Origin of the sequence: Shewanella sp. GXUN23E, from assembly GCF_050865035.1 — a bacterium.
In the GTDB taxonomy this organism is placed as follows: Bacteria; Pseudomonadota; Gammaproteobacteria; order Enterobacterales; family Shewanellaceae; genus Shewanella.
In genome coordinates this window covers 115344-159848 of the sequence record NZ_JBOZWP010000008.1, presented here as the reverse complement: position 1 = coordinate 159848, position 44505 = coordinate 115344, and the positions used below count along the sequence as shown (strand labels likewise).

At 53.5% G+C, this 44505-nt stretch carries 40 protein-coding genes (1 of these 40 cut by a window edge); 25 read left to right on the top strand and 15 right to left on the bottom strand.

The window, feature by feature from the left end:
• Positions 1-828 precede the first annotated feature (828 nt).
• Positions 829-1218, bottom strand: a complete 390-nt coding sequence (locus tag ACRRUX_RS09785; RefSeq protein ID WP_432529668.1) for a DUF3301 domain-containing protein — start codon at positions 1216-1218, stop codon at positions 829-831.
• Complete coding sequence (locus ACRRUX_RS09780) at positions 1215-2225, bottom strand: DUF3549 family protein (RefSeq protein ID WP_432529666.1); 1011 nt, start codon at positions 2223-2225, stop codon at positions 1215-1217. Before ACRRUX_RS09780 ends, ACRRUX_RS09785 begins: the two co-directional genes overlap by 4 nt.
• A gap of 169 nt (positions 2226-2394) precedes the next feature.
• Between ACRRUX_RS09780 and ACRRUX_RS09775 the strand changes: the two genes are divergently transcribed.
• The 4 genes from ACRRUX_RS09775 (at position 2395) to ACRRUX_RS09760 (ending at position 6094) form a co-directional block, all read left to right on the top strand.
• The gene (locus ACRRUX_RS09775; protein WP_432529664.1) at positions 2395-2715 is read left to right on the top strand and encodes a YqcC family protein; all 321 of its coding nucleotides are present in this window, start codon (positions 2395-2397) and stop codon (positions 2713-2715) included.
• Positions 2702-3496 (top strand): tRNA pseudouridine(65) synthase TruC, encoded by a 795-nt coding sequence (gene truC / locus ACRRUX_RS09770; protein WP_432529662.1) that lies wholly within the window; start codon positions 2702-2704, stop codon positions 3494-3496. The genes ACRRUX_RS09775 and truC overlap by 14 nt, the downstream gene beginning before the upstream one ends.
• A gap of 272 nt (positions 3497-3768) precedes the next feature.
• Positions 3769-4212 carry a flavodoxin gene (locus ACRRUX_RS09765; RefSeq protein WP_432529660.1) on the top strand — a complete coding sequence of 148 codons (444 nt, stop codon included), beginning with the start codon at positions 3769-3771 and terminating at the stop codon, positions 4210-4212.
• Positions 4213-4321: 109 nt separating this feature from the next.
• Positions 4322-6094 carry an HD-GYP domain-containing protein gene (locus ACRRUX_RS09760; protein WP_432529658.1) on the top strand — a complete coding sequence of 591 codons (1773 nt, stop codon included), beginning with the start codon at positions 4322-4324 and terminating at the stop codon, positions 6092-6094.
• Positions 6095-6240: 146 nt separating this feature from the next.
• On the opposite strand, the gene dapD is transcribed toward ACRRUX_RS09760, so the two are convergent.
• The 3 genes from dapD to map are packed head-to-tail and all read right to left on the bottom strand — an operon-like array spanning position 6241 to position 10492.
• Entirely contained in the window at positions 6241-7065 is an 825-nt protein-coding gene (gene dapD, locus ACRRUX_RS09755; RefSeq protein WP_432529656.1) for a 2,3,4,5-tetrahydropyridine-2,6-dicarboxylate N-succinyltransferase, read from the bottom strand.
• Positions 7066-7094: 29 nt separating this feature from the next.
• Positions 7095-9662, bottom strand: coding sequence for a bifunctional uridylyltransferase/uridylyl-removing protein GlnD (gene glnD, locus ACRRUX_RS09750; protein WP_432529654.1), 2568 nt, complete (start codon positions 9660-9662; stop codon positions 7095-7097).
• A gap of 32 nt (positions 9663-9694) precedes the next feature.
• Positions 9695-10492 carry a type I methionyl aminopeptidase gene (gene map, locus ACRRUX_RS09745; RefSeq protein WP_432529652.1) on the bottom strand — a complete coding sequence of 266 codons (798 nt, stop codon included), beginning with the start codon at positions 10490-10492 and terminating at the stop codon, positions 9695-9697.
• Positions 10493-10810: 318 nt separating this feature from the next.
• On the opposite strand from map, the gene rpsB reads away from it, so the two are divergent.
• From rpsB to tilS, 17 genes are all read left to right on the top strand, one after another.
• A complete protein-coding gene (gene rpsB, locus ACRRUX_RS09740; protein WP_432529650.1) occupies positions 10811-11539 on the top strand; it encodes a 30S ribosomal protein S2 in 729 nt (242 codons plus the stop codon).
• 134 nt (positions 11540-11673) lie between these two features.
• Positions 11674-12546, top strand: coding sequence for a translation elongation factor Ts (tsf, locus tag ACRRUX_RS09735; protein WP_432529648.1), 873 nt, complete (start codon positions 11674-11676; stop codon positions 12544-12546).
• Positions 12547-12686: 140 nt separating this feature from the next.
• The gene (gene pyrH, locus ACRRUX_RS09730; protein ID WP_432529646.1) at positions 12687-13415 is read left to right on the top strand and encodes a UMP kinase; all 729 of its coding nucleotides are present in this window, start codon (positions 12687-12689) and stop codon (positions 13413-13415) included.
• A gap of 49 nt (positions 13416-13464) precedes the next feature.
• Positions 13465-13986 (top strand): ribosome recycling factor, encoded by a 522-nt coding sequence (gene frr / locus ACRRUX_RS09725; protein ID WP_432529684.1) that lies wholly within the window; start codon positions 13465-13467, stop codon positions 13984-13986.
• Between the two features lie 83 nt (positions 13987-14069).
• The gene (gene uppS, locus ACRRUX_RS09720; protein WP_432529644.1) at positions 14070-14897 is read left to right on the top strand and encodes a polyprenyl diphosphate synthase; all 828 of its coding nucleotides are present in this window, start codon (positions 14070-14072) and stop codon (positions 14895-14897) included.
• Positions 14898-14919: 22 nt separating this feature from the next.
• The gene (locus tag ACRRUX_RS09715) at positions 14920-15777 is read left to right on the top strand and encodes a phosphatidate cytidylyltransferase (RefSeq protein ID WP_432529642.1); all 858 of its coding nucleotides are present in this window, start codon (positions 14920-14922) and stop codon (positions 15775-15777) included.
• Positions 15778-15782: 5 nt separating this feature from the next.
• Positions 15783-16973 (top strand): 1-deoxy-D-xylulose-5-phosphate reductoisomerase, encoded by a 1191-nt coding sequence (ispC, locus tag ACRRUX_RS09710; protein ID WP_432529640.1) that lies wholly within the window; start codon positions 15783-15785, stop codon positions 16971-16973.
• Between the two features lie 14 nt (positions 16974-16987).
• Positions 16988-18358: a sigma E protease regulator RseP gene (gene rseP, locus ACRRUX_RS09705; RefSeq protein WP_432529638.1), complete on the top strand. Its 1371-nt coding sequence runs from the start codon at positions 16988-16990 to the stop codon at positions 18356-18358.
• Positions 18359-18389: 31 nt separating this feature from the next.
• Complete coding sequence (gene bamA / locus ACRRUX_RS09700) at positions 18390-20867, top strand: outer membrane protein assembly factor BamA (protein ID WP_432529636.1); 2478 nt, start codon at positions 18390-18392, stop codon at positions 20865-20867.
• Positions 20868-20922: 55 nt separating this feature from the next.
• Positions 20923-21429: an OmpH family outer membrane protein gene (locus ACRRUX_RS09695; RefSeq protein WP_432529634.1), complete on the top strand. Its 507-nt coding sequence runs from the start codon at positions 20923-20925 to the stop codon at positions 21427-21429.
• A 4-nt stretch (positions 21430-21433) separates the two neighbouring features.
• A complete protein-coding gene (gene lpxD, locus ACRRUX_RS09690; RefSeq protein WP_432529632.1) occupies positions 21434-22459 on the top strand; it encodes a UDP-3-O-(3-hydroxymyristoyl)glucosamine N-acyltransferase in 1026 nt (341 codons plus the stop codon).
• 30 nt (positions 22460-22489) lie between these two features.
• The gene (gene fabZ / locus ACRRUX_RS09685; RefSeq protein WP_432529630.1) at positions 22490-22951 is read left to right on the top strand and encodes a 3-hydroxyacyl-ACP dehydratase FabZ; all 462 of its coding nucleotides are present in this window, start codon (positions 22490-22492) and stop codon (positions 22949-22951) included.
• The gene (lpxA, locus tag ACRRUX_RS09680; RefSeq protein ID WP_432529628.1) at positions 22948-23718 is read left to right on the top strand and encodes an acyl-ACP--UDP-N-acetylglucosamine O-acyltransferase; all 771 of its coding nucleotides are present in this window, start codon (positions 22948-22950) and stop codon (positions 23716-23718) included. The genes fabZ and lpxA overlap by 4 nt, the downstream gene beginning before the upstream one ends.
• Positions 23719-23720: 2 nt before the next feature.
• Positions 23721-24869, top strand: coding sequence for a lipid-A-disaccharide synthase (gene lpxB, locus ACRRUX_RS09675; protein ID WP_432529626.1), 1149 nt, complete (start codon positions 23721-23723; stop codon positions 24867-24869).
• Between the two features lie 13 nt (positions 24870-24882).
• Positions 24883-25503, top strand: a complete 621-nt coding sequence (gene rnhB / locus ACRRUX_RS09670) for a ribonuclease HII (protein WP_432529624.1) — start codon at positions 24883-24885, stop codon at positions 25501-25503.
• Between the two features lie 243 nt (positions 25504-25746).
• Positions 25747-29220, top strand: coding sequence for a DNA polymerase III subunit alpha (gene dnaE / locus ACRRUX_RS09665; RefSeq protein WP_432529622.1), 3474 nt, complete (start codon positions 25747-25749; stop codon positions 29218-29220).
• On the top strand, positions 29220-30569 hold the full coding sequence (tilS, locus tag ACRRUX_RS09660; RefSeq protein ID WP_432529620.1) for a tRNA lysidine(34) synthetase TilS: 1350 nt from the start codon (positions 29220-29222) through the stop codon (positions 30567-30569). The genes dnaE and tilS overlap by 1 nt, the downstream gene beginning before the upstream one ends.
• Here tilS and ACRRUX_RS09655 read toward each other — a convergent pair.
• On the bottom strand, positions 30566-31456 hold the full coding sequence (locus tag ACRRUX_RS09655) for a GGDEF domain-containing protein (protein WP_432529618.1): 891 nt from the start codon (positions 31454-31456) through the stop codon (positions 30566-30568). The two genes, tilS and ACRRUX_RS09655, sit on opposite strands and share 4 nt — an antisense overlap.
• A gap of 182 nt (positions 31457-31638) precedes the next feature.
• Here ACRRUX_RS09655 and ACRRUX_RS09650 point away from each other — a divergent pair, with 182 nt between their 5' ends.
• Positions 31639-33585 carry a monovalent cation:proton antiporter-2 (CPA2) family protein gene (locus ACRRUX_RS09650; RefSeq protein ID WP_432529616.1) on the top strand — a complete coding sequence of 649 codons (1947 nt, stop codon included), beginning with the start codon at positions 31639-31641 and terminating at the stop codon, positions 33583-33585.
• Positions 33586-33595: 10 nt separating this feature from the next.
• Here ACRRUX_RS09650 and ACRRUX_RS09645 read toward each other — a convergent pair whose 3' ends face one another.
• The gene (locus ACRRUX_RS09645) at positions 33596-34207 is read right to left on the bottom strand and encodes a TetR/AcrR family transcriptional regulator (protein WP_432529614.1); all 612 of its coding nucleotides are present in this window, start codon (positions 34205-34207) and stop codon (positions 33596-33598) included.
• Between the two features lie 126 nt (positions 34208-34333).
• Between ACRRUX_RS09645 and ACRRUX_RS09640 the strand changes: the two genes are divergently transcribed.
• From ACRRUX_RS09640 to ACRRUX_RS09630, 3 genes are read left to right on the top strand one after another with little or no spacing between them, the layout of a single operon-like run.
• Complete coding sequence (locus tag ACRRUX_RS09640) at positions 34334-35212, top strand: virulence protein (protein ID WP_432529613.1); 879 nt, start codon at positions 34334-34336, stop codon at positions 35210-35212.
• 23 nt (positions 35213-35235) lie between these two features.
• Positions 35236-36354, top strand: a complete 1119-nt coding sequence (locus ACRRUX_RS09635) for a BamA/TamA family outer membrane protein (protein ID WP_432529611.1) — start codon at positions 35236-35238, stop codon at positions 36352-36354.
• Positions 36354-37412: a DUF4056 domain-containing protein gene (locus ACRRUX_RS09630; RefSeq protein WP_432529609.1), complete on the top strand. Its 1059-nt coding sequence runs from the start codon at positions 36354-36356 to the stop codon at positions 37410-37412. The genes ACRRUX_RS09635 and ACRRUX_RS09630 overlap by 1 nt, the downstream gene beginning before the upstream one ends.
• Before the next feature lie 28 nt (positions 37413-37440).
• On the opposite strand, the gene ACRRUX_RS09625 is transcribed toward ACRRUX_RS09630, so the two are convergent.
• The 8 genes from ACRRUX_RS09625 to rcsF form a co-directional block, all read right to left on the bottom strand.
• On the bottom strand, positions 37441-38613 hold the full coding sequence (locus tag ACRRUX_RS09625; protein ID WP_432529607.1) for a patatin-like phospholipase family protein: 1173 nt from the start codon (positions 38611-38613) through the stop codon (positions 37441-37443).
• 176 nt (positions 38614-38789) lie between these two features.
• The gene (locus ACRRUX_RS09620; RefSeq protein ID WP_432529605.1) at positions 38790-39563 is read right to left on the bottom strand and encodes a DUF2076 domain-containing protein; all 774 of its coding nucleotides are present in this window, start codon (positions 39561-39563) and stop codon (positions 38790-38792) included.
• 216 nt (positions 39564-39779) lie between these two features.
• Positions 39780-40238, bottom strand: coding sequence for an FKBP-type peptidyl-prolyl cis-trans isomerase (locus ACRRUX_RS09615; protein WP_432529603.1), 459 nt, complete (start codon positions 40236-40238; stop codon positions 39780-39782).
• Between the two features lie 224 nt (positions 40239-40462).
• Entirely contained in the window at positions 40463-42172 is a 1710-nt protein-coding gene (locus ACRRUX_RS09610) for a proline--tRNA ligase (protein ID WP_432529601.1), read from the bottom strand.
• 175 nt (positions 42173-42347) lie between these two features.
• Positions 42348-42986 carry an acyltransferase gene (locus ACRRUX_RS09605; RefSeq protein WP_432529599.1) on the bottom strand — a complete coding sequence of 213 codons (639 nt, stop codon included), beginning with the start codon at positions 42984-42986 and terminating at the stop codon, positions 42348-42350.
• 212 nt (positions 42987-43198) lie between these two features.
• Entirely contained in the window at positions 43199-43462 is a 264-nt protein-coding gene (locus ACRRUX_RS09600; RefSeq protein ID WP_432529597.1) for a DksA/TraR family C4-type zinc finger protein, read from the bottom strand.
• Positions 43463-43655: 193 nt separating this feature from the next.
• Entirely contained in the window at positions 43656-44378 is a 723-nt protein-coding gene (gene tsaA / locus ACRRUX_RS09595; RefSeq protein ID WP_432529595.1) for a tRNA (N6-threonylcarbamoyladenosine(37)-N6)-methyltransferase TrmO, read from the bottom strand.
• A 48-nt stretch (positions 44379-44426) separates the two neighbouring features.
• Positions 44427-44505 carry the 3' end of an Rcs stress response system protein RcsF gene (gene rcsF, locus ACRRUX_RS09590; RefSeq protein WP_432529593.1) on the bottom strand. Its footprint extends 308 nt past the window's final position, so only the last 79 of its 387 coding nucleotides appear in the window; its start codon lies beyond the right edge, outside the window; it ends in the stop codon at positions 44427-44429.

Genomic DNA, 44505 nt, shown 5'->3' with positions numbered 1-44505 from the left:
ACAGCCCGACAGCCCGACAGCCCGACAGCCCGACAGCCCGACAGCCCGACAGCCAAGTTCAGCGACTGGATTGGTTCAATATCATTGCTACCTTGTAATTGGTTGGCTGTTATTGCAAAGCACCGAATTAATGCACCAAATCTAAGCCAAAAATATGGTCGAGATAAGAGGCTGGTGCTGACTTGTCAATGGTTTGGATATCGGTCATTTCAGGCTTCCCCCTAAAAGTTGTAAGAGATGTCTTACATTTATGTAAGACAAATGGTGGGTTATCTGTAGGGTGGTACCTGTACCTTTAATTTATCCTATTGATATACAAATAATTAATCTTGTTTAATCTTGCTTGGTTATTTGTGGCGAAGCTGTTGTAGCAGCAAGGCATAGGGGAAAAAAATTTCCGCTTGCGTAAACTTAAGTCATCACAGGACGTGAGAGACAACAGGATGTTGTAGGCAGGATGCCATTTATCTTACGGAATGAGATTGAGCAGGATGCTCACAATGCCAAACGGGAAGGCAAATCCAGGAAGGATATACTGGCCCCGGATGGCGGCAAGGGAATGTGTGGAGAGATTTCCTTCAGGATGAAGGCGGTCTTGGCAGGGACGATATGGACACGCTCAGGGATGCAGCATGCCTGGAATAGGGAAGACCAGGTCGCAGGGAAGGTACGCAAGTACAGGGAAAATCAAGGAACGACAGGGATGAAGCAAGGAGCACTTTCAGTCGCATGGATGGAGCAGGGAGCATAAATCTCAGCAGGAAGGCTGGCAAAAAGACATAGGGCGCAACCTGAGGGTTGCGCCCTTTTCTTATTGTTGGTTCGCGCTCAGCGACAACGCCCGGAGTTGCAACCACCGCGACTGCTACAACCTCCACCAATACTGCCTTTGGCCTGAGGTGCCTGATGCCATTCAGGCTCGGGGAAAATGGGCCATTCAATTTTGGTGATCCGGTTTCCCTGCATATTGATATGAGCGCGGAACTGGTTCATGCCATCTGTGCTGAACTCAAACTGAAACTTCGCTTTCCAGCCAATTCCGGTATGCCCCCCAAAACATGGCCGTGCTGACACCATGGCAACGGATAACAGTTGTACTTTTTGTTTATTGCACTCAGCTTCCGCAAATCGGCGGCTTTGCTCTGCCATCTGACGCAATTGCCAGAAAAATGCGGCCACGACCAGCAGCCCCAGGATTATCAATAGATCTGTCATCATGTTCTGGTTGCTCTGAACAAACCGCCAATGGCGGCAGATAATTGCACACTGCGTTCAGGGCTGCGAATAGCCGTTAACAGTTCGTTGCGCAGTGCAGGAATGGAGACGATATCAGCAAATATCTGATTGAAAAAGTGCTGTTCCTGCAATGCCAGTGCTTCTAGATAAATAGTGCGAGCCTGCTCCTGTTTCAATGCTGTCCAGTTGCGGGCTGCGATGGTCAGCAGTGTATCGGCATTCAGTTGCTGCTGTCCGGCCAACCATTGCAGGGCCTGAGTGCTCGCATCAGCGCAGGAAGCCAGAGCCCGCAGATAAAACAACTTTTGGTCATCGGCTGTTTTCAGTCCGGCCAACAGTTTGTCAGCCAGCACCGCTGGAATGCTCACGTGTTCCAGACATTGGCATAATGCAGCAATCGCTTGTGGGGCGGCATTCTCCAGCGCATAACTGACTGCTTGCAGATGGTCCAGATCATTAAGCCGGACACAAATATCTGCCAGTCCCTGAAATCCCAGCTGTTGCCATTGATCGGGCGGCAACTGCCCGCTCAGATACTGCATGGCGAATTCATATTGACCGGACGCTTGCTGTCCCAGCTGTTTTCTGACCAGCGCATTAAATAGGGCCAGTTTTTCCTGAGAGGGACGGAAGGCAAACGGATGATTGTCCAATTGTTGCTGTTGCTCATCAGACAGCGCCTGTGTCAGATCCTTTCCCAAGGCCTCCAGCACCATTTTGATGAATTGGCTGCGCGCGGCCGGATTGAGGAGTCCCTGCTCATCCAGAGGCAATTTGAGGAACCAGACAAATTCCTGGCCATGTTGGTTCCAGAATACCAGTGCAAACTGTGCATGTCCCTGGATGGGAAAGGGATAGGGAGAATTCAGCGCTTCAATCTGATGAAATGCCATCATATCTATGTGTTGTACACGTCGCCCCAGATCATAAACCTGATATTGACTGTTGGCGGCGCCCAGTAATTGGCCCAGGGTAGTGAGTTCTGCCATTGGTGGATATTATTCTCGTTTGATGTTCAATTGAGCGGGATTATAAACACTTCAGGGAGTTGATGCAGCGATGGTGGTGTCGATTTGGTTCCTCAGGCCTGCTGATTGGCCGGATTTAATCCCATCAGTGGTATGATAGCGGGCTGATTGATTTCATTTTGAGGAAGCTATGCTTGAGCTTCGCACCCGTGAGCACCTGCGTCGACTGGAAGAGCTGCTCAGACAACAGGATTTGTGGGCAGATACCCCGCCTGATGTTTCAGCCCTGGCCAGTACCGCGCCATTTGCCTGTGACACATTGGCATTTGAACAATGGCTGCAGTTTATTTTTCTGCCAAGAATGTACGCTTTGCTCGAAGCAGGTCATACGCTGCCAGCCGATATCGCCATTGCGCCCATGGCTTTTCATGTTTGGCAGCATCAACCCGAGCGTGTTGCGCTTATTCAACTTTTAAACGACCTGGATACCTTGCTGAATGAACCCAGATGAGTTGCTGAATCCTGAACTACCCCCACCTTGCATCGAACTGTTGTATGAGGATGACTATCTGGTTGCCATTCACAAACCAGCTGGCTTACTGGTGCACAGAACCTATCTGGCGCGCAAAGAAAAGTACTTTGCTATGCAGATGACCCGGGATCTTGTCGGCTGCCACGTGTTTCCTGTTCATCGTCTTGATCGGCCAACGTCCGGGGTATTACTGCTGGCAAAAAGCAGTGAAATGGCAAATGAACTGTGTCAGCAGTTTGCCGGACATCTGGTGCGCAAACGCTACCTGGCGTTAGTACGGGGTAATATGCATGAGTCTGGAGAGTTGGATTATCCACTGAAAGAGGAACTGGATAAGATTGCTGATAAGTTTGCTGTGCAGGATAAGGATGCTCAACCTGCCATCACCCGTTACCAGCCTCTGCTCAATTCAGAGATCCCTTTTAGCTCAGGACGTTACCCCAGTAGCCGTTTCGCGCTGATGGCGCTGGAGCCACTTACCGGCAGAAAACATCAGCTCAGGCGTCATATGGCGCATCTGCGACACCCAATCATTGGCGATACCACCCATGGCGATGGCAAACAAAACCGGTTCTTCCGTGAGCACTTCGGCCACAACAGGTTGTGGCTGATTGCCAAACAGCTCAGCTTCATTCACCCGGTAACGGGCCAGGCAATGCAGATTGAAACTGAGTTGGAAGCCGAATGGCTGGATGTATTTCAGGGCCTGGGCTGGCGTGAGGAAATCCTGCAGAAGGATCCGTCAATCCTGCTCGCCTGAGTCTGATTTGCTGCGCAGCACAAGATCGCACGGGAGCGGGATCTGCACCGTCATATATTCCCTGTAGCGGAAATAACAACTGCGTCTGTTGTGAGCCACCCTGTGCATCTGTTTAAGGTGACGCGTACGGGTAAGACGTTTGGCATGTCGCATGGCAGATCTCTGATTCAATTGTGGCTTGCAGAAGGCAAGCTATTGACCTGACTGACAAAGGTTAACTACCCTGAGGTGAAATCATGCAGCAGGTCAGGAAAATTGACAGGGAGTATATCATGATGCGTACCAATTTGCTCTATGGGACTGTATACGGCAGCGCGCAATCTGTGGCCGAAGCGCTGGCCAATGAACTGGAAAACCGGGGAGTTGTCGTTAATTTATTGCAACCTGATGAATTAGAAGGATTTATACCTTCAGTTGATGAATGGTTGCTGGTAGTGACGTCTACGACAGGACAGGGTGATCTGCCTGATGACATCGCGCCCTGGTTTTATGCGCTGAAAGAGCAGGCTCCTTATCTGCCGGGATTGCCCTATGCAGTGGTTGGACTGGGTGACTCCAGTTATGACACTTTCTGTGGCGCTGGCCACCAGGTGGACGATCTGTTGCGGGAGCTGGGCGGTGAATCACTGGCTCCCATGCTGACCATTGACGCCATGGAAACCATGGAGCCTGAAACCGATGCGCTGGATTGGCTTGGCGGATGGGTTAAATTCTGAGAGGACAGACCTGCGGGCATGCCGACAATATGTCCGCATTTAGGGTTGCTAGCATCGCAGCCTTATTTTAATCTTCTGTAATATATGGACTTATTGGAAGCAGTCTGTCATGGAAGATGTACTGAAAGCCTCCGGGCTTAATTTTGCGCTTACGCCTGAGCCGGCAGAAAGCGCTGAAGGTTTGTTGGATGCACAATGGCATTTTGTCGAATGCAGCAGCAAATTGGCAAGGATGCTTAACACCCCACTTGGGCAGTTGAGGCAACAATCTCTGCTGACCTTTTTCCCCGGTCTTGATTTCCGGCTCCGACAGGTATGCCCGCAAAACTGGGAAAACTTCGTCACCCTATACTGGTCTGCCACCCATACTTTTCATTTTCGCCGCCAGGGTGAATACCTGCATTTTCTGCTTAATATACAGGGGGAATTACCAGCGGTTGATGCGGGTAACGAACACCGGATGGTTGTGTCCCCATCGCCGGAAGATCTGGAAATGGAGCAGCAATGTATGCGGCTGCTTGCCCAGTTGATGTCCCGGTTGGCAGTACCTCTGGTGTTTTTTCATCAGGCCAATATTCCGCTGCGTGAGATAGTCCCTGCCTGCTGGCTGGGAAACCCGCCTGTGCAAGCCGAAATAGCCGACTGGCACAAAGGAGATGGGCTCAAGCTGACGCGCTGGCCTGTGTTGGCTCATGCCCTGGACAATCCACCTGTGCTCAGGGATGACTGTCGTATCGCCCGGGATCAGCACGGTCATTGGCTGACAGCCCGTATCAGGCATAAAGGCGCGCTGGTCGCCATCATAGGTGGTTTGAGTGCGGATCCCATTACCGATACACATCAGGCGCTGCTGGAACGATACGGCACGATTATTTGGAACATGCGGCAACTATCCAGTCTGGAAACTCAGCTGGCAGAAAAAGCGGCCTGGATTGCGGCACTGGAGACAGGAAATCAACAGTTGTTCAGGCAACTTATTCATGTCGTATCGGAAGCGCTTGAACTTAAAGATGCTTACACTGCCAGCCATCAACGCTCTGTCGCTGAGCTGGCTGTTGGCATTGGGCGGCGGCTTGGGTACGACACGCATCGGCTGGAAGGTTTACGCCTAGGCGCCCTGGTGCATGATATTGGAAAGCTGGCTATTCCCAATCAGATCTTATCCAAACCCGATAAGCTGACCGAGCAGGAGTATGCCCTGGTGCAGACGCACTCGGCCAGAGGGGCGGAGATTATCGGAGATATCGCATTTCCCTGGCCAATCAAACAGATGATACTGCAGCATCATGAACGTCTCGATGGCAGCGGTTATCCCAATGGCTTGAAAGGCAATGAAATCCTTGAAGAGGCTCAAATTCTGGCAGTGGCTGATATCGCGGATTCGATGTTGAGCCACAGACCTTACCGGGCGGCTCTGGGAGTAGAGGCTCTGACAGAGGCGCTGCTGGAGGAGCAGGGTAAATCGCTTCGCAGTGATATTGTCAGACATTGCCTGGACGAAATTGCCCAGAGCTTACACAGCATCAGCCTGATCAGCGAGTTATTGCTGCGTCCTGTTTGCAGTATCCAAATCACGCACGAATTGAAAGTGGAACAACTCCTGTCCATGCTGAATGACACCCGGGAGCCTTATGTTGCGCTCAGACATCACAGCTGGCTTGGATTGTGGGATGTTCGCATGTTGCGCCGTCATTTGAGTTTAAATTGTGAAAAGCTGGCGTTGGCGGCAGCGTCACCGGATATGCAGACGATATCGGCCAATACCAGTCTGGATGACGGGATAAAAATGCTGACCGAGCTCGATCATCCTTTGCTTGTTGTTGACGATGACAGCAATGCTCTTGGGGTGCTTGACTGGAAAACCATTGCCCAGAAGCGCTGAGCTTGCATGTAGCTTGCCTGGGTTGTGAGTTATCTTGTGTTGGTACCCCAGGTATTAATCAGCGTGGTCGTTTGAGACAAAGACATAAAATAAAAGGGCCCTTTCGGGCCCTTTAACATATGCGCCAGCACGCGCACATGTGGAAGTTATTCTGCCATGCGCAGCAGTTCGTTGATACCGACTTTGCTGCGGGTCTTTTCGTCGACTTTCTTCACAATGATGGCGGCGTACAGGTTGTATTTGCCACATTTGGACGGCAGCGTGCCGGATACCACTACCGAGCCGGCAGGTACACGACCGTAATGGACTTCACCGGTTTCGCGGTCATAAATACGGGTGCTCTGGCCGATATACACGCCCATGGAGATCACTGAACCTTCTTCTACGATCACGCCCTCTACCACTTCGGAGCGGGCACCGATAAAGCAGTTGTCTTCAATGATAGTTGGACCAGCCTGCAGCGGCTCCAGTACACCGCCGATCCCGACACCGCCGGAAAGGTGCACGTTCTTGCCAATTTGCGCGCAGGAACCCACAGTGGCCCAGGTGTCCACCATGGTGCCTTCGCCTACGTACGCACCCAGGTTAACATAAGAAGGCATCAGTACAGTATTGGGGGCAATAAACGAACCTTTGCGTACCGCAGCAGGTGGCACCACCCGGATCTGCTCTGCTTTGAAACGCGCTTCGGTGTAGTCTGCAAATTTCATTGGGACTTTATCGAAGTACTTGGTTTCTGCGCCTTCAATCACCTGGTTGTCGAAAATACGGAACGACAGCAGGACGGCTTTCTTCAGCCATTGATGGACATGCCACTGACCGTCAATTTTTTCAGCGACCCGCACTTCGCCTCTGTCCAGCATGTTAATCACGGTTTCCACGTCGGCGCGGATGCTGGGTTCTACAGTAGATGGGGTAATAGACTGACGAGCTTCAAAAGCCGCCTCGATACGTTGGCGTAAAGCCTCCATTGACATCTCCCGATTGGTGTCTGATTAACTTAATTTGGAAGCGACAGCACTTCTACCAGCGCGTCACTCAGTTGTTGTTGCTGTGTTTCATCCAGTGCCTGGCCTTCCCGGGTCTGCAGCATGAAAAAGTCTTCTGCACGCTCCCCGATAGTGGTGATTTTGGCCGCTGTCAGCACCACGCCGCAGCGATAGAAAATCTCACCGACTTTGGCCAGCAAGCCTGGGGAATCCAGGGCGATCAGCTCCATCTTACTTGTATCATGCCGGGAACCCGGCAGGAAACTGACCTGAGTGGCAACTTTAAAAGGTTTCATCTTACGTGGCAGCTTGCGGAACTTGGGTAATTTCACCACGTCCGAACCCAGCGCCTTGACCAGTGCCTTGCGAATACTCTGGATACGTGACAGTTGTGACACTGCCTCGCCGTTTTGCTCCAGAATAATAAAACTGTCCATGGCGTAGCTATCTCTGGAGCTCATCACCATGGCATCATGCACATCGATGTTTTTGTTGTCCAGCACCGCCATCACTGTGGCAAACAGTTTCGGCTTATCCGGGCAGTAGATGAACAGTTCCGTGCCACCGCGGGACATTTGCTTGGAGATGAGTACCAGGGCTTCATCGGTACGGTGCTTGAGAATGGCCTCACTGTGCCAGACAATCTGGTTGGGCGAATGGCGCAGGAAATAATTGGCCTTGAATCTTGCCCACAGGGCATCAATATCTTTCTCTTTCAGCCCGCGGCGCAGCAAATCTTTTCTGGCTTTGGCCTGATGTTCGCGCACCCGGGCGCGAATGTCGACCGGCTTTTCCTTGCCCCGTGCCAGTACTCTTTGGGTAGTAAAATACAGCTCCCGCAGCAAGGTACCTTTCCAGCTGTTCCACAGACGGTCATTGGTGGCACAGATATCGGCGACGGTCAGACAGTAGAGATAACTCAAATGCACCGCATCGCGCACCACATCCGCGAACTCAGCCACAACTTCAGGATCTGAGATGTCCCGTCGCTGGGCGGTGACTGACATCAGCAGGTGATGGCGCACCAGCCAGGCAACCAGCCGGCCATCGTGATCGTTCATACCGTGCAGCTTACAAAACGCCCGGGCATCTTCTGCGCCCAGCGTGGAGTGATCGCCGCCTCGGCCTTTGGCGATGTCATGGAAAATGGCCGCCAGCACCAACAACCCTTTTTTGGGTAATTGATTGATAAGCACCGAGCCTAAAGGGAATTCCTCTTTCTGCTCCGGCTGGGCAAAGCGTTCGATATTGAGCAGTAATCTGTGCGTATGTTCATCCACGGTATAGGCGTGAAACAGATCAAACTGCATTTGCCCTTCGATGGCACGCCAGGAGGGCAGGTAGGCCGACAGCACGCCATGCTTGTGCATCAGGGAGAGGGCCGGAATCCCCCTGGGGTGACGCAGAATTTCCATGAAAATGCTGCGGCAGGCCTCATGATTCATCAAGGGCTGCTGCTGGGCGCGGCGGGCACGGCGCAGACTACGCAGGGTGGGGGCAAAGATCCCCTGAATATTGGAGTTGCGGGCGACCAGTAAAAACAGCCGGATGATTTGCTCTGGGCGATCAAACACCTGATTATCCAGGGCTTCAATGAATTTGCCGCGGCGCTGAAAATCACTGTCAATGGGACTGATGGTCAGCACTTCGTCGTCGGCCAGCGTGGCGCGCTTGAACAATTGCAGCAGCATATTGTTCAGCTCCATTACCCGGCGCACGGTGCGATAGTAGCGCTTCATCATCTCTTCCACCGCCAGCACAGTACCATCCTGATAGCCCATGACCTCAGCGACTCTGGGTTGCAGATCAAACAGCAAGCGGTTTTCGTCGCGTCCGGCGATGACGTGCAGCGCAAATCTCAGCTCCCACAGGAAGTGCTGACACTCGAGCAATTCTTCCAACTCATGCCGGTTAAGGAAACCATGGGCCTCCAGCTCGGTCAGATTGGCGGCGTTAAAGTGGCGCATAGCCACCCAGGCGATGGTCTGAATATCCCGCAGCCCTCCCGGGCAGGTTTTCAGATTGGGCTCCAGATCAAAAGCACTGGCTTTGGCATGACGGGCGTTCTGCTCCTCCCGCTTGGCCAGGAAGAAGGCGTTGGACGGCCAGAAATCAGCCTCGCGTATCGCATCGTACAGGGCATCAAACAGCACCGGACTGCCGGCCAGCAGTCGGGCTTCGAGCAGGTTGGTGGCGATGGTGATATCCCCCCGGCCCTGCTCAATAGTTTGCGGCAGTGTGCGAACACTGTGGCCAATTTCCAGTCCGGCGTCCCATAAATAAGCGATAAAGGCACTGAGCGCCTGTTCTCCGGTGGCATCCAATTCCTCGCCAAGCAGAAACAGGATATCTACGTCTGAGTGGGGATGCAGCTCGCCCCGGCCATATCCGCCAACGGCGATGAGGGCGATGGGCAGGGCGCCAAGCCCCAGATCCTGCCAGGCACATTGCAGCAATTCATCGACGAATCGACAGCGCTGGGCGACCAGCTGTGCAATGGGTGTGTGTGACCGGAACTGACTGAGCAGATCCTGGTTTTGCTCCGTCAGCGCGCACTTGGCGACCTGGGCTGTGTCCATTTAGTTCCCTGGAAATCGGCTGTTGTTTGATTTTAGTGATTGATAACGCGTGGAAAATCTTCTTCTTCACGCAGGGTCAGCACTTCCACTCCGGTGTCGGTCACCAGCAGGGTATGTTCCCACTGGGCAGAGTTCTTGCCATCGGCAGTGGTGACTGTCCAACCATCGTGCTTGTCAAGTTTGGTTTTAAAGTTGCCGGCGTTGATCATAGGTTCAATGGTAAAACACATGCCCGGACGCAGGACGGTGTTGTCATTGTTCTTGTAGTGCACCACCTGAGGCTCTTCGTGGAAGGTGGCGCCGATGCCGTGGCCACAGTAGTCCTTGACGATGCTGTATTTGTCCAGACCACTTTTGCTGTTCTTGATGAACTTCTCAATGCTGGTCCCGATTTCACCCAGTTTCAGACCCGGACGAACCTTGCGAATGGCAATGTACAGACTTTCCTGGGCGATACGGCACAGGCGACGATCCTTGGGGGAAACGTCACCAATCAGAAACATTTTTGAGGTATCACCGTGGTAGCCATCTTTGATAACCGTGATGTCGATATTCAGAATATCGCCGTCTTTGAGTACATAGTCACCGGGAATGCCGTGGCAGATTACGTCGTTGACGGATGTACAGATGGATTTGGGAAAGCCGTGGTAGTCCAGTGGTGCAGAAATGGCACCTTGTTCCTGGGTGTATTTGGCACAAATAGCATCCAGCTCATCGGTGGTGACGCCAGCCTTCACGTGGGGGGCAATCATCTCCAGTACTTCAGCGGCCAGCTTGCCTGCGGCACGCATTTTCTCGATTTCTTCTGCGGTCTTGATGACTATACTCATTGGGTTTTCTCTAAGCTTTGGCGGAACAATTTGGCACACTGCCAACCGGTAAAAAAATTGTGCTCACAGCCGGTTTATGGTATAAAGCGCGCCGTCATGTTTGACTCTGAAATTCCGGTTATGCGGGACAGATCGGTGAAAACCGATTGGCCTTGCCGGTCAGGTCACGTAAAATGTGGCGGCCATTATACATGGCAATTAACGTAAATACTAAATCACACACGTATCGACACATACTTCGGGGTGCCTGGGTAACCGGGTCGAAGGCATGGGATGCGTGGAGGTTTAACCCCACTTTAATCTTAAGGTAGATTTTAAATGACTACAGTTTCTATGCGCGACATGCTGCAGGCCGGTGTACACTTCGGTCACCAAACCCGTTACTGGAACCCAAAGATGAAGCCATTCATCTTCGGTGCTCGCAACGGTGTACACATCATCAACCTGGAGCACACTGTTCCAATGTTCAACGAAGCGCTGGCGTTCATCAGCAACGTAGCTTCCAAGAAAGGTAAAATCCTGTTCGTTGGTACCAAGCGTGCAGCAAGCGAAGCGATCAAAGAAGCCGCTATCTCTTGTGACCAGTACTATGTAGATCACCGCTGGTTGGGCGGTATGCTGACTAACTGGAAAACCGTTCGTCAGTCAATCAAGCGTCTGAAAGAGCTGGAAACTCAGTCTGTTGATGGTACTTTCGACAAACTGACCAAGAAAGAAGCTCTGATGCGTTCTCGCGAGCTGGAAAAGCTGGAAAAATCTCTGGGCGGTATCAAGAACATGGGCGGTCTGCCTGACGTTCTGTTCGTAATCGGTGCTGACCACGAACACATCGCTATCAAAGAAGCCAACAACCTGGGTATCCCAGTTGTTGCAGTAGTTGATACCAACTCTGCTCCAGACGGTGTTAACTACATCGTTCCAGGTAACGATGACGCAATGCGCGCTATCAAGCTGTACACCTCTTCTGCTGCTGCCGCTGCTAACGCTGGCCGTGGTCAGGATCTGGCTGTTCAGGCTGAACAAGACGGTTTCGTAGAGGCCGAATAATAAGGCGTGATGCATCGCATCTCCCTTATTAACCAAGCTATTTTGATTGGTTAACAGGGGCCTTTTTGGCCCCTGTTTCACATCTACACAGATCATCGAATTTATTTCGAACCTAATTTATAGAGGACTTAACAATGGCAATTACTGCTGCCCTGGTTAAAGAACTGCGCGATCGTACTGGCGCTGGCATGATGGATTGTAAAAAAGCTCTGACCGAAACCAACGGTGACATCGAGCTGGCAATCGAAAACATGCGTAAGAGCGGTGCTGCAAAGGCTGCTAAGAAAGCCGGTAACATCGCTGCTGAAGGTACCATCCTGATCAAGCAGGGTGAAGGTTTCGCTGCTCTGGTTGAAGTTAACTGTCAGACTGACTTCGTAGCTAAAGACTCCAACTTCCTGGCTTTCGCCAACGAAGTGCTGGACGTTGCTGCTGCTGGTAAAGTGTCTATCGACGACCTGAAAGCTCAGTTCGAAGAAGCTCGTGTTGCACTGGTTGCCAAGATCGGTGAAAACATCAACGTTCGTCGCGTTGAGTACATCGACGGTGCCAACCTGGCGACTTACCGCCACGGCGATCGTATCGGTGTAGTAGTGACCGGTGAAGCTGACGAAGACACTCTGAAGCACATCGCCATGCACGTAGCTGCCTCTAAGCCTGAATACGTTACTCCAGAAGACGTACCAGCTGAAGTTGTTGCCAAAGAGCGTGAAGTTCAGGTTGAAATCGCCATGAACGAAGGCAAGCCTAAAGAAATCGCTGAGAAGATGGTTGAAGGCCGCATGAAGAAGTTCACCGGTGAAGTCTCTCTGACCGGTCAGCCATTCATCATGGAGCCTAAGAAGACTGTTGGCGAAATCCTGAAAGAAAAAGGCGCCACTGTTACTAACTTCATCCGCCTGGAAGTGGGTGAAGGCATCGAGAAGAAAGTTGAGAACTTCGCTGATGAAGTGAAGGCTCAGCAAGAAGCCGCTGCCGCTGCTGCCGCTGCTGCCAAAGGCGAGTAATCGCTACGCTGTAAGCATTCAAGACCGCGGCCTGTGCTGCGGTCTTGTTATACCCGAGGCTGAAAATGTCTGCCGGGTCCGCCCAAGGGCGGTAAACCAGAATAGTAAACAGAGTTGGTTTAATACCAGGACTAGAAAATATGAGCACCAATCCTAAACCTGCATTTCGACGCATTCTTCTGAAATTAAGTGGTGAAGCCCTGATGGGCGAGGAAGGCTTCGGTATTGACCCGAAAGTTCTCGACCGCATGGCTCAGGAAATTAAAGAGCTGGTAGAGCTGGGCATCCAGGTCGGCGTAGTGATAGGTGGTGGCAACCTGTTCCGCGGTGAAGGTTTGGCCAAAGCTGGTATGAATCGCGTAGTGGGTGACCACATGGGTATGTTGGCCACCGTGATGAATGGTCTGGCCATGCGCGACGCGCTGCACCGTGCTTATGTGAATGCCCGTCTGATGTCTGCTATTCCACTGAACGGTGTGTGTGACCGTTACAACTGGGCTGAAGCCATCAGCCTGCTGAAATCGGGCCGTGTGGTGATTTTCTCTGCCGGTACCGGTAATCCATTTTTCACGACTGACTCTGCTGCCTGTTTGCGCGGCATTGAAATTGAGTCAGAAGTGGTACTTAAAGGCACTAAGGTTGACGGTGTATACTCCGCAGACCCAATGAAAGACCCGGACGCCGTTAAATATGACGTGCTGGGTTACAATGAAGTGCTGGAAAAAGAATTGAAAGTCATGGATCTTGCTGCGTTTACTCTGGCGCGCGACCATGATATGCCTATCCTGGTTTTCAATATGAACAAGCCCGGAGCGCTGCGTCGCGTCATTATGGGCGAGCAGGAAGGCACCCTGATTAAAGCCATCTAAAAGGACATTTATCGTGATTGAAGATATCCAAAAAGACGCCAAAGAGCGCATGGGCAAATGTGTTGAGGCCATGAAAGGCCAAATGAGCAAAGTGCGCACCGGTCGTGCTCACCCAAGCCTGCTCAACTCCATTCAGGTTTCTTACTACGGCAGCATGACCCCTCTGAACCAGGTGGGTAACGTCGTGGTAGAAGATGCCCGCACGCTGGCAGTAAACGTGTTTGACCGCAGCATGATCCAGGCCGTAGAGAAGGCCATCATGATGTCTGATCTGGGTCTGAACCCAATGTCAGCCGGTGCGACCATCCGTATTCCACTGCCTCCGCTGACTGAAGAGCGTCGTCGTGATCTGGTTAAAGTGGTTCGCGCTGAAGCTGAAAATGGTCGTATCGCTGTCCGTAACGTACGCCGTGATGCCAACTCTGATGTGAAAGCACTGGAAAAGGCCAAAGAGTGTACCGAGGATGACGTTCGTCGCAGTGAAGATGACGTGCAGAAGCTGACTGACGCACACATCAAGCAAATCGATGAAATTCTGGCCGCAAAAGAAGCTGAGTTGATGGAAGTGTGATTCCATCACGCAAGTAACTAGAGTTGAAGCGCCGTGTAGCGGTATACTACACGGCGTTTGTTTATTTTTAAGGGTTGTTGTACATGTCATCCAAGATGGAACTTGATTCCGGCCTGGTCTCTGTCCGCGAGTCCGGCGCTTCTCAGTGTCAATTACCGACTGAGTTGCCGGAGCTACTGCAGCAGTCTGTTCCCAATCATGTCGCAATTATTATGGATGGCAACGGCCGTTGGGCGCAGGCCAAAGGCAAGCAACGGGTGTTTGGTCATCGCGCTGGAGTGAAAGCCGTTCGTCGTGCTGTCAGCACTGCCCGCAGTCTGGGGGTAAAATCCCTGACACTGTTTGCTTTCTCCTCTGAAAACTGGCGTCGTCCTGACACCGAAGTTTCCCTGCTGATGGAACTGTTCTTCACCGTTTTGCAGCGGGAACTCAAACTGCTGGATAAAAATGGTGTACGCCTGAACATCATCGGTGACACCAGTCGTTTCTCCGAACGTTTGCAAAAGCAGATCCGCTCTGCTGAAGCCAAAACAGCACACAATACCGATCTTATTCTTAATGTCGCGGCCAATTATGGCGGGCGTTGGGACATTATGCAGGCAGCCCGCACGCTGGCGACCAAAGTGGAAACCGGTGAGCTGAGCGCCGATGCCTTTACCGAAGAAGCCTTATCTGAACACCTGTGTATGCGGGAGCAGGGTGAGGTGGATCTGATGATCCGCACCGGCGGAGATTATCGCATCAGTAATTTTATCCTCTGGCAAGCCGCCTACGCAGAGTTGGTGTTTACTGACATCCTCTGGCCTGATTTTGACGAACAGGCATTCCATCAGGCGGTTGCTGTGTTTGCCAGCCGTCAGCGCCGATTTGGTCTGACGGGTTCTCAAATAGACGCACTGCGTACTTCTTAACATCCACTCGAGAGGAAGTCTTTTGCTAAAGCAACGAATAATAACAGCAATTTTATTGATCCCTTTTGTGCTGGGTGGGGTGTTTTATTTGCCTGCCAGCTACTTTGCCTGGGCCCTGGTGCCGGTGTTTTTGATTGCGGCAAAAGAGTGGGGCAAGTTTATTGAACCTGAGTGCAACATCACTCAGTGGAGCTTTACCTTCACCATGGGCATTTTACTGATTGCCCTGAATATTTTGGTACCTGCGTCTGCGGTTTGGGCGCCCACAGGGCTTAATCCCATCTATCAGGGGGTGATTGGGCTGGGTGCTATTTGGTGGCTCGCATCCCTGTTGTTGGTCATGGGCTATCCCAAAACCAGTAAACGCTGGTCAACCAGTCCCATGCTTAAGTCCATGTTTGGTCAGTTGACGCTGGCGCCCTGTTTCGCTGCGCTGATAGCACTGAAAAGTCTCAGTACTCCAGCTCATCCCTACTATGGCGGTTGCCTGGTGTTTCTGGTGTTCTTGGTAGTATGGGCAGCAGACACCGGGGCGTATTTCTTCGGTCGCAGCCTGGGCAAGCATAAACTCATGCCTAACGTCAGTCCGGCCAAAACCCTGGAAGGTTTACTCGGCGGCCTGCTGACCACTATGGTTGTGGTAGCGCTGGTGATGTATCTGTCGCCTGAGCAGGAGCTGCCGCTGGTCATTGGTGTGACCCTGATAACCGCGATTGCTTCGGCGCTGGGCGACTTGTCAGAAAGTATGTTCAAGCGCAGCGCTAATGTGAAAGACTCCGGCAATATTCTCCCTGGCCATGGCGGCGTGCTTGATCGCATTGACAGCCTGACTGCGGCCCTGCCGGTATTTACCCTGTTTTATATTGCATTCTGGATGTAGTTGACATGCAAAATATGGTGATTTTGGGTGCGACTGGCTCTATCGGCGCCAGCACACTCGGTGTGATTTCCCAAAACCCGCAGGCATACCGGGCCTATGCGCTGGTTGCCCATTCCAATGTCGATAAGATGTTGCCCCTGTGTCATGAGCACAAACCTGCCATTGTGCACATGGTGGACGAGGCGGCTGCAGCAGCGCTCAGGGACGCCCTGAGTCCTGCGCTGGGTATTAAAGTGACCAGTGGCGAGCAGGCGCTGATTGAGCTGGTTACCGCCGATGAGGTGGACAGTGTGATGGCCGCCATTGTTGGTGCCGCCGGGCTGGTGCCGACGCTGGCTGCCGTAAAAGCGGGCAAACGCATTCTGCTGGCCAACAAGGAATCCCTGGTGATGTCCGGTCAGCTGTTTATGGATGCTGCCAAGGCGTCCGGCGCGCAGGTCCTGCCGGTGGACAGTGAGCACAATGCCATTTTCCAGTGTCTGCCCGAATCTATTCAACAAAACCTGGGTTACTGCGACCTGACTGCTGAAGGCATTTCTTACATTTTGCTGACCGGCTCTGGTGGCCCTTTCCTGACAACGCCGCTTGAGCAGCTTAAGCTAATGACTCCGGCGCAGGCCTGCAAACATCCCAACTGGTCTATGGGCCCGAAGATTTCAGTGGACTCAGCGTCGATGATGAACAAGGGGCTGGAGTTTATTGAAGCCCGCTGGCTGTTCAATACCCGTCAGGATCAACTTAAGGTGGTGATCCATCCACAGAGCGTGATCCACTCTATGGTGCAGTACCGTGATGGCAGTGTACTGGCGCAGCTGGGGAATCCGGATATGCGTACGCCAATTGCTCATTGTATGTCTTATCCCGAGAGAATTCAGTCAGGTGTGGAACCTTTGGACTTTTTCAAAGTCGGACAATTAAGCTTTTGTGAGCCGGATTACCGGCGTTATCCCTGCCTTGAGCTGGCCATCGAAGCCTGTCATCAGGGGCAGGAAGCCACCACTGTGCTCAACGCCGCCAATGAAGTGGCTGTAGCCGCGTTTCTGGCCGGGGGCATTGGCTTTACCGACATTGCCCGGGTAAACACCCACAGTTTACATGCTGTCGAGCTTACGCAGCTTGGTTGTATTGAAGATATTCTGGCTCTGGATGCCGAGGCGCGCGCCAAGGCGAAGGAGTTCATCCGTCAGTTGAGTTGATAAACAGGATTTGAATGTTTGATTTTTTGTGGAATCTGGGCTCATTTATCGTCGCCCTGGGGATTTTGATCACCGCCCATGAGTATGGTCACTTTTGGGTGGCCAGACGCTGTGGCGTAAAAGTCGAGCGTTTCTCTATCGGCTTTGGTAAGGCAATCTGGCGCAAAGTGGGTAAAGATGGCACCGAATATGTGGTGGCACTTATCCCGCTTGGCGGCTATGTCAAAATGCTCGATGAGCGGGTCGAAGACGTGCCAGAGCAGCTTAAAGATCAGGCATTCAACCGTAAATCTGTGTGGCAGCGCATTGCCATTGTTGCTGCCGGTCCCCTGGCGAATTTTCTGTTCGCCATATTTGCCCTCTATGTGATGTATCTGATTGGTGTGCCCACCATCAAGCCGGTGATTGACAGTGTCAGCGCTGACTCACCGGCAGCAGTGGTGCGCCTGAACGACAAACCGGAGCAGATCCTGGCTATTGACGGTCAGCAGGTGCGCAACTGGGAAGAGGTCAATCTGGCACTGATGGCCCATATTGGCGATCCATCGGTGGCGATCACTTTGGCGCCTGTGGATAGGGTTCAGGATGCCGGCAACAGTCGCACCTACGAACTGGATACCCGTCAGTGGCAGTTTGACCCTGAAAAACAGTTACCTTCCTCCAGTCTGGGGTTGAATCCTTATCGGCCCGCTATTACTCCCGAAATCGCTGTGGTTGATGGTGGCAGTGCGGCTGAGCTCGGAGGCCTGAAAAAGGGCGATATGATCGTGGCGGTCAATGGTCAGCCCTATACCGGCTGGGATGCGTTTTCCAACACCATTCGTGCCTCTGCGGATACGCCTATGCAGCTGACTGTTCGCCGTCAGGGGGAGCAACTCAAGCTGGATGTGACGCCCAAAGCCACTCAGGGACGTGATGGGCAGACTATCGGCGTTATGGGCATTGTCCCGGTTGCGGAAAATTGGCCGGAAAACATGCGTCTGCAGATGCAGTATGGCATAGTAGATGCCTTTGGCGCGGCACTGGATAAAACCTGGAAGTTAATCGATGTCAGCGTCAGCATGTTTGGCAAGTTGTTTACCGGTGAAGTCTCGGTAAAAAACCTGAGTGGTCCTATCTCCATTGCACAGGGAGCAGGAAACAGTGCAGAATTCGGTCTGGTTTATTTTCTGGGCTTTTTGGCGCTGATCAGTGTCAATCTGGGCATAGTTAACCTGCTGCCATTGCCAGTGTTGGATGGTGGTCATTTGATGTATTACCTGGTTGAAGTGGTAACAGGTAAACCCGTACCTGAAAGAATTCAGGAAATTGGATTCAGATTTGGGGCAGCGCTGCTGCTGATGTTGATGAGCGTTGCGCTGTTCAACGACTTTGCCCGACTCTGAGCAAGGACAGACAAATAATTAGAAGTGCTCTATGAGATTGAATAAACTTTTTGCCTCGATGTTATTGGTCGGTGCGACAGTATCAGGGAATGCCCACGCGGGATTTGAACCATTTACCGTCACCGATATCCAGGTAGACGGACTTCAGCGGGTAGCACTGGGTGCTGCACTGCTCAGTTTACCGATTAAGGTCGGCGACACAGTTGATCAAACCAAATTGCAACAGGCTATCAAGAGCCTGTATGGCTCCACCAACTTTGAAGATGTTAAGGTGTCCCGCGATGGCGGTGTGTTGATCGTTGAGGTGAAAGAGCGCCCGACCATCAGCACTATTACCTTTGAAGGTAACAAGGACATCAAAGACGAGCAGCTGCAGGAAAGTCTTGATGGCAGTGGTGTGAAGGTCGGCGAAGCGCTGGATCGCACCATGATCTCCGGCATCGAAAAGGGCCTGCAGGATTTCTATTATGGCGTGGGTAAATATGGCGCCAAGGTGGAAGCTCAGGTCATCAATCTGCCTCGTAACCGGGTTGAACTGAAATTCAACTTCACCGAAGGTCTGGCGGCAGAGATCAAGCAGATCAACTTCGTCGGCAATACCGTGTTCAGTGACGCACAGCTGCGCGGCATGATTGAACTGAAAGACTATGTCGCCTGGTGGGATCTGTTTGGCGAGCGTCGCTATCAGAAACAAAAACTGCAGGCGGATTTGGAAACCATCAAGAACGCGTATCAGAACGATGGTTATATCCGTTTCAATGTGACCTCCACTCAGGTGGCCATGACCCCGGATCGCAAAGGCCTGTACATCACAATCAACGTGGATGAAGGCGATCAATACAAGGTCAAGGAAGTCAATCTGACCGGCGATCTGATGGGCCGCGAAGAGCTGATGAAGGCGATTTTGCCGATTGAAGCCGGCACCACCTATGACGGCGGTGATGTCACCTTCACCGAAGAGATGTATTCCAAGTATCTGGGCCGCTTTGGTTATGCCTATCCGGAAGTGAAGACTTACCCGGAAATTGATGATGCCACCAAGGAAGTGACCCTTAATATCAACATCAAGCCAGGCAAGCGGGTGTACGTGCGCAACATCAACGTGACCGGTAACGAAGTCACCAAGGATGAAGTATTGCGCCGTGAGATGCGGCAGATGGAAGGTTCCTGGCTGAACTCGGCGCTGGTGGAAACCTCCAAGGCGCGTTTGAACCGACTGGGTTTCTTTGAAACGGTGGATACTGAAACCGTACAGGTGCCCGGCAGCGACGACCTGGTGGATGTGAACTTCACCGTCAAAGAGCAACCATCCGGCTCCTTTAACGCCGGTGTCGGTTATGGTACCGAATCTGGCCTGAGCCTGCAGTTTGGTGTGCAGCAGAGTAACTTCCTGGGGACGGGTAATCAGGCAGGTATCAACCTGTCGACCAACAAGTACTCCAAGAATATCAACCTGTCTTATACCGATCCCTATTTCACCAAAGACGGTGTGAGTCTGGGGGGCAGCATCTACTGGAACGAGTTCGACGCCAACGAGGCCAACCTCGAGCGTTACAAGAACAAATCCTATGGTGTGGCACTCAACACAGGTTTCCCGATTAACGAATACAACCGTATTAACGCGGGTATCGGTTATCGCCACAACACCATTTCAGAAATCTCCGCCTATGAACAGGCGCTGCGTTTCTATGATATTTATCGCGAAAGTGACGATCCCAACAGCGAGCTGAGCTTTGATAACTTCGAACTGAGCCTTGGCTGGTATCGTTCCACACTGAACCGTGGCACTTTCCCAACTGACGGTTCGTCCCAGCGTTTGTCCGGCAAGATGACAGTACCTGGTTCGGATTTGCAGTACTTCAAGACCGAATTTGACACCAGTTTCTACTTCCCGCTGACCCGCAGTCACAACTTCGTGATGCTGGCCCGCGCCAAGGCCGGTTATGGCAACGGTTATGGCAAGTTCAATGACAATGATCAGATCCTGCCATTCTGGGAAAACTACTATCTGGGCGGAACCTCGCTGCGTGGCTTTAAGTCCAACACAGTTGGTCCACGTTCGTTCTACGTGATGCGTGATAACGAGCCTTGTCCGCCAGACCCAAGCGGTAACGGCTGTTCTCTGCCGGGCGATCCTAACCGGATTGAGGTCAGTCAGGGCCGCAGTATCGGGGGTAACGCCATGGCGGTGGCCAGTGTGGAGTTGATTGTTCCGACGCCATTCCTGGATGAAGCCTACACCAACTCAGTGCGTACCAGCTTCTTCGTTGATGCCGGTAACGTCTGGGATACTGAGTTTGACTATGATGCCTACCGGACACTGCCGGCAGATCAGTTTGACAAGCTGCAGGACTTCAGCGACCCATCACGTATCCGTGCCTCCTGGGGGATGAGCGTACAGTGGCTGTCGCCAATGGGCCCCATGGTGTTCAGCCTGGCCTGGCCAATTAAAGAGTACGAAGACGACGATACTGAGATCTTCTCCTTCAATATTGGCAAAACATTCTAAAACACATACACTCGGCACGTTTCCAATGCCAAAAGCAAGGATAAAGGAGCTTATTTTGAACAAGACGGTAAACCGCGCACTGATGACTCTGGTAATGCTGGGTGCTCCACTGATGGCCCATGCAGAGAAGATTGCGGTAGTAGATATGGCGGCAGTTTTTGATCAACTGCCTCAGCGTGAACAGATCGCCAAGCAGCTGGAACGTGAGTTTGGTGACCGTATGGCGTCCGTGAAGAAGCTGCAGGAAGAGCTGCGCTCTATGGCTGAAAAGAATCAGCGTGATGGCGCGCTGATGAGCGAAACCCAGAAGACTGAAGCGCTGCGCAAAATGGAATCCATGCAGTCTGAGTTGCAACTGAAAGGTAAGGCGCTGGACGAAGATCTGCGTCGTCGTCAGGGTGAAGAGCAGAACAAATTGCTGGGCGAAATCCAGAAAGTGATCTCTTCCGTGGCCCAGAAAGGTAAATATGACATCGTGCTGCAGCGCGGTGCTGCTGTTTATGTCAAGCCAGATGCTGACATCAGCAAGCAGGTAGTGGACGCCTTGAGCAAAGGCAACTGATTGCATGAAAAGCGTGACCTTAAAGCAACTGGGCGAGCTGTTGAACGCCCAGATTAAGGGTGATGAAAGCATTGAGATTTTCAGTGTTTCCACTCTGGAGCTGGCCCAACGTGGCCAGCTGACTTTTTTAGCCAACAGCAAATATCGCAGCCAGCTTGAGCACACTCAGGCCAGCGCCGTATTGCTGTCGGAAAAAGATGCCGAAGGCTATGACGGCAACGCCCTGGTGCTCAAAGACCCTTATGTGGGCTTCGCCCGGGTAGCACAACTGCTGGATACCACGCCAAAAGAAGCGGCGGGTATACATCCATCGGCGCAGATTGACCCGACGGCCAAACTGGGCGAGGGCGTCGCTGTTGGGGCGAATGCGGTGATTGGTGCCAATGTGATTCTGGGTGAAAATGTCCAGATTGGTCCCGGCACGGTTATTGGCCAGGACAGCATCATCGGCAGCGGCACCCGTTTATGGGCCAATGTTACCATCTACCATGATGTGCATCTGGGTGTGGATTGTATTGTCCAGGCCGGTACTGTGATTGGCTCTGATGGTTTTGGTTATGCCAACGAGCGTGGTCAGTGGGTGAAGATCCCTCAGACCGGCGGCGTGCGTATCGGTAACCGGGTTGAAATCGGCGCTGGTGCCACCATTGACCGCGGCGCGCTGGCGCACACTGAAATTCATGATGGTGTAATTCTGGATAACCAGGTGCAGATTGCCCATAACGATATTATCGGCGCCAACACCTGTATCGCCGGCTGTACTGTGGTTGCCGGCAGCGTGACCATTGGCAAGCACTGCATTATCGGTGGTAACTGTGCTATTTCCGGTCACCTGAGCATCTGCGACGGTGTGCATATCAGCGGCAGTACCAATATCACCAATTCCGTGAAACAGCCAGGATTGCTGTCCTCTGCCACCGTGGCAATGGACAACCTCACCTGGCGCAAGAACACGGTGCGCTTCCGCCAGCTGGATGAACTGTTCCAGCGGGTGAAGAAGATCGAAAGAACAATCAAAACTGATGAATAACAGTCTGTGACTGTTAGAGGAAACGAGCTCGTGTCTAATGAAATGAACACTATGGATATCAAGGAAATACTCCAGTATTTGCCACACAGATATCCATTTCTGTTGATCGATCGCGTACTGGATTTCACCCCGGGTGAAACCCTGCACGCCATCAAAAACGTCACCATCAATGAACCTTTCTTCCAGGGCCACTTCCCGGTGCAGCCTGTGATGCCAGGGGTATTGATTCTGGAAGCCATGGCTCAGGCCACCGGCTTGCTGGCGTTCAAAACCATGAGCGACAAACCGTCTCCTGATGTGCTGTATTACTTTGCCGGTATCGACAACGCCCGCTTCAAGCGTGTGGTTGAGCCTGGCGATCAGCTGCATTTTGAAGTGAAAATGATCAAGGAACGTCGCGGGATTGGCGTGTTCCAGGGTGAGGCCAAGGTTGACGGTGAGCTGGTGTGCTCGGCTGAAATCATGTGTGCGCGCAGAGAGATTAGCAAGTGATTGATAAATTAGCGTTTGTACATCCAGATGCCAAAATCGGCAACAATGTCACCATCGGCCCATGGAGCTACATCGGCGAAGGTGTTGAGATTGGGGATGATTGCTGGTTAAGTTCGCACGTCGTGATTAAAGGCCCAACCGTGATTGGCAAAGGCAACCGGATTTTCCAGTTTGCCTCTGTTGGTGAAGAGTGCCAGGACAAGAAGTATGCCGGTGAGCCTACCCGTCTGATAATCGGTGATAACAACATCATCCGTGAATCTGTGACGATTCACCGTGGCACCATTCAGGACAACAGCGAAACCCGTATCGGTTCCAACAACCTGTTTATGGCTTACGTGCATATCGCCCACGACTGTGTGGTGGGTAACAATGTCATTATGGCCAACAACGCCTCGATTGCCGGTCACTGCCATGTGGGTGATTTTGCGATTCTGGGTGGTATGACCGGTGTTCACCAGTTTGTGCATATCGGTGCCCATGCCTTTACTGCCGGTTGCTCGCTGGTACTGCAGGATGTGCCGCCATTTGTGATGGCCTCAGGTCAGGCCGCAACGCCCCGAGGCCTGAACTTTGAAGGTATGAAGCGCCGCGGTTTTTCCAAGGAAACCCAGCAGGCTATGCGCCGGGCATACAAAACCATGTATCGCTCCAGCCTGACAGTGACTGAAGCCGTTGAAGCCATGCAGGAAGATGCCGCGCAGTTCCCTGAAGTAGCCAACTTTATCGAATTTTGCACCAGCTCCAATCGGGGTATTATTCGCTGATTATGACAAGCCAAATTAAACCGCTTGTTTTTGCTATGGTCGCCGGAGAAGTCTCCGGCGATATTTTAGGTGCCGGTTTAATCAAGGCGCTTAAGCAAAGACATCCTGATGCCAGATTTGTCGGCATTGGTGGTCCCAGAATGGAAGCCCTGGGATTTGAATCCCTGTACGCCATGGAAGAGCTGGCAGTGATGGGCATAGTGGAAGTACTGTCCCGTCTGCCGCGGCTGCTCAGTGTTCGTAAGGGCCTGGTTAAGCAAGTTCTGGCCATTCAGCCTGACTGCTTTATCGGTATTGATGCACCGGATTTCAATCTGGGCGTTGAGCTTAAGCTCAAGCAAGCCGGCATTAAGACAGTACACTACGTCAGCCCGTCTGTGTGGGCATGGCGACCCAAGCGCATTTTCAAAATTGAAAAGGCCACCAATATGGTGCTGGCACTGCTGCCGTTTGAAAAGGCCTTCTATGACAGGTATCAGGTGCCCTGCACCTTTGTCGGTCACACCCTGGCGGATGATATCCCGCTGGTAAGCGATAAGGCACAGGCCCGCGAGCAGTTGGGACTGGAGCCAGAGGCCGAATATCTGGCGATCCTGCCCGGCTCCCGTGGCGGTGAACTCAAGCTTTTGGCCGAGCCCTTTGTTAAAGCCGCCAAGCTCATTCATGCGCAATTTCCTGATGTGAAATTTGTCACCCCACTGGTCAATGAGGCCCGCAGACAGCAGTTTCTCACCGCGCTGGAGACGTATGCGCCGGATCTGGAAATTCATCTGGTGGAAGGTCACTCCCGCGAAGTAATGACTGCCTGTGACGGCATTTTACTGGCATCAGGCACGGCCACGCTGGAAGCCATGCTGGTCAAGCGGCCCATGGTGGTGGCGTACCGGGTGGCGCCCATGACTTATCGCATCGCGAAACGGCTGATGCAGATCAACCGCTTCTCACTGCCCAATTTGCTGGCCGATCGCGATCTGGTGCCTGAGCTTATCCAGGCTGATTGCACCCCAGAAAAGATTGCCCAGGCGGTGGCTGAGATGCTCAATCGCGAAAACGACGGGTTGATTGACAGTTTTACTCAAATCCATCAGCAGATACGCTGCAATGCCAGTGAGCGCGCAGCGGATGCGGTGATGGCATTGATAGAGGCATAACCAGGATTTAACTATGGCGGTATTGAAAAATCTGACGCCTGAGCAGGTGGCGCAGATCTCTGCCGGTCTGGTGGCCGGCGTGGATGAGGTGGGTAGAGGCCCGCTGATCGGTGATGTGGTGACGGCGGCGGTGATTCTGGATCCGGCCAAACCCATTGCCGGACTCAATGATTCCAAAAAGCTCAGTGAGAAAAAACGTGATGCGCTGTACAGCGAGATCATGGACAAGGCACTGGCGGTCAGTGTCGGGCGTTGCAGTCCGGCTGAAATTGATGAGCTCAATATCCTGCAGGCGACCATGACGGCCATGCAGCGAGCAGTGACCGGGTTATCTATTAAGCCTGAGAAGGTGTTGGTGGATGGTAATCGTACCCCGGACTTTGGCATTCCAGCCGATGCTGTCGTGAAAGGTGACGGCCTGATCGCGGCCATCAGCGCCGCCTCTATTATCGCCAAAGTGGTGCGTGATAAAGAGATGGACGAGTTGGATGCCAAATATCCTCAGTATGGGTTGGCCAAGCACAAGGGCTACCCGACCAAGGCACATTTTGAGGCGCTCGCTGAGCATGGCGTATTGCCTGAGCACAGACGCAGCTTCCGTCCGGTACGTGAATGGCTGGAGCAGCACGGCTGACAGATTGCTTCTGTGCCGCGCAGGCTGGTACACAGTCTATTTACCAAAGGTGACCTCAGGGTCACCTTTTTTGCTTTTGGCCATTTATCCGTTACTTCAAGGGATACTTGTTTACATCAACTCAAGAGACTGTTCACCGCGCTGCCGTTTAAGCTCAGAGCCTCGGTTTAGTGCTTTGGCCGCTTGCCGCTTCATGTTATCTTTCTCTTTTGAAATTCAGATACTCAAGTCGATTTTTTCGCCATGTCCCAGCCCCGTTTTGTTCACCTGCGTTGTCACTCAGATTTCTCCATGGTCGATGGGCTTGCCAAGGTCAAGCCGATCCTTGGCAAGGTTGAAGAGCTGGGCATGCCCGCCTTTGCCCTGACCGATCAGAACAACCTTTGCGGTCTGGTGAAGTTTTACAGTGGCTGTCACGACAAAGGGATCAAACCGATTATCGGCGCCGACTTCAAGATGATGGTGCCCGGGTTTGAAAAGGAGTTCTGTGCCCTGACCGTACTGGCCATGAACAATGTCGGCTATCAGAACCTGACCGACCTTATCAGCCGTGCCTATCTGCGGGGGCACGTGGATGATACCGTGGTGATTGACCAGGAATGGCTGATTGAATACGGCGAAGGCATTTTGTTGCTGGGCGGCGGCAAGGATGGCGATATTGGCAAAGCCCTGCTCAAGGGCAATATGGCGCAGGCAATCAGCCTGGCCGAGTTTTACCGAACCCATTTTGACGGCAGATATTATCTGGAACTGCTGCGTACCGGCCGGGCTGACGAAGAGCGTTACCTGCATGCTGCGGTGGCCTTTGCCGATGAGCGGGGACTGCCGGTCGTCGCCACCAATCAGGTGGTATTTCTGACGCCTGATGATTTTGAGGCCCATGAGATCCGGGTCGCCATTCACGATGGCTATACCCTGGCTGACCCTCGCCGACCCAAGAAATACAGTGATCAGCAGTACCTCAAAACCGAAGAGGAGATGTGCGAGCTGTTTGCGGACATCCCGGAGGCACTGGAAAACACGGTGGAGATTGCCAAGCGCTGCAATGTCACGGTACGTCTGGGGGAATACTTCCTGCCCAACTTCCCTACCGGTGATATGTCCATTGAGGACTATCTGGTGCATGCCTCAAAAACCGGCCTGGAGGAACGGTTAGAGTTCCTGTTCCCGGATCCTCAGGAGCGGGCGGAAAAACGCGGCGAATATGACGAGCGTCTGGATATTGAGCTCAAAGTGATTAACCAGATGGGCTTCCCCGGTTACTTCCTTATCGTGATGGAGTTTATCCAGTGGGGTAAAGATAACGGCATTCCGGTGGGACCGGGCCGTGGCTCGGGCGCGGGTTCCCTGGTGGCCTATGCCCTTAAAATTACCGATCTGGATCCATTGGAGTTCGATTTGCTGTTCGAACGCTTCCTCAACCCTGAGCGGGTATCCATGCCCGACTTCGACGTTGACTTCTGTATGGACCGCCGTGACGAGGTTATCGATCACGTGGCCGAGCTGTATGGCCGTGAGGCGGTATCCCAGATCATTACCTTCGGTACCATGGCGGCCAAAGCGGTAATCCGCGACGTGGGACGGGTACTGGGTCATCCCTATGGATTTGTCGATCGTATCTCCAAGATGGTGCCTGCCGAGCCGGGCATGACCCTGGCCAAGGCGTTTGAGGCCGAACCCGGTTTGCCGGAAGCCTATGAGGCCGATGAGGAAGTGCGCGACCTTATCGACATGTGCCGCAAACTCGAAGGGGTGACCCGTAACGCCGGTAAACACGCCGGGGGCGTGGTGATTGCACCCACCAAGATCACCGATTTTGCGCCGCTGTACTGCGACAGCGAAGGTAAATTCCCGGTGACTCAGTTCGACAAGAACGATGTGGAATATGCCGGTCTGGTGAAGTTTGACTTTTTGGGGCTGCGGACCCTGACCATTATCGACTGGGCGCTGGGCATGATAAACCCGCGTCTGGCCAAAGCCGGTAAGGAGCCGGTGGATATTGCCGCCATTCCGCTGGATGACAAAATCTCCTTCAAAATGCTGCAGCGCTACGAAACCACGGCGGTATTCCAGCTCGAATCCCGCGGCATGAAAGACCTGATTAAGCGTCTACAGCCCGACTGTTTCGAAGACATGATTGCATTGGTGGCGCTGTTCCGCCCGGGCCCGCTGCAGTCGGGCATGGTGGATAACTTCATTGAGCGTAAGCATGGCCGGGAAGCCATTTCGTATCCCGATGAAACTTGGCAGCACGAGAGCCTGAAACCGATCCTGGAGCCGACCTACGGCATTATTCTGTATCAGGAACAGGTCATGCAGATTGCCCAGACGCTGGCCGGTTATACCCTGGGTGGCGCGGACATGCTGCGCCGGGCTATGGGTAAGAAAAAGCCTGAGGAGATGGCCAAACAGCGCGGGACGTTCCAGGCCGGTGCCGAGCAAAACGGCGTCGATGGCGAGCTGGCGATGAAGATCTTCGACCTGGTGGAAAAGTTCGCCGGTTACGGTTTCAACAAATCGCACTCCGCCGCCTATGCACTGGTGTCCTATCAGACCCTGTGGCTCAAGGCTCACTTCCCGGCTGAGTTTATGGCGGCGGTAATGTCTGCCGATATGGACAACACCGACAAGATCGTGACTCTGGTGGATGAATGTGAGCGCATGGGATTGCCGATCATTCCGCCGGATGTGAACAAGGGTCTGTTTAAGTTTACCGTGGATGATGATCAGAACATCGTCTATGGCATCGGCGCCATCAAAGGGGTAGGGGAAGGTCCGGTAGAGTCTATCCTCAAAGCCCGTGAGGATGGTCCTTTTATTGATCTGTTTGATTTCTGTGCCCGGGTGGATTTGAAGAAACTCAACCGCCGGGTGATTGAGCGGCTGATCCGCGCCGGTGCTCTGGATTCGCTGGGCCCGCACCGCGCCTCCATGATGGAAACCCTGTCCGAGGCGATGCGCGCTGCCGAGCAACATGCCAAGGCCAGCGCTATTGGTCAGTGTGACATGTTTGGCTTGCTGAACAGCGAGCCGGAAGACACTAAACAACAGTTTGTTGATTGCGTCCCCTGGCCGGATAAAGTCTGGCTGGAAGGGGAGCGCGAGACACTGGGTCTGTACCTCACCGGCCACCCTATCAACCAGTATCTGAAGGAGCTGAGACAGTACACCTCGGGTCGCCTTAAAGACATTCACCCCACAGAGCGGGGCAAAACCGTCAAAGCTGCCGGTCTGGTGATTGCTTCGCGGGTGATGCTGACCAAGCGCGGCTCCAAGATGGGGCTGGTGACTCTGGATGACAAGAGCGCGCGGCTGGAGTGCATGCTGTTTACTGAAGCCTTTGAAAAGTTCAGCCATCTGATTGAAAAAGACCGTATTCTTATCTGTGAAGGGGAAGTGTCTTACGATGACTTCTCCGGCGGCAACCGGATGACCATCCGCAATATGATCGATATCAGTGAGGCGCGCAGTCATTTTGCGCAGGCGTTGGAGATTGATATCGACAGTCAGCAGGTTTCCCCTGAATGGCTGGAACGTTTTGGCGAGGTGCTCCAGCCCTGGCGCAATGGGGCGGTGCCTGTGGTGGTGAACTATGCCCAGGCGCAGGCCAGAGGTCAGTTCCGACTGGGGGATGAATGGCGGGTGAATCCCACCGATGATCTGGTGCTTAATCTGCAGCAGCTGATTGGACCGGATAAAGTCAGGATCCTGTTTTAATGCAGCAACTTATTTCACAGGCGTTGAGTGGTCTGCCACTGCAGAGCGATCAGGGTATCTGGCTGGGTTACAGCGGCGGCGTCGATTCTGAAGTGCTGGCCAGTCTGCTGGGTACATACGCCAGTCTGCATCCGGAGCTGCGGGTGACGCTGGTACATGTGCATCATGGTTTGAGTGCCAATGCGGATAGCTGGGCGCAGCACTGCGCCCGGCGCGCTGCGCATTATGGTCTGGCGTTCAGACTGTGCCGGGTAACCGTACCCGGTGGTCCGCGCACCAGTCTGGAGGCAGAAGCCCGCAAGGTCCGATATCAGGGGATCCGGGCGTTGATGACGGCGGGAGATATTCTGCTGACCGGCCACCATGAAGACGATCAGCTGGAAACTCTGCTGCTGGCGCTTAAGCGCGGACAGGGACCAAAGGGGCTGGCGGCCATGGGGGTGCAACAGGTATTTGCCGGAGATTGCTGGCTGGTTCGGCCACTGCTGAATATCAGCCGACACCAAATTGAAGCCTATGCGGCCTCACAGGGACTGGTAAACATTCAGGATGAGAGCAACTTCGACACCAGATACGACCGTAATTTTCTGCGCCAGCAGATTATTCCGGCGCTGAAATCCCGCTGGCCCCATATTGCCCAGACCGCCGGTCGAAGCGCCGCGCTGTGCGCTGAGCAGCAGCTGGCGCTGGATGAGGTGGTCCGCGAGCGGCTGACGCCAATGCTGCGTCACTCGCCCTGGGGTTGCAGTCTGGACTTGGCGGGGGTTGCACAGTATGCACCGCACTGGCAGCGGTTGTTGCTGCGTGCTTTTATCGAGCGTCAGGGCGGTGAGATGCCCAGTCAGGTGCAACTTGAGCAGGCTTTGGCGCAGTTGCTTGAGGCCCGTGATGATGCCACTGTGGCGTTGAGATTTGGCCAGATATTGCTGCAAAGGCATACCGGTCAGGTGTTTGTTGCTCACTATCAGCATCAGCTTGCAGCAACAGCGGTGACACTGGTGCCGGGTTGGCAATCCGCTGAGCTCAACGGCTATGTCGTTGAGGTGAGGGAAGTGATAGAGGGCGCGAGGCTTCGGCCGCCCCTTGCGGGCGAAGTCTGGCAGCTGGGCACCGTTGCCGCGATGGGATTGTCGGGCAGTTACCGCTGTCACCCACACTTTCGGGACAAGGGACGGGAGCTTAAAAAGTGCTGGCAGGAAGCCGGGGTGCCGCCCTGGCTGAGACAACGCCTGCCGGTCCTGGTGATCGATGGATGCCTCGCGGCTGTGCCCGGTGTCTGGCTGGAGCGCCGCTTCCTGCAGCAGGACTCTGCGCCGGGGTTGGCATTGAGTTTGTCGACATCCAATTAACCTGCCAGCCGGTAGCGGTTGCGACCGGCTTTTTTCGCCTGATAGAGCGCCTTATCGGCACTGCGATACAGGCTGCTCATATCATCACCCTGACGATATTGGGTTCCCCCAAGCGTGACCTGTACGCCATACCTGGCCAGTGGCAGATGATTGGCAAGACCGGTCAGAATGCGTTGGCACAGCTGAGCGCAGCCCTGCTTATCTCCTTCAACCAGAATGACAAACTCATCACCGCCAAGACGGAACGCCTGATCACTGGTGCGAATGGTACTTTGCAGTAATAAGCCAAACTCAGTGAGCACCAGATCGCCCACTTCATGCCCCTGGCTGTCGTTCAGTTGCTTAAAGTTATCCAAATCCAGAATAAGCAACGATAAAGGGGTGGTTGAACGCTGGCTGCGGCAGATACTCTGATTGATAGTGCGCTCAAAGTCGCGTCGATTGCCAAGTCCTGTCAGGGCATCGATCATTGCCTGACGCCGGATATCCGCATGCTGCAGTGCATTGTGCATCGGCTGTTGCAGTAAAGATTCCAGCTGGGTCATCACCCGCGTCGTTGCGCCGCTGAGGGGATGAAACAGGTAATATTTGAGAATGCCGGTTTGGCCACGCCAGACGAAGGGTCTTGGCAGCATCAGCGCGTTACACTCGCCCCATTGCAACTGCAGACAATCGAAGCTGAGCTGAACACCGGCCAGCGGCAAATATCTGCCGGCCAGGGTGGCAAAGGTATCCAGAACCTCCTGTGGTTCAAGACTGGCATGCAGGTATTGCAGCGAACTGAACAGTTCTGCCTGTCCCGGCAGACCAGGCTTAAGCAGCTGGAGCAGACGGCCTTTTTGAGCCTGATTATCGGAATAAACTGCTGTCTCATTGCGGTAAGTCATGGTTAAATCCTTGCGTTGCCCAGTTTTTACTGAGGATCTGCAGGATTTATCTGCAAACCCTGTGCCGTTACCTTTGTTGAATAAATTTGTCTTTGTTAGTCATTGAGTTAATCTGAAATAGCTGGGCTTATAAAATATGTCACAGCCTGAGTGTCGGTTTTTTGACCAGAGCAGAGGACCAGATGGAACACGGATTTCTCACCCCCCTGTTGTTGATGTTGCTGATCGCCATTGCTTCGATCGCGCTGCTGCGGCGATTGGGGTTACCGGCGATTCTGGCCTATTTGCTTACCGGCGTGGTCAGCGGACCCAGCGGCCTGAATTGGTTCTCTCAGGCGCAGATGCATTCGGTCGCCGAACTTGGGGTGGTGTTGCTGATGTTCAGCCTTGGGCTGGAATTCTCTCTGCCGCGTTTGTGGGCGATGCGCCGCACTGTGTTTGGTCTGGGCAGTGCTCAGGTGCTGCTGACCTTGTTTATCAGCGCCGCCATGGCTTGTTACTGGGGCCAGAGTCTGACGGCGGCAATCGTTATCGGCGCCGCCATCGCACTGTCATCCACCGCTATTGTTCTGAAGCTGCTCAATGAACAGAATTGGCTGCGCCGCCGGCACGGTGAGCTGTCCGTCAGTGTGCTGTTGTTTCAGGATCTGGCCGTGGTGCCGCTGTTGATCCTTTTGCCATTGCTGGCGACCGACGGCGAGGCGCTGGCGCTGCAGGATGTGTTCTACGGATTGCTTAAGGGCACTGCGGCATTTGTTGGCCTGATGGCAGTCGGCAAATGGCTGCTGCCCAAGTTGTTCGATGAAATCGCCCGATCGCGCTCCAACGAGCTGTTTGTGCTGGGGACGCTGGCGGTGGCACTCAGTACCGGGGCCTTTACCCAATGGGTTGGCATGTCCATGGCGCTGGGCGCATTTATGGCGGGGATGCTGCTGGGGGAGAGTCAGTATCGCAGACAATTGGAGGCCGATATCCGGCCGTTCCGTGATCTGCTGATGGGACTGTTTTTTATCTCTATCGGTATGTTGCTGGATTTTGGCTTGGTATTTGAGTTCTGGTGGCAAATCCTGCTGCTATTGATCGCCGTGGTGGTTGGCAAGGGGCTTATTGTTTATCTGCTGCTGCGCTTGTTTGGAGAGCCGGTGCAGAATGCAGCTGCGTCCGCCATCACGCTGGCACAGGTGGGAGAGTTTTCTTTTGTTATCCTGGCGCTGGCCGTGAATTATCAGCTGCTGGACAGGCAAATCAGCACTGAACTGGTGATGGTGGCAGTCGTGTCCATGGCACTGGCTCCCTGGCTGGTCAAACACAGTGTGGAGATTGGCAAGCGCATGCAGCAAAGTGTGCACAGCCAATTGCTGGAGGAGCCAGACTTTCCGGTAGAGATCTCAGGTGAGCTGGTGATTATTCTCGGTTATGGCCGGGTAGGGCAGACCATCGCCCGCTTTCTGAAAGTTGAAGCCATTCCCTATCTGGTGCTGGATATGGATCCTGCCAGAGTTACCGAGGCCCGCAACGCCGGTGAACCTGTGTATTATGGTGACGCCTGCAAGGGCAGTATTCTCGGTCAACTGGGGATCAGTCAGGCCGGTATGCTGGTGGTGACCTTCTGTGACTCCAGGGCCCTGGAGGAGGTGGTTCATATGTGCCGGCAGATGGCGCCTGAACTGAATATTCTGGTACGCACCCGGGATGATAAAAGTCTTGATGCACTGGAGCAGGCCGGAGCGACTCAGGTGATCCCTGAGTCTCTCGAAGGCAGCCTGATGCTGGTGTCTCAGGTGTTGTACAAATGCGGTATTCCGCTGTCACGGATTTTGAAGCGTCTGGAGTCGGAGCGACGGAATCACTACCGTTATCTGCATGGTTTTTTCAGTGGCGGCGAGTCTGATTTTACCCTGGAGCAGCTGCATGCCGTTTGCCTGCCGGACGGTGCCTGGGTGGTTGGCTTGCATCTGCGGGATTTACCCTGGCAAAAGCTCAGGGTCGAGCTGCGTGCGGTAAGACGTGGCGGCGCCGAAATTGAGCAGCCTGCGGCAGACTGGCTGCTCAAGAGCGGCGATATTCTGCTGCTGCAGGGCAAGCCCCGCAGGGTCGAGCGCGCCGAGCAATTTTTACTGCAGGGGTGATAAAGGTGGATCAGTCTGGCCGAGTGTCACTGGCATATGCCCGGCAAAAAACCGTGGCGATTTCATCCAGCACCCGAGGAGATGCGCGGCTGGCCGCGTTTTCCTCACCGGACAGCAGTGCCGGCCACACGACCATGCCACTGAACATCCCCTTGAGCATCCGCGCCATCAGCTCTGGATTTTCTCCCCGCAGCGCCCCGGCGGCCAATGCCTGCTGTACCCATAACCCCAGACTGTCCTTCTGCGCATAGACTTCCTCCAGCATGGCTTTGGCCATTTCCGGCTGCCTGAGCAGTTCCACCACGATCATCCGCAATACCGACAAGTTATAGGTCGCATCGTGCCTGATGACCTCTTGCTTAAGCTGCTTTAACAGCTGGGGTTTGAGCGGTTGGCCAGGCGCGATGCTGACGCTATCTGCCTGGTGACTGGCGGCGTGCAAACGGCTTAACACAGCTTTGAATAATCCCTGTTTATTGCCGAAATGACGGTACAGTGTGCGTTTGGATACGCAGGCCAATTGGCTGATACGGTCGGTGTTGGCACCTTCAAATCCCTGAGCCAGAAATTCCGCCTGAGCTGCATCCAAAATAGCGAGGCGTTTGAGGTCTGAACGATTCATAGTGAGCAATTGGATAAGGAGGTGGTCAGAATATCAACACACCTCACAAAAGTACACTTACCAGTTTACTTTTGTGCGGTAATGCATAAAATTCTGCTTTTCTTCCCCTTTATAAGTGAAATATCCATGTCTGGTGTGAAATCTCTGGTATGTGCCGCAATGATTTTCGGTTGTGGCAGCGCGTCGGCGTTTGAATTGCCCCTGTTCGCTCAGGAGGCGCGGGACCAGGGGTACAACTTGCCCAAGCCATTTGGGCTGAGTGTCGGGGCCATGCATGTAGAGCAGGGCGTCATGATCGACAGTATCGGTTTTTCCGGACTGAGTTTTCTGGGCCGCCCGCTCAAACCGGATGCCATCGATATCTCTGCCGCACCCGGCATGCAGCGCAGTGAGGTTTATACCCTGCGGGCCGATGCCTGGCTGTTACCTTTCCTCAATGTGTATGCCATCGGCGGCAAGATGACTGGTGAGTCAAGCACCCGGGTAACGGTTAACAAGGTGCATCTTCCTCCTTTGCCACCGATAAAACCTAATACCTCGTTTGATTTCGATCTGGATCTTGATGGTTACCTGTATGGCGGCGGTGTGGTGATCGCCGGTGGTATTGGCAACTGGTTTACCCTGATTGATGCCAGCCTGACAAAAACCGAACTGACCGTCATTGACGGTGAAATCGATGCATTCGTGCTGTCACCGCGGGTGGGTTACGACTTTGCCGATATGGGCTTGCCGCTGAGAGTCTGGGTGGGGGGGATGTATCAGGACGTCGAGCAGAATCTTGCCGGTTACATTCATAACCTGCATTTCGGCAATGGTATGGATGAGCTGATTGGCATAGTCGATCCCAACGGTGATGGCAGGTTTGCCGTTGAGCAACACCTCAAAACGCCCTGGAATACTCTGGTGGGTTTCCAGTACCAGTTTGCCCGGGATTGGTCGTTGCTGGGTGAGGCCGGTTTGGGTGAGCGCAAAAGCGCCATGCTGTCGCTGGAATATCGCTTCTGATGAGAGGGCGGACACTCTGTGCCTTGCTGTTGGCACTTCAGATAACCACTGCCAACGCGGCTGTGTCGGCAGGCAGGGATGACAATACCGCCGATGGCTGGTTTGATTCCCTGCTCAAAGAGCTGGGTGCCAGTGAGCAGCTGGAGCTGGACAAGGGCATCGACTGGGGCGTGTTGCCCGGGCCTTTTGTCAATCCGCTGCAGGGTTTTGGCATAGGTGTGGCAGCGATTGGCCTGTACTCTCCCGAAGGGCGCAAGCCTGACACTCAGGTGTCGACGCTGGGGATTAAGTCCTATGTGTCTACCTCTGGCTCCTATGGTTTGGGGGTGGAAAACCGCACTTATCTTGGGGATGACAGTTTACGCCTGGAGCTGGATGCCTGGGTCAGTCAGTCTCCCCGGGATTATTGGGGGACGGGAACCCAGGCTGCACAAACTGAAGCCAATCGCACTGCGGTCGATGCCAGTGTACTGGAGTTGTCGCCGCGGATCGCGCTGCGGGTGCTGCCCAACACCTATGCCACTGTGGGATGGGAGCTGCAATCCTATCGCCGCATGTCGGCAGAAGGCCCGGCGCTGAGTGCGGCGGATCTGGAAGATACTGCCATCAGTGGCATGAGTCTGGGCCTTGCCTATGACAGCCGGGATTTTGCCCCCAATGCCTGGGAGGGCATGTTACTCAGCGCCAAATATGATGATTACCTGACGGCGCTTGGCTCAGATCGTGAGTTCCGTCGTCTGACCCTGAATTACCGTCAATACCAGCGACTGGCGCCATCACTGGTGCTGGCCTGGGAACTTTATGCCCAGGGGATTGAAGGGGATGTGCCCTGGTTTGCATTGTCGGAAGTCGGCCGCGATGGTCGGATGCGGGGCTACTATCAGGGGCAATACCGAGACAGATATCAGTTCAATGGCCAGGTTGAACTCAGGCAGCAGCTGACCGGCCGGCATGGCCTTGTGTACTGGCTGGGGGCCGGAACGCTGGCTGACGAGCGACAGCAGCTGTTTGATGGCGAGTGGCTGCCAACTTTGGGAGTGGGGTACCGTATGGCGTTCAAGCCCAGAGTCAATATCCGGCTGGATCTGGGGATTGGTAAAGACTCCAGTGGGTTTTATTTCCAAATCAATGAGGCATTCTGATGAATAAACTCTGGTGTAGAGGCATCCTGGGACTGATATTGGCCTTGCCTGTGTCGGCTTTTGCACTGCAAGCCCCGGCCGGGGTGCGGCCCTGCTGCGCCTTTGGCACAGATCTCAAGGCTCAGGTCGGTGGCATTCCGGTGCCGTTTTTTGCACTGGAGAATTTGTTGGAGCCCGGTGAGATTGGTCACCACAGTTATAACGATGGCAGTCAGGGGGTCGCTGGCAGTCTGTTGGGGATCGCGGATGAGAAGAATGGCCTGATCTACACTCTCAAAGGCGGTTTTATCGATACTGCTCATGTCCGTGATACCGCCGACTATACCTTCTATCTGTATCATGAAATCTGGCCTTATATCGGCTCAGACCATGAACTGACGCTGCCACCAGAGCTCAGGCTCCGAAAGGTGGTATTAACCGCCGATGAGGTGATGCACTCCAGTGAACAAAAGCGTGCCGAAGGTATTAAGTTGGCGGGTATGCTGGCTTTTCAACTGGCGCAGTGGCATGAAATCGCTCAGTGGTTCGGGCTTAAGTCTGTCAGTGGCTGGTCTGAGCTGGCATCGGCGTTTTCGCCGGAGGATCTGTATTCCAATATGTTGGGGGCAAGGCTGGCGATGCAGGTTCTGTCCAATCAGCCGGGGCTGAGTGTCAGTCAGTTCAGTCAGGCATTTGAGCAGGCTCTGGCTCAGGAGCTGTCTAGGTTGGGCGCTCAGAGTAAAGCTGAAACTCAAAAGCAAATCAATGCACTGGATGGGACTTGGTGGGACAGTAATCAGCGACTGCCGGAAAAATGGGTATTGCGCCAGCGGGACTATCATCTTGGTATGCGTCTGCTTCCCCATGGCGCAAAGCAGGCTGCCGGTCAGTCTATTGCTGCCAGTCGCTTTGGCCAACTGCAACTGTTGCCCGCCGGTGAGGAAAGCGCTTTTTCCTCTTTGCCTGAATCGCTGCGTAACATGCCTGTGTGGCGTGCCGGGGATTTTCAGACGCTGGCAAATTTTGCCCGCCAGCAGGATCTGTTGCTCAGGCCTGATGCCGAGGTCACTGCCGATTGAGGCTGTGACTTCAGCACTGCTCAGCCACTTAGCTGGCGACCCTGGCCTGAGGTACTGAGGTCAGCGGGCGCAGCGGCTGATCCAGTTCAAAGAACTGCTTCAGTTCATCCATTCTTGCCATCGCGTCCTGATACCCCAGTTCAATCAGCTCTCTGGTATAGCCCCGCTCAAAAAGCAGGTAAGAGACGATACTGGAATCCGACTCCTGATTGATGCCGATGAGTTTCAACATATGCCGCACTCCGACCGGCATTTCAGGATAGTAGTTGCGGGCAATGGCACTGAGATCTTTGCTGGGTTTTATCACCAGGGTTTCTATGGGTTTGAGGGGTAACTTATCCTTCAGACTCTCCGGCACATGGCACAGTGTGGCGTTGATCCGCTGCAGTCTTTCCAGATCACTGTTGAGGGTGTCGGAGAAGATAGTATCCAGCAGGTGACCCGCCAGCGTTGCTGCTTTGGGATGGTGAGGCAGTTCCTGCCCCAGATGTTTGTGCGGGCTGTCGAGATTGATCACCATAATCTTGTTGGCACCCAGGTGTATGGGGCTGGACAGTGGCGCCAGCTGGTGGATTGAGCCATCGCCAAAGTAATGCTGACCGAGCCGGATCGAGGGAAATACCAGTGGAATCGCGGCGCTGGCCAGCAGATGTTCAGTATTGAGCTGGGTTCGCAGACCTTCACGCCTTGCTCTTTGCCAGTCATCGATGTCATCACCCCCCTGAAAAAAACTGATACAGCTGGAGGTGTTGTAGCTGGAGGTATCGACACTGATGGCGCGCAGAGCGCCGCGGGCAATATTGCGGTCGATACGGCCAAAATCAATCAGTTCATTGAGTAAATGACGCAGCGGATCATTGTTGAACAGACTGGGTGCTTCGGTATTGACCTGATCATCCTGAAATCCCCTTAACCCCATACCAATAAGATGACGCAGCAGCAGCCAGGGAGAGGTCTGATAAATTTTGCGGGTCAGCATATGCCGCCATACCCAGTCCAGTTTGCGTACACCCAGATGAAAGCAGGAGGCATGGGTCGCAATAGATGTGCCGTTGATGGCACCGGCTGAGGTGCCGCAGATAATATTGAATGGAATACTGTGATTGCGGGGATAGCACTGCACCAGCGCCTTGAGCACACCGACCTGATAGGCTGCTCTGGCGCCACCGCCACCCAATACCAGCGCGATATTGTCCTGCATGCGTCCCCCTGAAATTAGCTCTGTAAAGGCGGCCTGTGGTGGTTAGTGAGTCGGTGTACCGGTTCTACTGGATAGCTATGCGCCTTTTTATTTAATTAAGGCGTTGAAGCTGTTAAAAATCAAGCAGTGATAAAGAAGGGAAAAAAAGACCGGCGCAGGGGCCGGTCTGTGATTGATTAGAAATCGTCGTCGCCGAAATCGTCTCCACCGCCGAAGAATCCTGAATTGGGATCGTCATTGTTGGAGAACATGTCATCACCGCCAAAGCCGTTGTCATCGCCAAAACCTGAGTCTGAGCCAAAGCCTTGATCTGAACCAAAGCCCTGGTCTGATCCGAAACCTGAGTCGTTGCCAAAGCCGGGATCTGTATAGTCAGAGGCGAAGTTGTTGCCACTGTCGAGGAAGCCATTGCTGTCCTGACTGGCAGTGGTGTCAGCGGCATTGTTATCAGCGGCATTGTTATCTGCCGCACTGTCGGTTGCACTGTCAGCGGCGCTGTCTGCTGCCGCATCGGCAGCGGCATCCGCGGCGATGGTATCGGCACTGCTGCCGTGATCAAACAACATGTCGCTGATCAAATGTCCGGCAACCATACCGGCGGCTACACCGGCAGCGGTTTGCATAAAGCTGCCAAAGGCACTGCCCTGGGCAACCGGCTGAGGTGGGACCGGCGCCGGACGACTGCCGCCGAACATCTTACTCATGGTGCCACGCTGGGATTCGTTGCGGTAATACTCAGCACTCTGCTCCAGATAATCGTTCTTTTGCTTCAGCTCTTTCAGTGCCATTTCCTGCACCAGTACCGCTTGAGTCAGTTTATAAATTGCGTCTGGTTGACTGGCAATTTCAGAGGCGATCAACTTCTCTGCGTCGCTGTCCTTGGCTTTGTTTGGACTGTCTTTCAGCTTGCGGGCGACATTCAGGATAAGATCTTGCTCTTGTGGGGTCATTGTTTAGATACCTTTTCATCGATTGATGTTGTGAGTCACGATCTTGCAACTGCGTTTCCCCCGGGACTCCCGACGAATTATATCGGTTTAACGCAGCAGGCAAACAGGCGGGCAGACTGAATGAAGCAGATTTAATCTATATATAACTAATTGTTTTTTCTTGCTTAAAAATCAGGCCAGCAGAAGCTGGCCGAAGGGATGTAGATAACTTAGGTGTCAGTGCACATGACCATGGGCCAGCTCTTCTTCTGAGGCGTCCCGTATATCCCGAATAATCCCTTTGAATGTCAGCGTTTTACCCGCCAGTGGATGATTGGCATCGACGGTCACGGTATCGTCAGTCACCTCAGTTACTGTGACCTGGAACTGACCATTTTCACCCTGAGCGGTGAAAGACATGCCCACTTCTACCTGCTCGACACCGGAAAAGGCATCCACAGGAACCTGCTGCACATTTGCCGGGTTGTGTTCACCATAGGCCTGTGCCGGTTCCACTGTCACCGTAAATTCGTCACCTACCTGTTTGCCGGTCAGCGCCTGCTCGAGTCCGGGAATAATATTACCTGCACCGTGCAGGTACTTCAGCGGCTCGCGCCCGTCAGAAGAGTCAATGAGTTGGTTGGTTTCGTCGGTCACACTGTAGTCGATGGCAACAACTTTATTGTTTTCAATCATGGGGCCGTCCTTTGGTTCGGCATGAATTGATGCAGCCTGCAGCGAAAATCCTGAAGAATGGCAGCCTGCCCGTGAGTGGTGAAAAGTTCACCGCTAACGACCATGCTAACATGTTGAAAGTTTGAGATGAAAGGCTTTGGTTCTGGAGGCTGCAATGTGCCGGTGACAGAAACACAAAAGCACGCCTGAGCGTGCTTTTGTCAATCATGCCGGGTTACCCCGGATTAGATGTTGGCTTTGATGAAGTCAACGATCTGGTCAAATGGCACTTCCTGCTTCTCACCGGTGCGACGGTTCTTGTACTCGAACACGCCGGCATCGATGTTGCGATCGCCAATCACGATAGTGTGTGGGATACCAATCAGTTCCATATCGGCAAACATCACACCAGGACGCTCTTTACGGTCATCGAACAGTACGTCGATACCGGCAGCGGCCAGATCCGCATACAGCTTCTCAGCCACTTCGGTTACGCGGTGCGACTTGTGCATGTTCATTGGCAGAATACCCACCTGGAACGGTGCGATGGCTGCAGGCCAGATGATACCGCGGTCGTCATGGTTCTGCTCGATAGCCGCCGCTACGATGCGGCTGACGCCCACGCCATAGCAACCCATGATCAGGGTTTGTGCCTTGCCGTTTTCATCCAGCACAGTGGCGTTCATGGCTGCTGAGTAGTTGGTACCCAGCTGGAAGATGTGACCCACTTCGATGCCACGGGCGAAGGCATAGGTACCCTTGCCGTCAGGCGTTGCTTCACCTTCCACAACATTGCGGATATCAGCCGCCTGTGCCAGTGGCAGATCGCGCTCCCAGTTTACGCCGAAGAAGTGTTTATCGTCTTCGTTGGCACCGACAACAAAGTCGCTCATGACGGCAACGGCGTGGTCGATGTACACAGGGATGTTCAGGCCAACCGGACCCAGAGAGCCACAACCTGCGCCCAGTGCATCACGGATTTCACCTTCAGTGGCGAATTCCAGTGGTGCGGCAACCAGTTCCAGCTTGTCGGCTTTGACTTCGTTCAGTTCGTGATCGCCACGAACAACGACTGCAACCAGCGGCGCGGCTTCGGTGCTGCCACGAACGATCAGGGTTTTGGCGGTTTTCTTGATATCCAGACCAAACTGCTCAACCAGCTCTTCGATGGTCTTGGCATTTGGAGTATCCACCTTGCGCAGCTCTTCAGTCGGAGCCTGACGGGTTTCAGTTGGCATTGGCGCTTCGGCCTTCTCAATGTTGGCGGCGTAATCGCTGCCGGTTGAGTAGGCAATCAGGTCTTCACCACTGCTGGCCAGCACATGGAACTCGTGAGACAGGCTGCCACCGATGGAGCCGGTATCCGCCAGCACTGGACGGAACTCCAGACCCATACGGCTGAAGATGTTGCAGTAAGCCTGGTACATGGCTTCATAGGTTTCGTTCAGGGTTTCCTGATCCAGATGGAAAGAGTATGCATCTTTCATCAGGAACTCACGGGAACGCATCACACCAAAGCGAGGACGTACTTCGTCGCGGAATTTGGTCTGGATCTGATACAGGTTCAGTGGCAGCTGCTTGTAAGAGCTAACTTCTTTACGCACCAGATCGGTGATCACTTCTTCGTGGGTTGGGCCAAGTACGAAATCACGGTTGTTACGGTCGGTAAAGCGCAGCAGTTCAGGGCCAAACTTGTCCCAGCGGCCTGTTTCAACCCACAGATCACCCGGCTGTACCATAGGCATCAGAATTTCGCAGGCGCCGGCTTTGTTCATTTCTTCACGAACGATGTTCTCTACCTTGCGCAGCACGCGCAGACCTGTGGGCAGATAGCTGTAAAGACCGGACGCGTTGCGACGGATCATACCGGCGCGCAGCATCAGCTGATGGCTGATAACTTCGGCGTTGGCAGGGGTTTCTTTCTGTGTTGATAGCAGGTATTTGCTGACTCGCATTACCAAAATGTCCCAAAGTGATTTGAATGGGCGCCATTTTATCACTTGGCAGACGCTTGTCACCTGCAGAATCCGGATTGTCCCTGCGTGACATCAATTTGTGAGCAAGGGCGCGCAGACAACTGAAAACAGGGAACTACGCTCAGCGGCCTACTCTGTGACCTTACTTGTGACCTTACCCCTGAGGTGGAAACAGTGCCAATTCAGGTTTCTCCCGCCTGTCACCGACAATCCGCATTGGATTACCCACCACTATGGCCCAGTCCGGCACATCCTTGCTGACGATACAGCCCATACCTATGACGGCATGATCGCCAATAGTGACGCCATCAACGATGCCCGCCTGGGCGCCAATCCACACATCTTTGCCGATACGTACTCCGCAGGAGTGGGATTTCTGCTTATAAATTGCCTGATTGGGTGCCATGCCATGATTGAAGGCATAGATGGTGACATTGTTGGCGATACGGGTCTGATCGCCAATCACAATACCCTGTGCGCCGCCATCAAAGGAGCAGCCATGATTGATGGCGACTTCGTTACCCAGGGTAATAGGACCGTGCAAAAAGCAGCCGGCGGCTATCATGCACTGCTTGCCGGTGACGATATCCCGCCCGGGCTCGGCAAAGAGTTCTGATTCCGGCGCCACAAAACAATTATCGCCAAAGCGTACGGTTTCGACCGCGCTGAAGTGCGCCTGCACCTCCTGTTGCCAGGGACGGGCCCAAGCCAGATGTTTGTCTTTCAGGGAAAAGTACAGCCAGGGCATCCAGGATAAGCGTTTTTTGTGTTGGGTTCGGTAATCGGGAGTCATGGCTAAGGGATCTGGTTTTTATGTCAGCACAAAGAGATAGACTATTTTAGCGATAGCCATCGCCATTCGTACAGATGCCTTCTGGCTGTTGATGCAATGGTGGTGGGTAACAAGGTAATGGCAGACATGCTTTTTCCTATTTCATGACGAAACAAACAGCATGACTTTTCTGGTCTTGGCTCACTTATCCTCAGTACTATTACCTCAATCTCTTACCTCAGTTGACTGTCTTTGCTGCCACGTCGGTTATAGGCCGTACTGAGTGTTTGCCTGTCGTTGTCCTGCTGGCACTGAATACACCAGCGCACACCGGGCACTGCGGTTTGACGTGCAGGGGGAATGGGCTCATGGCACTGCTCGCAATGTGTCAGGCTGTTACCTGTATGCAATTGCGATCTGACGCGACTGACGGCATCGTCGATGTCCGAATCTATCTGCTCCTGCACTGCATCGTCTTTCGCCCAGCCTGAAGCCATCGGTTTCCCCTTGGTACTTGTGCCATACACTCGTGCTAATGCACCCGGGACTGATTCTATTGCTTTCATCGCTGCCGATCATCCCGGGGCCGGACAATTCACTTTTACCCCGGGGCAATAATCCCGGCACTGACGCTATCCAGGCTCTGAGGTTATCCCTGCTCTGACATTATTGCGGCAGCGTCGTGACAGACTAACGCTGAACTTTACCGGGCACCAGCTCCAGCACCAGCGCCTTATCATTCTCCATTCTCCAGAAGATATCCAGATCGTACAGCGCAACCTGATACAGCTTGGGATCATCCTTGGCCTTCTTATATGCGGGTCTGGGGTCCTGAGCCAGGACGGCCCGGATCAGAGGCTCAAGATCCGGGCTCTGTTCACGCATGCTGTATTTGGCAGTTTGCCCCCGCGCCTGCTCACTGAATTCCACCTCAATCAACTCAGGGGCTTGCTGAGCGATACCGCCCACGGCACCTTCGATGGCGTCGGAAAACGGAATATAAGGCTTGATATCGACAATTGGTGTACCGTCCAGCAGATCCATCCCGGAGATTTCCAGACAGATTTTGCCTTTGCGTTTTACGATGGCGTGTAGCCTGACGACACTCTGGCCTATGCCATTGGGGCGGAAAGTCGAGCGGGTGGCAAAAACCCCCATTTTTTCATTGCCGCCAAGACGGGGTGGGCGCACTGTGGTTTTCCAGCCCTGGGCCAGATTTTCATGAAAGCAAAACAGCAGCCACAGATGGCTGTATTGCTCAAGGCCACGAACGGCATCAATATGATTGAACTCCCCGGCCAGCTCGACATAGCCGCGGGCTTCGACCAACCCGGGCTGACGCGGTATGCCGAACTTTTGTTTATAAGGCGTGCGGCAGTACGCGACTGCCTGGATCTGATTGGTAAAACTCATGGAAAAACGACTTCTCAATTAATAGGGGAAATATCCGTTACCCTGCAGTTATTCATCTTCCATGATGATGGCGCGGCCAATACACAATACCCGGGTCAGGCAGCCGCCTTCAGGGTCATGATATTCA

Coding starts and splice junctions, on each gene's coding strand:
- rpsB (WP_432529650.1), top strand. CDS start 10,811: ATGACTACAGTTTCTATGCGCGACATGCTGCAGGCCGGTGTACACTTC.
- bamA (WP_432529636.1), top strand. CDS start 18,390: ATGAGATTGAATAAACTTTTTGCCTCGATGTTATTGGTCGGTGCGACA.
- dnaE (WP_432529622.1), top strand. CDS start 25,747: ATGTCCCAGCCCCGTTTTGTTCACCTGCGTTGTCACTCAGATTTCTCC.
- ACRRUX_RS09655 (WP_432529618.1), bottom strand. CDS start 31,456: ATGACTTACCGCAATGAGACAGCAGTTTATTCCGATAATCAGGCTCAA.
- map (WP_432529652.1), bottom strand. CDS start 10,492: ATGAGTATAGTCATCAAGACCGCAGAAGAAATCGAGAAAATGCGTGCC.
- uppS (WP_432529644.1), top strand. CDS start 14,070: ATGTCATCCAAGATGGAACTTGATTCCGGCCTGGTCTCTGTCCGCGAG.
- rnhB (WP_432529624.1), top strand. CDS start 24,883: ATGGCGGTATTGAAAAATCTGACGCCTGAGCAGGTGGCGCAGATCTCT.
- ACRRUX_RS09780 (WP_432529666.1), bottom strand. CDS start 2,225: ATGGCAGAACTCACTACCCTGGGCCAATTACTGGGCGCCGCCAACAGT.
- frr (WP_432529684.1), top strand. CDS start 13,465: ATGGGCAAATGTGTTGAGGCCATGAAAGGCCAAATGAGCAAAGTGCGC.
- ACRRUX_RS09600 (WP_432529597.1), bottom strand. CDS start 43,462: ATGGCTTCAGGCTGGGCGAAAGACGATGCAGTGCAGGAGCAGATAGAT.
- tsaA (WP_432529595.1), bottom strand. CDS start 44,378: ATGAGTTTTACCAATCAGATCCAGGCAGTCGCGTACTGCCGCACGCCT.
- ACRRUX_RS09650 (WP_432529616.1), top strand. CDS start 31,639: ATGGAACACGGATTTCTCACCCCCCTGTTGTTGATGTTGCTGATCGCC.
- ACRRUX_RS09605 (WP_432529599.1), bottom strand. CDS start 42,986: ATGACTCCCGATTACCGAACCCAACACAAAAAACGCTTATCCTGGATG.
- ACRRUX_RS09775 (WP_432529664.1), top strand. CDS start 2,395: ATGCTTGAGCTTCGCACCCGTGAGCACCTGCGTCGACTGGAAGAGCTG.
- ACRRUX_RS09625 (WP_432529607.1), bottom strand. CDS start 38,613: ATGCAGGACAATATCGCGCTGGTATTGGGTGGCGGTGGCGCCAGAGCA.
- ACRRUX_RS09630 (WP_432529609.1), top strand. CDS start 36,354: ATGAATAAACTCTGGTGTAGAGGCATCCTGGGACTGATATTGGCCTTG.
- glnD (WP_432529654.1), bottom strand. CDS start 9,662: ATGGACACAGCCCAGGTCGCCAAGTGCGCGCTGACGGAGCAAAACCAG.
- lpxD (WP_432529632.1), top strand. CDS start 21,434: ATGAAAAGCGTGACCTTAAAGCAACTGGGCGAGCTGTTGAACGCCCAG.
- ACRRUX_RS09615 (WP_432529603.1), bottom strand. CDS start 40,238: ATGATTGAAAACAATAAAGTTGTTGCCATCGACTACAGTGTGACCGAC.
- tilS (WP_432529620.1), top strand. CDS start 29,220: ATGCAGCAACTTATTTCACAGGCGTTGAGTGGTCTGCCACTGCAGAGC.
- ACRRUX_RS09785 (WP_432529668.1), bottom strand. CDS start 1,218: ATGATGACAGATCTATTGATAATCCTGGGGCTGCTGGTCGTGGCCGCA.
- ACRRUX_RS09640 (WP_432529613.1), top strand. CDS start 34,334: ATGTCTGGTGTGAAATCTCTGGTATGTGCCGCAATGATTTTCGGTTGT.
- dapD (WP_432529656.1), bottom strand. CDS start 7,065: ATGGAGGCTTTACGCCAACGTATCGAGGCGGCTTTTGAAGCTCGTCAG.
- pyrH (WP_432529646.1), top strand. CDS start 12,687: ATGAGCACCAATCCTAAACCTGCATTTCGACGCATTCTTCTGAAATTA.
- lpxB (WP_432529626.1), top strand. CDS start 23,721: ATGACAAGCCAAATTAAACCGCTTGTTTTTGCTATGGTCGCCGGAGAA.
- truC (WP_432529662.1), top strand. CDS start 2,702: ATGAACCCAGATGAGTTGCTGAATCCTGAACTACCCCCACCTTGCATC.
- ispC (WP_432529640.1), top strand. CDS start 15,783: ATGCAAAATATGGTGATTTTGGGTGCGACTGGCTCTATCGGCGCCAGC.
- ACRRUX_RS09765 (WP_432529660.1), top strand. CDS start 3,769: ATGATGCGTACCAATTTGCTCTATGGGACTGTATACGGCAGCGCGCAA.
- ACRRUX_RS09760 (WP_432529658.1), top strand. CDS start 4,322: ATGGAAGATGTACTGAAAGCCTCCGGGCTTAATTTTGCGCTTACGCCT.
- rseP (WP_432529638.1), top strand. CDS start 16,988: ATGTTTGATTTTTTGTGGAATCTGGGCTCATTTATCGTCGCCCTGGGG.
- tsf (WP_432529648.1), top strand. CDS start 11,674: ATGGCAATTACTGCTGCCCTGGTTAAAGAACTGCGCGATCGTACTGGC.
- ACRRUX_RS09620 (WP_432529605.1), bottom strand. CDS start 39,563: ATGACCCCACAAGAGCAAGATCTTATCCTGAATGTCGCCCGCAAGCTG.
- ACRRUX_RS09645 (WP_432529614.1), bottom strand. CDS start 34,207: ATGAATCGTTCAGACCTCAAACGCCTCGCTATTTTGGATGCAGCTCAG.
- ACRRUX_RS09610 (WP_432529601.1), bottom strand. CDS start 42,172: ATGCGAGTCAGCAAATACCTGCTATCAACACAGAAAGAAACCCCTGCC.